The sequence below is a fragment of the Turicibacter sanguinis genome (assembly GCF_013046825.1).
GTDB classification, from domain to species: domain Bacteria; phylum Bacillota_I; class Bacilli_A; order MOL361; family Turicibacteraceae; genus Turicibacter; species Turicibacter sanguinis.
Map to the genome: position 1 here is coordinate 2,829,729 of NZ_CP053187.1, position 57,671 is coordinate 2,887,399.

A 57,671-nucleotide genomic window follows, 5' to 3' on the forward strand; every position below is an offset into this window, starting at 1 on the left:
TTTCGAGTTCTTACTTAAATAAACGAAGAACATCATTAAAACTAACAAAAACAAATAATCCTAAGAATAAAATTAATCCAGCTGCATGAATATATCCTTCTACCTTACGATCAACCGGACGTCCAATAACGGCTTCGATTAAAACAAATAAAATACGTCCACCATCAAGCGCAGGTAATGGCAGTAAATTCATAATCCCAATGTTAACACTTAGGAAACTAATCCAAATAACAAATGAGGTTAATCCATATGTGACCACTTGAGACGTCATCGTATAAATTCCAATGGGCCCTGCTAAATCACTAACCCCTGCTTCTTTTGTCACGAATAACATTTTAAACGTTTCAAAGATTTGCATAAAAGCATTTTTCGTTTGTAGCGCAGAATATTTAATTGCATAACCAAGTGAATGTTCACTGCGAAGTGGATGTTCATAATCAACCCCAATTCCAATTTTTGGTGTTCCATCTACAAGATTAGGAGTAATCACTAATTGTTTTGTTTGATTATTTCGTTCAATCACAACGGTTGTTTCCTCTGTTGTCGAATCAATGGCATTAATTAAGTCGTCCCATGACTCAACTTTTTGTCCATTATACTCAATAATTTGATCGCCTACTTGTAATCCTGCCACTTGTGCCGGGGAGTCATCTACTATCGTTCCTAACCTATTAGAATAAATCGTTTCTCCATTGACGAGTCCTACCATAAATAATAAAACAATCGCTAAAATAAAGTTCATTGTTGCTCCCGCTGCCATTGTCGCAAAACGAGCCCATTTAGATTTTGACTCTAAACAACGATCGTATGGAGCAATTTGCTGGGATCCCTTATCAAATACGTAAAAAGCATCATGATCAACTTGATAATGATAAACGTGTTGTTGTTCTGTTTCAATGCTAATCGTTAAGGCTTTATACAAATCAATCTCTGTAATCGTTCCAACTACTAAATCGGTTCTTAATTCCGGATTTAGATAAATTTTTTCAACACAAGCATTTTTTCCAAGTAATAATCCAACTTTTTGTCCCACTTTGACCATTTCTTTTTCGGCTTCTTCCCCAGCCATAGCCACATAACCACCGAGTGGAATAGCACGAATTGAATAAGTCGTTTCTCCCTTTTTCTTGCTCCATACGGCTGGTCCCATACCAATTGAAAACTCATGACATAAAATTCCGACCTTCTTAGCTACAATAAAATGCCCAAGTTCATGAACTAAAATAATAACACCTAGTGCGATAATAAAACTTAAAATTCCTAACATTTATTCACCCTCTATTATTCATATTTTGCTAGAATATCTCGTCTAACCTCTTGATCTAATTGTAAGATTTGTTCAAGTGATGGGTGGTCAATCTTTTGATGTTTGTTTAAGGCCTCCGCAACCACTGTCTCAATTTCTAAGAAGCTAATTTTATTTCGTAAAAACAAATCAACAGCTGCTTCATTTGCGGCATTTAAAACAGTCGGACAGCTCCCCCCTTGCATCCCCGCCTCATATGCCATTTTTAAACATGGGAAACGTTCAAAATCCATTGGCTTAAATTCCAATGTTCCAACTTCTGCTAAATTTAAAGACTTCCCTTGTTTTAAATCCATACGCTCTGGATAGCTCATCGCAAATTGAATCGGAATTCTCATATCAGGCGTTCCTAAATGCGCAATAATACTCGTATCCTCAAATTCAACCATTGAATGGATAATACTTTGGCGATGTAAAATCGTTTCAATTCGTTCATATGGCATGTCAAACAGCCAATGCGCTTCAATGACTTCTAGTCCTTTATTCATCATCGTCGCCGAATCAATCGTAATTTTAGCTCCCATTGACCAGTTAGGATGATTTAAGGCCTGTTCAAGTGTCACTTCTTTTAACATTTCACGGGTATAATCTCTAAACGATCCACCACTGGCTGTAATAATTAGCTTCTTAATCGCCTTAGCATCTTCACCTTGTAAACATTGATAAATAGCTGAATGCTCACTATCCACAGGCAACAGTTTAACACCATGCTGCTTCGCTTTTTCCATCACCAGATGTCCTGCTGTGACTAAGGTTTCTTTATTTGCAATTCCAATATTGCGCCCCATTTCAATCGCTTTTAATGTCGGAAGTAATCCAACAGACCCCATGACTGCTGTGACAACAAAATCCTCACCACCTAAATCGGTTTGATAAGTTGCCACACTTTCAAGTCCCTGTGCTCCATACCCAAATTCAACGTTTGGATATAACGCCTCTAAAGTCATTGCTGACTCTTCCTCCATGACTGAAACATAAGCAGGTTGAAACTCCTCAATAATCTGCTTCGTTAATTCGATATTACGTCCTGATGAAAAAGCAATCAAACGAAACGCCTCAGGATGCATGCGAATGACATCTAATGTTTGTGTTCCGATAGAACCTGTTGCTCCTAATAAATAAATATTTTTCATCTAAATCACCACATTCATGACATTAATTAAAATATATAAAGCTAATGACGCGTATAAATGGCTATCAAATCGATCTAAAACGCCACCATGTCCTGGGAATAATGTTCCAAAATCCTTGATTCCATACTCACGTTTCATTGAAGAGGCTACTAAATCTCCAAATTGGGCGACAGCTGCTACAACTAAACTCATCATGGCTAAAACGATAACATGATCTGAAACGCCCGTTATCACTCCAAAAATGCTTCCAACTAAAACACCAAGGATCGTTCCACCAACCGATCCTTCCACTGTTTTATTTGGACTAATTAATGGGGCTAATTTACGTTTACCTAATTTTCGTCCTACAAAATAAGCACCAGAATCGGTTACGGCCACTACGATAATCATAAATAAAAATAAATTTAACCCAAGTGAGCGTAAGAAAATCATAGAATGAAAAGTAGATCCGATATAAAAGATTGTTAACAAATAGTATCCGGCATCATTAACTGTAAATTGCTTTCTCGTAACAACTGCAAGTAATAAAATAAACAGAAATAATGCCATGGTTCCCAGTCCAAAAACAAGTGTCCCTGTAAAACTCAATGTTCTAAAATCAAATGAACTAAACACAATCATTAAGATTGCAATCATCGTAAATACTTTAATCTCTACTGGTGTCTTAGAAATTGTTTCTCTCATATCAATCATTTCTTGAGAGGCAACTAGAGCAAGTAATACCCCTAAAATAATAAAAGGTAATCTCCCATAAATCAAAATGGGTAATCCTATTGCAATGATGACAATAGCTGTCAATACGCGTTGCTTCATTTTTTACTCTCCTTTATTTGGTTTCAGTTAATCCACCAAAACGTCGATTACGTTTTTGATAATCGTAAATGGCTTCATACAATTGATTTTCTTTAAAATCTGGCCATGCCACAGAGGTAAAATATAACTCTGCATAAGCTAACTGCCATAATAAATAATTACTAATGCGTTGCTCTCCACTCGTCCGAATCATTAAATCAAGAGGAGGCAAATCGTGCGTCATTAAATGATTTTCAATAACATCTTCAGTAATTTCTTCAACCTTTAGTTCTCCAGCCTTCACTTCTTTAGCGATTTGTTGAACAGCTTGTTTAATTTCATCCTGAGAACCATAATTAAGTGCAATAGTTAATGTCATCGTTTGATTATCTTTTGTTTGGTGTGATAATTCCCTAATTTTCTCTTGTAATTCAGTCGGTAAGTCTTCAGTATTCCCAATGACCTTTAATCTAATATCATTTTCGATTAATTCTGGTGCAAACTCATCAAAGAATTTTAACGGAAGTTTCATTAAAAATTTAACTTCTTCTTCAGGGCGTTTCCAATTTTCAGTTGAAAAAGCATAGACCGTCAATGCTTTTACACCAAGTTTCCCACATAACTTTGTTATTTCTCGGACATTCATCGCGCCTTCTTGATGACCGGCTGTTCTTGGTAATCCTCTTTTTTTAGCCCATCTTCCATTGCCATCTAAAATGATCGCTATATGTTGAGGTAGAGGAGCTTTTAAAATCTGCTCTTTACTTACCTGTGTCTTCGTTTTCTTTTTAAAGAACATTCAAGAAACCGCCTTTCATAAAATTAACCTATCCTGTATATTTTAATATACTTACCATCTTTTTTCCACAGACAAAGTAGGTTTTATACAAATTATCTCAATGTCTTTAATATTTTTATTAACCTTCTGCATCATTATGAACCTAATTTTATGAAATAATCTGATTTTTAATCTTGTTATTATCATGCTCAAAAGATTAAGCCTTTATCAAAAGAATCCCCCTATTGTCCTAAAGACACGTAGGGGGATTCTCTTTTATCTTTATTGAAAATCATTCTAAAATATTATCTCATCTTGATTGAATTATGATGAGTGATTATTTGTCAGCCACTTACGTCTCACCTTTGTCTTAATACGCGAAATTTCAAGTTTAGTAATCGCATCTAGTTCTTGAGCCATCTCGACGTCTTTTTTCTGATTCTTTAGTGACCCTTTTAACTTAATAAAGCAATCTTGATTTTTTTTCAAATAAATCACAGCCTTTTAAAGCTTTGATTTATTATATCGCTACTAATCCTCTTGGCCAAATCCATATCGTAAGGCATTATTTTTAACGCGTGTTTCAACTGCTTGTGCAGCACGTTTAGCATCACCTACAAATTCAGAACCAAATTCAACCTCCATACGTTTGGTTAATTTGCTTCTATTATTCGATTGTGAATGTTTACCTTTTTTATGATTTTTTGACATATTTTTGCCTCCTCATTAATATTTTAGAATGATACCATTAATATGTCTTTAATTGTCGATATTTATACATATCGAAATCCTTCATTTGAATTTAAAATCCATTCATAAACATTAATTTGTCTGACTCCAACTAAATACATCTCATTATGAAATGGTATCAAATAAGTACCAAGCCATGATGTTTTTAATCGCTGACACGTTTTATTAGATGGGATATTTTCAGGTAAACAACTAATATAAACATATGTCATTCCATGTAATAAGGCAATTTTTTTTATAATTAGACAAGCTTTTGCTGCATAATGATGCCCTTGATAGGGTGGATAAATTTCATAACCAATATTTCCTCCATAAAACGTCATTTCATTATGTCCAATCCTAATATCTATTTTTCCTATTTCAACTGATGTTAAATGTTTTTTTATTTTAAAGTGGTATGCTGGCACATGAAAAGGTTCTAAATTTGCTGGTACTTTTTTTTCTAATATCAAATCAATCTCACCATCTGTTAAATACCCAACCTCAGCGAACCTAAACATTTTTCTCCCTCCTCCTGAGGTATTTAAAAACCTACCTTACATCTTACGTATGATGTCCTATAAAAATGAAAAAAAAGACAAGATTCCTTGCCTTTTTGATAAATTATTCATCTAGAAGTCTCTATGTAATCAAATAAAAAAGCCACCCAAAAAGAGTGGCTTAAAAATTAGATTGACATGATATCTTTTTCTTTTTCGTCTGCAGTTGCATCAACTTCTTTGATTTTTTTATCTGTTAATTTTTGTACATCTTCAGTGTAACCTTTTAATGCATCTTCAGTAATTTCACCATTTTTTTGTAATTTTTTTAATTCATCATTTGCATCACGACGAACATTACGGATTGCAACCTTCGCATCTTCTGCAAATCCTTTAACTTTTTTCGCTAATTCACGACGACGTTCTTCTGTTAAAGCCGGAACATTTAAACGAATGACTTCCCCATCGTTGTTTGGAGTTAACCCGATGTTCGCTTCATTGATTGCACGTTCAATTGCTTGTAACATTGATTTGTCGTATGGTTTTACCACTAATTGACGAGGTTCTGGTACTGTTACTTGTGCCATTTGATTAATTGGTGAAGGCATTCCATAGTAATCAACTTGAATATTATCTAATAAAGCTCCACTAGCACGTCCAGTACGTAATACTGAAAATTCACGTTTTAAAGAATCAATTGCTTTGCTCATACGAGCTTCTGCGTTACTTAATACATTTTTAGGCATTTTTATCTCCCCTTTACAATAGTTCCAATTTTTTCACCTGCAACTGCTTTTTTAATATTCCCAGATTCATTCATATTAAACACTAATAATTCAATATTATTATCCATACATAAAGAAGCTGCAGTTGAGTCCATGACTTGTAAACCTTTATTTAATACTTCTAAATATGATAGTTCGTCATATTTAGTGGCATTAACATTTTTACGTGGGTCATCGTTATAAACTCCATCAACACCGTTTTTAGCCATTAAAATAGCATCAGCATTGATTTCAGCTGCACGTAAGGCAGCCGTTGTATCAGTTGAGAAATAAGGATTTCCAGTTCCTCCACCAAAAATAACAATACGACCTTTTTCAAGATGACGAATCGCACGACGACGAATATATGGTTCAGCAATTTGATTCATATGAATTGAGGTTTGTGTTCTTGTTTGAACTCCACATCCTTCAAGTGCATTTTGAAGAGCTAAGGCATTCATGACAGTTGCTAACATTCCCATATAGTCTGCACTAGAGCGCTCCATTCCCATTTCACTCGCCGTTTTACCACGCCAAATGTTTCCACCACCAACAATGATAGCGATTTCCACACCTGTTTCATATGCACTTTTAATTTCTAAAGCAATTTTCTGTACTGTTTCAGCATCGATACCAAAACCTTTTCCTCCAGCTAATGCTTCTCCACTAAGCTTTAGCACAACACGTTTATACGAAGTCATTAAGGCACCCACTTTCTCATCCATTTATATCCAAAGCAAGGGACACAGTGATGTGTCCCTTAATTAAAATAAGTTGTTATGCGCGAACTTGGCTCATTACTTCTTCTGCGAAGTTAGTAACCACTTTCTCGATTCCTTCTCCAACTTCTAAACGAACGAATAATTTGATAGTTGATCCGTTGTTTGCAGCCCATTTAGCAACTGTTAAATCTCCATCTTTAACGAATGGTTGTTCTAACATACAAACGTCTGCTAAGAATTTACGGATACGACCTTCAACCATTTTTTCAACGATGTTAGCTGGTTTTCCTTCATTTAATGCTTCTTGAGTTAAGATTTCACGTTCTTTAGTAACAACTTCAGCTGGAACTTCTGATTGTGTTAAGTATTGAGGGTTGATTGCAGCAGCATGCATTGCAGCATCTTTAGCTACTTCTTCTTTACCTTCAACTACTGTTAACGCAGCAATACGTCCACCCATGTGTAAGTAAGATCCGAAGAATTCATTATCTGCTTTTTCAACAACTGTTAAACGACGTAAAGTGATTTTTTCTCCGATTGTTGAAGTTGCTTCGATTAACATTTCGTTAACTGTTACTCCATCAACAGCGATTTCTAATGCTGCTTCAACTGAAGCTGGTTTGTTAGCTACTAAGATTTTTCCTAATTTATCTAATAAAGTTAAGAATTGCTCATTTTTAGCAACGAAGTCTGTTTCAGAGTTTAATTCGAAAATAACTGCTGTATTTCCATCGATAGCTACTGAACATAATCCTTCAGCTGCAACACGATCAGATTTTTTAGCTGCTTTAGAGATTCCGCGCTCACGTAACCAATCGATTGCAGCTGACATATCTCCATTTGTTTCTACTAATGCTTTTTTACAATCCATCATACCTGCACTAGTTTTTTCACGTAATTCTTTAACCATAGCTGCTGTAATTGCCATTATGATTCCTCCTAGTTTTATCTCAATTTAGAGTAAGCTTATATATGCATCCTCTTGATAATAACAAAAAAACACAAATATTGCAATACTTTGCACACTTACAACTTCTTTATTTAAACGAATTTCATCTAAAAAAACTCTTTACTATTGTAAGATGTTTTTTTCAACTTATTCATTTAACGCATTAATTCTTATCTTATTCCATAGACTCTCAAAAAAAATACCTTTCACTCACTTGAGTAAAGGTATTCATTATCAAACTACTAACTACTTCATGTTCCTATAATTTCTTTTCATGACTTCATATGTTCTTGCACTTTATACGATTACTAAAAACACGTGTTGATTCTTTGAGCTTTTTATTTTCGAATCTTTTTTTGAAATAGATGATAACAACCTTTTGACAAAATATTTAAAATACTGCCTAGATTTTTTATAACGTTTTTGTAAGATGATAACTCTTTTTAAACACCTACCCAAGATTTTCTTTAGAATTGAAAAAAATCATGATTCTATTTGACTTCACTTAATTAAGTCGTCTCTATTTTTAAGGTGTCTTGAAATAATTTATCATAGTTCGCTTTTATTTTCAAATCCTTTTACTCATTTTTTATTAATTGTAATAATCTAAATCAGATTCATCGGCGACACAAATAATACTTTGAAGTAAAAAGGGTGGAAATGGTAAATCACTTACTCTTAAACGTTTTGGATTTGATACAACTTTTGCACAACGAATTCCATCCTGTGTTAAAACCAATACATATTGATCTTTATAGACATTATCATGTAACGTTGAATAAGTAAATCTTCCATTATATCCTTTAAATTTAACATCTATCACCGTCACCGATTCTAAAGAATCTAATGCATCCACATTTGATTCGATTTCATTTAATTGTTTGGATGCCAGCTCATCGTTTCGCTTATTAGGTAATAAGAAGTAGATAAGCATACCCAAAGCTATAATGGCAATGACAATCATGACTGTAACCAACAAGAATTGTTGCATGCTACCACCTCGCTTAATGTCAAAATTAATATCGTTCTCTCGTTTTTATAATCAAATTTTATCGAATCCACGTCTTGAAATCAACAATATTATGCATATTTTCCCATCATTTTGACGAACCTCAATTTTATTCTTCATTTTTATCTATTTTCGCACAAAAAAAGCCTGATTGAAACCGTTTTAATTGTCGTTTTTTAGCTTTTTCAGTATTTTTTTAATAAAAAAAAATCAGCCATTTTATAAAAATGACTAATTTTGTAGAAAAAACAGAGAAACTCTGAACTAAAATAAGAAGTCTTCATCTTTTAACATTTCTACTTTTGTGGTCTTAATATAACCATTTCCTTTCGTTGAGAAAAAGTCATGATTTTTCGTTTCAGTAGAAATTCCGTTTAAAACGATTGGATTAATGTCACTTTCAACAATGTCAAACAAAGGGTTTAAATTTAAACATTGTAAGGCGTAATTCACATTATACTGAATATAACTTACAACGTCATCAATCATGTCTAAGTTCTCATATAACACCTTTGAATACTCTACTTCTACTTCATAGATTTCTTGCATCATCTCAACCGCTTGTTGCTTCAACTTAGCTTGAATCGATTCATCAAATTCACTTAATAATTGCTGAGCAAAAAATCCGACTCCTACTGTGTGCAATTTTTCATCTCGTAAAATTAAGTTAATAATTTCCCCACTATTAACCATTTTCCCTTGTCCAGCTAACCATAAAGGTAAATAAAACCCACTATAAAAACAAATCCCTTCTAAACACAAACACCCGACCATCGACATAAATAATGATTCCTTATCCGCAACTCCATAATATGAACGCATAATTTGATCTACTTTTTCTTGAAGAGGCTTCGTTTCTTCGACCCAATTAAATAACTCTTCAATTCGCTCCGTTGTACAAAGCGTTTGAAAAATCGTGGAATAGGAACGAGCGTGAATACTTTCAAAACCGGCAAACAAAGCTAAAATACTTTTAATAAATAAGTTATCTGATTTCTCAGCAATTTTTTGAATCCCTGTTGACTGCTCTGTATCAAGCAAGGTTAACCCACCTAAAATACGCTCGTAAGTCAGTTTAATATTTTCATCTAATGTATCCCAAATAGATTTATCTTCTGAAACCGGAATTTCTTCTGGTAGCCAAAATTGTTCCGTTTGTTTTAAATATAAATCATCATAAAATTGATAATCTGGCGCATTCCAGTTGACCGCTTGATATATTTTCTTCATTATAATCGTCCTTTACTAACTAAATTTGAATTAAACAGAACAAGTCGTACATTCTTCAAATGATAGATTTTTGGTACGCGTGTAGTATAAACTCTTTAACCCAAGATGATGGGCATATAAATAATATCTCACTAATTCTCGTGTACTGGTATGACTATCAACATAAAGTGTCGTACTAATCCCTTGATCAATATGAGGTTGTACCTGAGCTATTAATTCTAAAACCTTCATCATATCCATACGGTAGGCTGATTTATAGAAGAACATATTATCCTCTGCTAAATAAGGCATTGGATAATACGTTGTCGCATTTCCATAAGTTCGACGTTCCACTAAATCCACCACAGGTAAAATACTTGCCGTTGCATTTTGAATGTACCCGATACTTTGAGTTGGGGCAATTGCCAGACGGTAAGCATGATACATTCCGTTTTCTTTGACACTTTTAGCTAAGTGAGCCCAATCATTTTTAGTTGGAATGACCATCTCGTGAAATAGCTCCTTCACACGATCAGATTTAGGCGTAAAATCCTCTGTTAAATATAACTTAAAATACTCACCGCTTGCATAATCGGATTTTTCAAATCCAATAAATGAGCGACCTTTTTCCATTGCAATTTGCATGCTACGCTCAATTGAATAATAATTGACCATCATGAAATAAGTACGAACAAATTCCTTTGCTAATTCACTTTCGTAGGCAATTTTATTTTTGGCGAAGTATCCATGTAAATTCATGCTTCCAAGACCTACAGCATTTAATTCTTCATTTGCTTTTTGAATGCCTGGCGCATTTTTAATCTGAGACAAGCTCGAAACCGCTGTTAAAGCATCCATCCCAGCATAAACACTTTCTTTGAGCGCTCGTCTTTCCATGACATTCACAATATTTAAAGATCCTAAATTACAACTAATATCACGTCGAATTTGATCTTCTTCCCCATAGTCTGTTATGGTTGAAGTTTCTTGTAATTGGAAAATTTCTGTACATAAATTTGACATCTTAATTTGTCCAATTTCCTTTAAAGGATGGGCAGCATTCGCATTTGACTTAAAGACGATGTATGGGTACCCAGATTCAAATTGCATTTTTGCAATATGCGTCAATAATTTCCTTGGATCCAATTGACGTTTTTTGATTGCCGGATTTTGAACTAATTCATCATACACCTCATCTAAATTTAAATCATCTAAATGCTTTCCAGTCGCTAAAAACACCGTATGTGGGGCAAAAACATACATCGGTTGATTTTCTTTCGCTAGATTAATAAATTTACTCGGAACAATTAAGCCGATTGATAATGTCTGAATACGACTTTTTTCATCCGCATTAATTTTTTTAGTATCTAAAAATTCCTCAACATCCCAGTGGAAGACATTCAAATAAGCTGCTCCAGCCCCTGGTCGTTGCCCTAACTGATTAACATAACTAAATGAATCTTCAAGTAGCTTCATCACAGGCAATACCCCACTAGCCGCATTCTCAATTTCTTTGATTGACTCATTTCGAGCACGTAATTTCGATAAATTTAAGGCAACACCGCCCCCAATTTTAGAAAGTTGCATCGAGGTATTTAAATTATAAGTAATCGAGTTTAAGGAATCATCCATTTCAAGTAAAAAACATGACACCATTTCACCACGTCGTGCTTTTCCTGCATTTAAAAATGTCGGTGTCGCTGGTTGATAGCGTTGTTCAATCATCGCAATTGCAAATTCGAATGCTTTATTCACATCACCTTGTGCTAAATATAAGGCAACTGCAACGATACGGTCCTCATAATATTCTAAATAATATTGATGATCATTTGTTTTTAGAGCGTAATCTTTATAAAACTTTGATACTGCCATAAAAGACTGGAACTTAAACTGATAAGAAAAAACTTTTTCTTTAATCATGACAATCTCTTCAATGTGATACCACTTAAAAAAGTTTTCATAATAATGATGCTCAATCAGCCATTCATAACGTTCTTTCTCCGACGTAAAGGTCTTCATTTTCGACTTCACCTCAATTAAAAAAGCCTCCACGGCTAAGTGATCTTTTTCTAATTGATAAAAATCGTTTTGTTTTTGCATCAGTTCATTATTTAGTTGTATGTATTCTTTTTCCATATTTTCACCCTTTGATTTTCTTAAAAGTTGCAACTATTTCTCTTTTAAAAAGAAGTGCTTTTCCATCATAGCACGCTCGACGTTTTTTTCCTAATCATATGCGTCGAATTTTTATCATTGCTGTCCTTATTTAGTATTTAACTTTCAGTTAAACCTCATCCGATAAAAATAAAAAACGTATAAGGAGCCATTCCCTATACGTTTCATGAATATTAGTCTTCCTCTTTAACTAAATTTGTTGTTTCTGCTAAAGACGCAATTAAACCACTGACATTTTGAATTTCTGATGGAATAATTAATTTCGTTGCTTTTCCATCTGCAACTTGTGCTAATGCTTCAAATGATTTAATCGTTAATACTTCTTTTGTTGGACAAGATGCATTTAACATACGAAGTCCTTCAGCTGTGGCTTCTTGGACTTTAAGAATCGCCTCTGCTTCCCCTTCAGCACGTCTAATTTGTGCTTCCTTATCTGCTTCAGCTGATAAAATCATCGCCTGTTTACGCGCCTCTGCTTCAAGAATTTGAGACTCTTTCAACCCTTCTGCACGTAAAATATTAGATGTTTTTTCTCCTTCTGCTTGCAAGATTTTTTCACGACGTTCACGTTCTGCACGCATTTGTTTTTCCATCGCAGCCTGAATATCTTGTGGAGGAACAATATTTTTAACTTCGACACGATTAATTTTAATTCCCCATGGGTCCGTTGCTTCATCTAAAACAGAACGCATACGCGTATTAATAATGTCACGTGATGTTAATGTTTCATCTAATTCTAACTCCCCAATAATATTACGTAAAGTTGTTGCTGTTAAATTTTCGATTGCTGCAAATGGATTACTAACCCCATAAGTAAATAATTTAGGATCCGTAATTTGGAAAAAGACAACGGTATCAATTTGCATCGTTACATTATCTTTTGTAATGACAGGCTGTGGTCTAAAATCAATAACTTGTTCTTTTAATAAGACTTTATTCGCGACACGATCCATAATTGGAATTTTAACATGTAAACCAACATTCCAAGTGGCAGCATAAGCTCCAAATCGCTCGATAACATACGCATTCGCTTGGGGTACTACTTTAATATTCGATGCAATTAAAATAATGACAATAAAAATCAAAACTACAAAAATCCACATAAATCCATCTCCTATCGCTTTTTTATTTTACAATAACCGTAACGCCTTCAATTCGTAAAACTGTTACAATCTCATTTACTTCATACGTTTGTTTTGAATCAGATACTGTACGCCAAACTTTCCCCTCAAGTTTTACTTCACCTGCTTCATGAGGTAAGATTGTTTTGACAACAATCGCTTCTTTTCCAATTAACTCTTCTACATTTGTTTTATGTTGTCCAATTTTAAGCTTTTCAACTGCTACTTTACGTGTGGTTGAAACTAAAATTAAAGACACACACAAGAAAATTATTAATTGAATAAAGAAAGAATCGATGACAAAGGCAAACAACATCGCGATTAATGCTCCAATTGCAAACCAAATTGAAATAATCCCTAGCGTCATCGCTTCAACTACCCCAAATACAATTGCAACAATTAACCAAAGCCATGTACAAGACATTCCTAACACTGAACTAGCTAAGATCAACATCCGCCTCACTCCATTCTTCATATACCTTTTCATTATATCAAACTTACTTAAGGTTTAACACTTATTCCCAATTATTTTATTTTATTTCCTATCTTTTCTCGCACGGGGATGAGCCAATGCATAAGCTTGTCGTAAATGTTCTTTTGAAACATGCGTATAAATTTGCGTACTCGATAAATTTTCATGGCCTAATAATTCTTGAACCGAGCGTAAATCAGCCCCATTGTTTAACAAATGCGTCGCAAACGTATGACGTATCATATGAGGAGCCACCTTAATATGTTTCGCGGTTTGATTGGTCATTCGACTCAAAATATCACGAACACCTCTTTCTGTTAAAGGAGTTCCAAGGTGATTTAAAAATAATACATCGGTTTCTAGGTTAGATTTCTTTAATAATTGAGGGCGGCTTCTTTGTAAATACGCCTCGATTGCTTCAACTGCAAACTCGCCAATTGGAACATAACGATCTTTCCCACCTTTACCATGAATTAAAACCGTTCCAAGCTCAACATTTAATTGGGATTGCTTCATCTGACAACACTCAGAAACTCGAATTCCCGTTCCATATAATAATTCTAACAAAGCATAATTACGACATCCAAGAATTGAAGTTTGATCAATACTATCAAAAAGGGCTTGTAATTCTTCTTCATATAAAAACTGAGGCAACGTTTCTGCTTTTTTAGGGCCTTTCATAATTAAAAATGGATTTTGTTTAACCTGTTTTTCTTTTAATAAAAATTGATAATAGGAACGCAATGATGATAATTTACGACTCATCGTGCTTCTTGATAATTGGTGCGTATAACAATCATTCAAATAACTTCTCACATCGGAATAATCAAATTCAAACTCGTTAATTCCTTCTCGTTGACAAAAACTAAACCACTCTTTTACATCTCGCTCATAATTTAATAAGGTATGCTCAGAATAACGCTTCTCGTACTTTAAATAATCCATATATTTCAAAATCCATTCATTCATAGGATCCCTCCTGTTCAGATAAAGAAAACAGTCCCCTACATGGGAACTGCTTCACTCTGTTTCCGTTGGTAATGGTTCTAATTTTGAAATAAGTGACATTGCTTCTTTTTCAGTCACCGCCACGACATCATTTATTTGATCATTTTCTGCAATTTGCAACGTATTAGAATCTAATAGGGAGAGAGTCAGATAACTTTCTAAGCCATTCAAATACCTCACATAAAGGTTCATCACGGTTCCAGCGGAATATAAAACCTCATACTGTCCTCTTAGATAACTCCACTGCCCCTCTTCTTGTTTCATCATCTCGATGTGACCTTCAGAATCAAAATAATAAATTATCGGAATTTCATCAACCTCAACCATCCAATACCCGGTAATAGCTGTTAACTCCACTTCCTTTTGATACAATTGAGTGTTATGAAAGAAGATATTTTTATAGTGTCCACTTTGATCAACTATCACTTCTTTTACCCCTTCAAAGGGTTTATAGTAAATCTGCCCTTTTTTATGATAGTAGACCCCTTGATTACCTAGAGCAAACCCTGAAACAGATTCATCAATTTTTGTTGTTAAGCCTTTATATTCTAAATATAAGTCATTAATTGAATTCATATAAGCAACATGCGTCCCATTATAATCATATTGATAAACATCCTGTGCTACGACTTGTACTTGATGATTTCGATCAATTAAGTATAAGTCATCATTACTTTTATATGTCGCGCAATCTAATTCAGTGTCAATATTTATTTGTCCCACATTAGACCCTAAAAAAGTAACGTCAGAAGATTCAACATCTAATCCATACAATTCACTTTTATCTGTTAAATAATAAACGTATGTTCCTTGAGTCATGATCGAATAATTGATGACATTGGCAAGATGGATCGGGTCAGGATTAAGCGAAGACATCACCGTCATCGTCCCCATTCCACTTTCAAGATTTAACTCTGAAAAATAGACCATAGTTTCGAAATTTTTACTATAAGTTGGAAACATTAGCCAGTCTGTTACCTCATCAATCACTTTATAGGTCATGGCACGGTCATCAGCTAGTTTCACAACAATCCCTTGATTTTTTGCCCAAATCATCATGCTCTGATTAGCTTTTTCGAAACGATAAGCCATCACAGATGGTTGTTCATAAATAATTTTTCCATCGTGATTAATAACTCTTAAGGTATCTTGATCATCCTGTACAATAATGAGTTGACCATTCAAAGTCGTATCAAATAGTTTAACCGTTCCTTCAAATAAGATATTTGACTCTTCATCTTCAAGTAAATATAAATTTTGATTTTCTAATCCACTATAAACAATTTGATGACTCTCACCTAGGATTTTCAAATCGCTTGCAGCTGGAACAAATTGCGGTTTTTTATTTTCTAAAAACCAAACAATCCATCGATTATCCTTCTTTTGAATTTTAATCGTGTTCGTTGCTTTATCAAAATCAAAATAACTAACTTGATCCGATAACTTATATTGTACTAACGTTGGATCGAGATAAAATAAATCATTCTCAACTGTTTGCAAAAAAAGTCCCTCTTCAGAATGTTGACTTGTTAATTGGGACGCCCCTAAAGGGTGACTCAATTCTTGTTCGTTAGAACTTTGTTGTAGGATATCACTCGGTTGTAAAATTTCATTTCCTCGTCCCACACATCCCGTTAAAATAAAGAGAAGCCCCCATAAAGCAATAACCTTTCTCATTTCCCCTATTCACCCTCAATATCTTTAGATTAACTCAGCACATTCTTTAATTTTTTCAATCGCACGTGCAGCATATAATGCTTTTTTCTCTTTCTTTTTCACACGTCCTGGTAAATCTAAGAATAGACCAAAGTTTGCATTCATCGGTTGGAATCCATCTTGTGAGGTATGAGTAATATAATAAGCCATTGATCCCATAGCTGTTTCACGTGGGAACTCAATTAACGCTTCCCCTAAAATATACTTCGCCATATTAATTCCGGCTACCATTCCTGATGCCGCTGATTCAACATATCCTTCAACTCCTGTTAATTGTCCAGCAAAGAATAAATCTTCTCTTGCTTTAAATTGATAGGTTGCATTTAATAACACAGGTGAATTAATAAATGAATTACGATGCATGACACCATAACGGACAATTTCAGCATTTTCAAGCCCTGGAATCATTTGAACAATTCGTTTTTGTTCTCCCCATTTTAAATGGGTTTGGAATCCAACTAAGTTATATAACGTTCCCGCTGCATTATCTTGTCGTAATTGAACAACAGCATATGGTGTTTGGCCTGTTTTCGGATCTTCAAGACCAACTGGTTTCATCGGACCAAATAAAACAGTTTGACGACCACGTTTAGCCATGACTTCAATCGGCATACATCCTTCAAAGAAGACTTCTTTTTCAAATTCCTTAGCTGGAACGACCTCAGCTGTGATTAAAGCTTCATGCCAAGCATTAAATTCTTCCTCTGACATTGGACAATTCAAATAAGCTGCTTCTCCTTTGTCATAACGTGATTTTAAATAAACTTTATCAAAATTAATTGAATCTTTTTCAATAATAGGTGCTGCCGCATCATAGAAATAAAATGATCCTTGCCCCGTCATTTCACGAATTGTCTCACTTAAAGCATCACTCGTTAAAGGACCTGTTGCCACAATAGTCGGTCCTTCTGGAAGCTCTGTTAACTCTTCACGAATCACTTCAACATTTGGATGATTTGATAAAAACTCTGTAATATAGCCTGAAAATCCTTCGCGGTCTACAGCTAGGGCCCCACCTGCTGGAACTTTATGCATATCTGCAGCTGTCATAATTAATGAGTCTAAAATACGCATTTCTTCTTTTAAAACTCCAACAGCATTCGCTAATCCATCAGCACGTAAAGAATTTGAACAAACTAACTCTGCAAAATTTTGCGTATGATGAGCCGGTGTATTTTTAACTGGTCGCATTTCGTATAATTTAACTTGAATTCCACGTTTAGCTAGCTGATATGCTGCTTCAGATCCAGCTAAACCTGCTCCAATAACATTTACATATTTCATTTTATATTGCCTCCTAAGTTGCTAACTAATTTATTGCTACAAATGATGATTATATCACAAATCAGGCTTCCTGCTAATAACATTTGCAAAAGCACTGGCCACTCTGATAAAATTCCTCGCCACATTAAATGCAAAATCAGACAACAAGTCATCACCAACATCACTCGAATCGATTTTACTTTTAAATGATTTCTTTTTAACGCCAACAATTCCATTCCTTCTTTGAGAATAATCATCAACATAAATAATAGTTCAGACATCTTTACTCCTCTATATTTATTCCAACTATAGCATAGATGAAAATCACCATTGGCTATTTGCTCCATTATAACACATTCTGACAATATATTAGAACTACTAATAGTTTTCTGTCGTTCAAAACTTTTAGTGATTCTATCGTTACACCTTCCTATCAAATAAATCTAAGTCCTAAGTTTGATGATGGGTAATTTTTCTATATAGAGACAGTCTGAGTTAAATAAAAACTCATTGATGCTTGAGACGCACCAATGAGTTTTTTCTATTTTTCTTTGTAGTCACACTCTTTGTTTGAGCACTGAACTTCGTTTTTCTTCCCTTTAACTACTAATTGTTCCTGACATTTCGGACAAGTTTTTCCAATCGGTTTATGCCAAAGCGCGAAATCACACGATGGATATTGGTTACATCCATAAAAGACCTTTCCACGTCTTGTTTTCTTTTCGACAACTTCTCCTGTTTCACATTTTGGACACTTAACCCCAATTGAAACAGGTGCTGTCTCTTCTTTTTGTTCTTTTTTAATATACTTACACGTCGGATAAGCACTACACGCCACAAATTCACCATATCGACCTCGACGAATCACAAGTGGTGCGCCACATTCTGGACAAGGCTCACCAATCTCCACCGGTGCAATCTTTTCCATATTCTTTTGCGCATCCTCAAGCATTGGCATGAAATGATCATAAAACACTTTTAATTCGTCATACCAAACCTTCTGACCTTTTGCAATTTCATCAAGATTTTGCTCCATTCCTGCTGTATACTCAACATTAATGAATTCAGAGAAGAACTCTGCTAATTTATCACTCGTTAAAATTCCTTGATCCGTTGGTTTAAATTTCTTATCTTCAATGGCCACGTACCCACGATTCTTCAGTGTTTCCATCGTTTGAGCATAAGTAGAAGGACGACCAATTCCTAACTCTTCCATTTCTTTAATTAATTTAGCTTCAGAGTAACGAGCCGGTGGTTGTGTAAAGTGTTGTTGTGGTTCAACATCAAGTAACGATAAAACATCTCCTTCACTTAAACGAGGAAGCGCCGCATTTTTAGTTTCTTCATAGCTGTATACACGTAAGTACCCATCAAAAACTAAGACTTGACCATTTACACGGAATAAATAATCATTTGATTTCACTTCAATCGTTGTTGCTTCAACTGTGGCACTCTTCATCAAACTTGCGACTGCACGTTCCCAAATTAATTTATATAAACGTAGTTCATCTCGTTTCAAATAAGGTTTCATCTCATCAGGTGTTCTAGTCACCGATGATGGACGAATTGCCTCATGAGCTTCCTGTGCATTTTTTACTTTTTTAGCTGCCGTTGCTCCTGTTTTAACATAATTCGAACCATACGCCTCTTTAATATACGCTTTAGCCGCATCGACAAAGTTGTCTGCTAAACGAGTAGAATCCGTACGCATATACGTAATTAACCCGACAGTTTCTGAACCAACATCTACCCCTTCATATAACTTCTGAGCAATGGTCATGGTCTTTTTAGCATTAAATCCTAATTTACTAGCAGCCTCTTGTTGAAGAGTAGAGGTGATAAATGGTAATTTAGGTTGTTTTAATTTATTTTTCTTTTCAACCTTTTCGACCACATAAGGATCACTTAATTCTGAAAGAATTTGTTTAACCTCATCTTCATTGTGAATCGTCAATTTCTTATTGGCTTTTTTCATCAGTTCAGCTTCAATTTTAGCTTGTTCACGACCAAACATTGCATGGACAGACCAATATTCTTCACTAATAAATTTTTGAATTTCTTTTTCACGCTCAACAATTAATTTTAAAGCAACTGATTGCACACGTCCGGCACTTTTACTTTTGATTTTACTTTGAAGTAATTTACTTAATTTAAATCCGATGATACGGTCTAAAATACGGCGACTCTCTTGTGAACGAACTAAATCCATATCAATAGCACGTGGATGTTTAAAAGCTTCTAAAATAGCATCTTTGGTAATTTCATTAAAAACAACGCGACGATTTAACGAAACATCTAATCCTAATACATCTGCTAAATGCCAACTAATCGCTTCCCCTTCACGGTCGGGGTCAGTTGCAAGATAAACAGCATCTGAATTTTTAGCCGCTTGTTTTAACTCTTTAATCACTTTAGACTTTCCAGTCACATTTTTATAATTCGGTTTAAATTGGTCTTCTACATCAACCCCTAAACCACCAGGGCCTGTTGTGGCTAAGTCACGAATATGTCCAACACTTGAAAGAACCGTATAATCCTTTCCTAAATAGTTTTCTATCGTCTTAGCTTTTGCAGGAGACTCTACAATAACCAGATTTTTCCCCATCTTTATCACCTTTTCTATCAAAAATCAATCAATTTATGTATCCATTCATCAATCAGTCATGATGCAATGACTTATTTTCTTCATTTAACCCATCAATTATAACGTATCAAACTATTTGTTCTCTTGGTGTCAACTCATCGGTGTGATATGAATCAAAATAAAACACAAAAAATATTACTGGTTTATATCAAGCTTGTCAATATTTAAACTATAATTTAACAATATTATCGTCCTACCTTTACCGATTCTCTTCTTTTTTCCCCTAAATCCTCCAAAATATTTTTACTATATTTGGATTTATGTTATAATCTTTCAATAAATTATGATAAAAACCGGGAGGATAAATCATGAATAACTTTAAAAAAATGATATTTTCAATCATCACGCTTGGACTCGCTATCGGAGTGGTAGTGACCTTCATTTTCAAAGATCATCAGATCTTACAGCATAATTCAGACGTTGAGATACAACCTGAAGCCATTGAAGAAGAACATTTAGCTAATCAAAAGGTCATGTATTTAACATTTGATGATGGTCCAAGTGAGTACACTAAAAAAATTGTCGATATTTTAGATGAACACCAAGTTCCTGCAACCTTCTTTTTTATTGGAAAAAATGTCGATGGAAAAGAAGATTCGGTTCGTTATGCTGCCAAGCATGGTCATACGATTGGCCTACATTCAATCTCTCACAATCGTGATGTGATTTATAACGAAGCAGAACCTTATAAACTACTTGAAGAGTCTTTAGAACTCCAATCTTATCTTGAACCCTTAATTGGTTATAAAACTGTTATTATTCGCCCCCCTTATGGAAGCTCTTTTATGCCTGATGTTATTTTTAATAACGTTGGAGAAGCCGGATTCAAAATTTGGGACTGGTCAATCGATACCAATGATTGGCGTGAAGAAACAACCGTCGAATCGATTATGACCTTTTTAAATGAGTTTCCTGCGGGGGAAAGAGAGATATTACTTGAACACGAGCTTCCGATTACTCTAGAAGTATTACCTCTGATTATTTCCCACTATAAAGAACAAGGCTATCTCTTCAAAGCCTATAATCAAGACGAGCACTTTCCTTATAATTTCCATCTAAATGATAACTATTAAAAAAGGTGAGGCTAACAGCTGTTAGTCTCACCTTTTTTCTTTCCTCTATAACGGATAAATCATCTTTAATTCATCTAATATCTCTTTATAATCAGTTAAACAATTCGCTCCTTCTTTAATTAATTCTAAACTCCCTTCTGAATAGATAGAATTATATTCTCCTGGTAAAGCATAAATAATTTTTCCATCGTATAAAGCCTGTTTGGCTACATGCGTCATTCTTCCTTCTTTAGTTGCTTCAATAATCATTAAAATATCACTCAAAGCTGTAATAATTCGATTTCTCAGGTAAAAATGTTGTCGCCCTATCGGAATATGCGGGGGAAACTCACTGATAACTAAATGTCCCTTTGCCATTAATTGATAAAGTTGATAATTTTCCGACGGATAAATTCTTGAAAATCCAGACGCTAACACGGCAATACTTTTTCCATTTTTAGAAGAGACATGATGTGCAATCGCATCAATCCCTAAATCCAAGCCCCCAACTATCACGATGTTTTGGTTAATTAATTGAGCAACTAAGGTCTGGCATGATTTCATTCCATAAGTTGAAGGCCGATTCGTTCCCATAATTCCAATTTTTTTCTCTTTAAGTAAGTTAAGGTCTCCTTGATAATACAAGACAAAGGGTGGCATTTCCATTTGTTTAAAATAACTGGGATATTCCTCATCAACAATCGTGACAATTCTAGTTTGAATGTCATCAAATAAGGATTCAGCTGATGGTTCAATAGAAAACTGTGTTAATTTAGGATCTTGTCTTAATGCCTCATACATTAAAAACCAATTTCCACGCTTCAGAATACTTAACTTTATTAATCGATTTCGCATTGTCATATCATCACCTACTGTGATATACGCTTTACTTGTCTATTTTCCTTCTGAAAAGATAAAAAAAAGAGCTTATATAATTAAAAGCTCTCTTAATCTAATTAAATTTTGAACGAATTGGTTCAAATGACTTACGATGTTCAGAAATAATTCCATGTTGCTCGATAGCTAGTAAATGTTCTTTTGTCCCATATCCAACGTGGCGTTCAAACCCATATTGCGGATAAGCTGAACCTAACTTCTTCATATAGGCATCACGTGTTACTTTGGCAATAATACTGGCTGCTGCTATCGAAACACTTTTAGAATCACCTTTAATAATTGATGTTTGAGGAATATCTAATCTCGGTAGACTCATAGCATCTAGTAATAAATGTTGAGGTTTAGGATTTAATTTTGAAACGGCTCGTTCCATTGCAATTTTAGTTGCCTCATAGATATTATATTGATCAATTTCTTCACTCGTACAAATTCCAATCCCAATACTAATCGCATTCTTTTTGATTTGCTCATAAAAATATAGTCGTTTAGGCTCTGATAATTTCTTAGAATCATCAATTCCAAACAACCAACAATCTGCAGGTAAGATAACAGCTGCCGCAATAACCGGTCCCGCTAACGGTCCACGTCCAACCTCATCGACTCCGGCAATTAATTCGATTCCACTGTAACGCAATTCATTTTCATAAATTGACATCGTAATAAATTTTTGAAACTCATCATATTCTTTTTGAATCTTATTTTCATACTGTTTTAGTAGTTTTTGAACGCTCGTACGTCCATCTTGTTTTAATTCATCTATAAATACTTCATCAACAACATCTTGTTGTAAGATTCTTTTTATTTCCTCTACCGTGTACTTTTCACTCATTGTGCAGCTCACCTTTCCAATTAAAAAGCGATAACTTATTCATTCTACCAACGTTTTGTAAAATAGTCAACATTGTCAGTAAAAGTGCCTAAATTTCTAATTTTAAACCTCTATCTTCCATTTTCAAACTTTTTTAATTTTAACATCATTTTTATCCAATTTCTACATCATTTTAAATTTGTTTCTCATTTATAGACAAAATTCTTCTTTTTTCTCAAATCAAATAAAAAGGGTTCTATAATATTTGGTGTTGCTAACTAAGCAACGCCTTTTTTATGGCATCAAAAAAAGAGACATCAAGTCTCTATCCTGTTACAATGTTATCGGCTAAAACAATATTGAAAGGATAATTTTTGATGTCTCACTCATATTCTACTAGAAAATTTTTAAATATTAAAGATAAAAATATCATCTTTCCTGAAGATTATTTTGAAGAAGTTAAATTAAATGGGATCACTAGCTTTGTTTTTAAGGGAATCTTATCTTACCAACCCACTCATTGTGAACACTGTGGAACTCTTTTTGATTCCAATTTTAAAAAGCATGGGTTTAAAACTTCTCGAATTATCATTCCAAAAGTATCACTCCATGATACCTATTTAGTTTTAAAGAAACAGCGTTATTATTGTGGGCATTGTCAATCCACCTTTACATTAAAAACATCTATTGTTGAAAAGAACTGTTATATTTCTTACAATACGAAACACGCGATTGCTTTAGAAGCTCAAAATAAAATTTCAGAGTGCGATATTGCCCGTCGCCATCAAGTTTCTCATTCAACCGTTAATCGGATCATTCATAGCTTTTATGAATCTCAAACTTTGAACTTTAATGATCTACCTGAAAATCTTTGTTTTGATGAATTTAAATCGGTAAAATCGGCTGAGGGTCATATGTCTTTTATCTTTTGTGATGCAGATACCAAGCAGATTATTGATATCATTGAAGATCGACGCTTAACCTCTCTTCAGACTTATTTCAAGCGATACACAAAAGAAGCTCGTGCGCGTGTGAAACATATTGTCACTGATATGTACGCCCCTTATATCAGTTTGATTAAGGAGCTTTTTCCTCATGCCAAAATTGTCCTTGATAAGTTTCACCTCGTTCAACATATCTCCCGTGCACTCAATAAAACACGTATTCGATTAATGAAAAAATTCAAAAAACATGGTCGTAAATTCAAACGTTACTGGCGACTATTTTTAAAATCACATACCCTACTCGATACCACAACTTATCGATCTGTTTATTGTTTTAAGCAACCGATGCGTGAAATAGATATCTTAAACTTCCTTCTCGATTTATCACCCGAATTAAAAGCAACTTATGAGCTTTATCAAGATTTACTATTCGCCATTCAATCGAAAAATGTGAATCGATTTAATCACTTACTTGAAACAGAACATCCAATGATTTCACCCGAACTTCAAACATCTTTTCAAACCTTTAAAACCTATGCTTCTTATATCTACAATACTCTGACTACTCCCTATACTAATGATCCTATTGAAGGAATCAATAATAAAATTAAAGTCATCAAACGTATCGCGTTTGGATATCGCAGCTTCTATCATTTCAAATCAAGAATTCTTATGATTCAAAATCTAACTAAACCCAAAAGAAAAATCCTAGCAGCATAGCTACTAGGATTTCAATTCGGTCGTTCATTGTAATAGGTTACAAATTAATCAGCAACACTATTTGACAAAGAACCATAAAAAGAGAATGAATTCCTAATCTTAGAACTCATTCTCTTTCTATCTAGACAGAAGTATTTTTAAAATTAGACTTCATCCTGAAGCCTTGTTACAAATAAAGCACACTTTAATTCAAATAAAAGCTTCCCAAGTCCGAAAACTTATCTAAATTTTTATCCTTTATTCACTGACCGTTTCTTGATTTAAATCTTTTGGACATTCAAATGATAGTCGTCCTAATTTTAGGCTACGAATTTCACGTAATAAAATTTCATAAACTTTATCATAGTCAACAATTCCACCTGATTGCAAGAACCCACGTTTCGTTCCAATTTCCTCTAGAACCGCTACTTTATCTTCGAAGTTCCCACTTAAATGGTAACGTTCAATTAGGCGCTGTGGATAATGTTGAATTAAATAGTCTAACGCATATAAAATAATATGATCAAGGGTTAAAATCGTATCCTTAATTGCACCCGTTACTGCTAAATTATAACCCACACGTTTTTCTTCAAATTTAGGCCATAACACTCCTGGTGTATCTAATAACTCTAGCTCTTGTCCAACTTTCACCCATTGTTGAGCTTTTGTAACTCCCGGACGGTCTCCAGTCTGAGCCGCTTTACGTTTAGCTAAATTGTTCATCAACGTTGACTTTCCAACATTTGGGATACCTAAAATCATCGCACGAACTGGGCGAGGACGTAATCCTTTCGCTTTTTCTTTAGCGAATTTTTCCTTTAAAATTTCTTTTGATGCCTCTGTTATTTGCTTAATCGCATTTTGGTGAAGAGCATCAATCGTAATTGCAGGTTGACCTTGCTCTTTGAAATAATTAAGCCACTGTTGTGTGACATTAGGATCAGCCATGTCCACTTTATTTAAAATGATTAATTTTGGTTTATGTTTAATAATTTCATTCATCATTGGATTACTTGATGAATACGGAATTCGTGCATCTAGTAATTCAAACACAATATCCACTAATTGTAATTTTTCTTGAATTTGACGGCGAGCTTTGGCCATATGCCCTGGAAACCATTGTACTGTCATCTTGTCACTCCCTAAGCTGTATTTTAACCTATCATCATAGGTTTTTAAGCTTTAAAACTTTAATTAATTTCGTTTACTTCTACTATTATAACTTAAAAAATCCAAAATTTCGACCAAAGTTTGATTACTCAACTTTACCAAAATGTGATAAAGGCCATTGAATCCAGGTCGCTTTACCAAGGATTTGATCTTCACTAATCAAACCAATATGACGACTATCTTTACTATGTGGACGATTATCGCCAAGTACTAAATAATAGCCTTCTGGAATCACATCGCAAGGATCAAACTGACAAATTTCTTGTAAGGTGAAATCAAATGTAAAATCATCCACATATGATATGATTTCTTTTCCTGCCTCTAAAAAAGGTTCGGCTATAGGTTGATTATCAATATAAAGCTGATCATCTTCATAACGGACGGTTTGTCCTGGTAATCCAATCACACGTTTAACATAGTAAACATCTGGCGAATATTCAAATACGATAACATCAAAGGCTTTGGGTTTATAATTAAATTCCCATAAAATAACTGAGTCTTCATGGTGTAAGGTTGGATACATAGAAGGCCCATCTACTTTTACAGGTGTAAAAACATACTTATGAACAAGTGTTACGATAATAAAAATAATAACAAATGTTTTTACCCAATCAAATATCTCTAGTAATACTTTTTTCATTCCTTTCACTCCACACGTTTATTTTGTATCGTCAGTTCTCTCAAACGATTTAAAAATAAAAATTTTGCTACTTTTTATTATACGCCTTCTTAACTGGACACATTCAGTTTAATGTTAATTTTACCATAAAGTTGAAGTTTTTCATAAAAAAAGATGCCCTAAAACAAGGTTTTTAGGACATCTTCGTTGCAATTGAGGTAATTGTTTTAAACTAAAACTATCGACGCTCTTTAATACGAGCAGCTTTAGCTGATAAGCTACGGATGTAGTTAAGTTTTGCACGACGAACTTTACCACGACGAGTAACTTCGATTTTTTCGATAACTGGTGAATGTAATGGGAATGTACGCTCAACACCACATCCGAAAGATACTTTACGAACTGTGAATGTTCCACTGATTCCTTTTCCATTTTGACGTTTTAAAACTAAACCTTCGAATGCCTGAATACGCTCACGGTTACCCTCTTTGATACGTACGCTTACACGAACGTTATCTCCTGCGCGGAATTCTGGTAAGTCAGTTTTTAAATAAGATTGTGTTAATTCATTGATTAATTGTTGACTCATTTGTCTACACGCTCCTTCATCGCAAATTCATTCAGTTAGCCTTCTAACTCAGCGGAATTTGGTGTTTATGCTCCAATGGCACGTCATGAATCATATCATAAACAACTCTTCAATTCAATCTTTTTTTATAAATATTTTTCAAAAAAGGTTGTTTTTTCGAGGGCACCTGACGAGCTTAGACCACATTTTTCTACAATATGCAAAACTTGTCTTCGGCTAATAAAAAAAGATAGCGTCGGCTATCTCTTATTTCTCATTTTCAAACTTTTCAATGATTTTTTGATCGGCTTCACTCAATTCGTGATGCTTTAATAAATCAGGACGACGAGACCACGTACGATAAAGGGATTGTTCATGACGCCACTTTTCAATCTCTTTATGATTCCCTGACATTAAAACAGGCGGAACTGTCATTCCTCTAAAATCAACCGGACGGGTATACTGTGGAAACTCTAGTAATCCCATTGAAAATGAATCATTTTCATGAGATTCCTGTTTTCCTAACACATCAGGAAGCAGACGAACAATGGCATCTGTCATCACCATCGAAGCAAGTTCACCACCTGTTAACACATAATCACCAAGTGATAATTCATCAGTCACTAAATGTTCTCGAATTCGTTCATCAAAGCCTTCATAATGACCACAAATAAAAATCAGATGCTCCTCTTTTGATAATTCTTCTGCTTTCGCTTGAGTAAAAGGCTCTCCCTGAGGACACATCAAAATAATACGAGGATTCGCGCTACTATTTTGACACACTGATTCAACCGCATCAAAAATCGGTTGAGGCGCTAAAAGCATTCCCGCTCCACCACCATACGGATAATCATCTACTTTTTTATGTTTGTTTTGTGAAAAATCACGGAAATTCACTGTATTTAGTGTCACAGCTCCACGATCTTGGGCACGTTTTAAAATGGAACCATTAAAAACTCCTGAAAACATTTCAGGAAATAAAGTTAAGACATCAATCTTCATTATAATAATCCTTCTAATACTTCAATGATAACTTCTTTGGCTTCAACATCAACCGATTTAACCACATCTTCGATGTATGGAATTAACGCATCTTTTTGACCTTTACGCTTAACCACCCAAACATCATTCGCACCTGTTTCTAAAATTTCAGTAATTTCTCCGATTTCTTCACCTGTTGTTGCTTTAACTGTGCATCCAATGATCTCAAAATAATAAAACTCATTTTCATCTAAATCATCTAAATTTTCAGCCGATACTAATAAATCACAACCTTTATATTTTTCAACATCATTAATCGAATTTAAATGTTTAAATTTTAATAAGTCTGCGCCTTTATGTTCACGATGCGTCGCAACTATAACTTCGATGTACTCACCATTAAACTCAATAAACAACTGACTTCCTTTTTTAAAACGTTCCTCTTTAAAATCACTATTTGAAACAACCTTAACCTCACCTTGTAAGGCATGCGTGTTTACAATTTTACCAACTTGTAAAAATTCCACAATAAAAACCTCCTATAAAAAGTGCCAATTAAAATCAAATCGACTTAACTCGCAACCTTTCAACAACATCTATCTTTATTATGGTAATACAAAAAACAATTTTATACAATAAAAAGGTGGAGAAGAACGTTTAACTCCGAACAAAAGTTAACAGACATCTCCGCCTCGCCTTTTGAGGTGTTAGGTGGATGGAACTTTATGGAGGAGTTGTTCTTCGAAACTAGATTAAATAAAAAGGCGGGGCCCCACACGTTTTTATTCCTCCTTTGGTGGGGTAATAAGAAGAACGTTTAACTCCGAACAAAAGTTAACAGACATCTCCACCTCACCTTTTGAGGTGTTAGGTGGATGGAACTTTATGGAGGAGTTGTTCTTCGAAACTAGATTAAATAAAAAGGCGGGGCCCCACACGTTTTTATTCCTCCTTTGGTGGGGTAATAAGAAGAACGTTTAACTCCGAACAAAAAATAGAGATCTATTATTTGAAAAAGCCCCATCGCATCAACAAAAGCGAAGGGGCTTTTTTGTTATCCTTTATTTTCTTTTAAAAATTCATTAATTTTAGCTTTAGCATCTGCACTACATGGTTTACATGAGTTAACGGTACCTCCATTTTCAATGATGTCTTCTGCTAAACCAGAACAACCAGGAAATCCACATGAACCACAGTTATATCCCGGTAACATTGCAATTAACTTTTCAATTCGCGGATCAACTTCAACTTTTAAATAAAGGTTCGCCAACCCAAGCAGTCCGCCAAGTACTAATCCTAAACCTCCAATGACTATAATAGGAACTAAAATCGCACTCACTCTTCTCCCCCCTTATAATGAGAACAAGTATGATTCGAACAACGATGACAAGACGTCTGTTCGTTTATTGTAATTGGAGCTTCGGTTCTTTTATTCATGACGTATGTCCACATAAAAATGCTCACCAAGACAACAAATAAAACAATCGGCGCCATCAAACAATCCCTCCAAATCCCATGAAGATGATTGACATAATCGAGGCTGTAATTAAAGCAATCGGAACCCCTCTTAACGCTTCTGGAATTGGAGCAAGTTCTAATCGTTCACGAATCACAGAAAATAAATAAATAACTAACGTAAATCCAAGTGCTGAAAATAAGCTAAACACAATGGTTTCTATTAAGTTATACTGATTATCAATCGATAACACGGCAATTCCAAGAACAGCGCAGTTAGTCGTAATAAGTGGTAAATAAACTCCCAGTAACTTATAAAGTTTCGGTGAAAACTTCTTAACTACCATCTCAACGAACTGAACTAAAGAAGAGATAACTAAAATAAACGTGATGGTTCTCATGTACGTCATATCACAAGGCACTAAAATATATTCATAAACAAGCCATGAAACACTTGATGAAACGACCATAACAAACGTGACAGCCAATCCCATCCCGATTGCAGACTCTGTCTTTTTAGAAACTCCAATGAAGGGACAGATTCCAAAAAACTGAGATAAAATAACGTTTTGAACCAGTAATGCAGTCAATGCAATTGGAACTAAAGTTTCCATCTACGCCTTCACCTCCTGTTTCACTCTTTTTTTTGATTGAGAGATCCGATATTGATTCATGATTCCAATAATTAATCCAAGTGCCAAAAAAGCACCCGCTGGATAAATAAAGATTGGAATACTAATCGACTCGGGTAAAAATTGAACGCCAAATAAACTTCCTGCACCGATTAATTCACGGAAACTTGCCAATACACAAAGTCCAAGCGTAAATCCAAACCCCATTCCAAGTGCATCAAAAATAGAATCAATCACCTTGTTTTTACTTGCAAAGCTTTCAGCACGTCCGAGAATAATACAATTCACGACAATTAATGGAATAAAAATTCCAAGCCTTGCAGCAAGTGATGGAACATACGCGTTTAAAAGCATCTCAAGGATTGTCACACCTGTTGAAATAATCACAATAAAAACAGGAATTCGAACTTCATCTGGTACTAATTTTCTAATTGACGACACGACAATATTTGAAAAAAGTAACACAAAAACAACACTTAACCCCATCCCAAGTGCATTTTGCAAAGATGTCGTGACACCAAGCGAAGGACACATTCCAAGTAATAAAACAAATAACGGATTCTCAGTGATGAGACCCCGCTTCAAAATTTCCTTCTTCGTCATCCTCTTCCCCCCAATTCTAATGTTTTAAAAAATGTGCATTCGCCTCATCAATCGCCTTCTTAACCGCTGAACTCGTAATCGTCGCGCCTGATAATGTATCAATACTCATGCCATCCACCGGTTTATTTAATATCTGAGATAAAAACTCATCCTCTTTCACCCGACTCCCAAATCCAGGCGTCTCACTAAATGTTCCAATATAGCGGAGATTAATCAATTCCTTTGTCTTTAAATCATAGGCTACGAACATTTGAATATCGCCCCCATAACCTTTCGTCGCTAATTCATAAATTCGGCCCATGCAATCATTATCTTGATCATAAATATTATAAATCACCTGAATCGCTTTAAACTCTTCCGATTCCGATGTATCTGACTCTTCAAAACGCGTCATACTCGGAAAAAAATCTAATATAGTGGCCTCTTTTTCCGCTTTTTCACGCTCACTGATAATAGGGGCTGTCATCGTATTCACACTCGCAATTAATCCTGCACAAATAATTCCAATAACGGCCAAAAAACAAGCTAAATAGATTGGTTTTTTTACCACAACGTCTCACCTCACTTTAAATCATGATTCCAATTAAGACAGCAATACCAATAACAATCAAAAAGCTAACTAACCAAAAACAAATTTCTCCTCGTTTAAGTGGAAGATTCATTCGTCCCATAAATCCTCGGTCAATGACAGGTTTAAATAAATTCATGATTAAAATAGAGAAAAACACACCTTCTGGGTAATTTCCAAGCAGTCTGATGATGACCGTTAAGATTCCAAGTGCCATTCCAAAAAACACTTTCCCTTTTCTAGAAACGGGTGAGGTCACTAAGTCAGTTGCCATAAACGTAGCTCCAAATAAAATGCCTCCACTTAAAAGATGAAACAACGGATACCAAATCCCAGCCACTCCATTCATTGCTCCAACTATCCATGTCATGAAAAAGACGGTTCCTAAATAAAAGGCAGGAATTCGCCAATCAATAATTCGACGAACCACTAAATAAATCATGGCTATGATAATAGCAAATGAAATACTCTCCCCAATTGCTCCACCATAAGTCCCCATTAACAAACCGACTAGTCCACCATATGGAGCCGTTAATTGTTCATACGTCCCAATATATTGATTTTGCGCCAAATGCACCAGAGGAGTCACCGAGGTAACGGCATCAACTTGTGTTAAAGTTGTCGTTAATAATCCTCCAAATGAAATCGTGACCAAGGCACGACCAACCAGTGCTGGATTAAACGGGTTATAACCAACGCCCCCAAACACTAACTTTCCAAGCCAAACACTGACACAAGAACCAATCGCAACGACCATTAAAGGAGTTCCAATCGGCAAACAAAGAGCTAATAAAATAGCGGTAATAAGTGAATACGATTTTACAATTAGCGTTAACCATTCATAAACATCTTTAAATCGACGACCACATGCAAAGAAAATGGTTTCGGTTAAAATAGCAGATATTATTGAAACGAGTAACATCCATATAGCTTTTAGGGCATAGGCACCTCCAAAGGTATAACCATAAACGCTAATTGCAATTAAACTAATCACACCTAAAACGGCACTAAATTCATACATAATCTGTTGTGTACTACTTCGACTATGTAAGTGTGGCGTTGGTGACCATTTTGCGATTTTTGCCATGTTCTTCTCTTCCCCTCTTATTTTAAAATTCGTTTGGCTCGTCGCACAAACTCTGTCACTTCAATATGCGATGGACAAACATACGTACACATCCCGCATTCTACGCAAGATTTCGCATTTAACTTAGTGAGACGCTCTTTATCTTTAAGTTTAGCCATATCCTTAATCAAAACAGGTTGTAATCCCGTTGGACAATGATCAGTACAACGACCGCAACTCACACACGGTTGTTCATCTTTTTCCATGATGACCTCTTTTTTATAGTTCGGCCATAAAATATCCTTAATTCGGTCAAAGCCTTTATCGGGCCCCTCTTTTTTCTTCGTTGGTAATACCACAATTCCATTAACCCCACGTGATATGACAAAATCATCACTTCTCATCACGCCACCCATCATCGGTCCCCCAACAATGATTTTAATTTCATCTGCATCATCAATATACCCTCCGGCTAATTGAATTAACTCTTTAGCCGGCGTTCCAATTCGGACATAGTAAAGTCCTGGACGTTTAATCCCTTCTCCAGAAACTGTGACTAGTCGGCGAATAAATGGCCGATTATCACGAACAGCAAATGAAGTCGCAATAGCCGTTCCAACATTTGAAACAGTAAATCCAAGTTCTGAAGGTAAGCGATCATACTCTCGACCTGTAATCGTTTTAATCAAGACTTTCTCCCAGCCGAGTGGATAAGCATCTGGTACCTCGTAAACAGAAATTTGATCTCGAACTTGATACTCATCAATCTTTTGCTCTAAAAAAGCTTTTAATTTCTTTTTCCCTTTCTTAATGGCAATGATTCCTTTTTTAACATCTGCTGCTTTCATTAAAAATGAAATTCCATCAAAGAACCGTTCTGGTTGATCAAACATAAAATGATAATCTGTTGTTAAATACGGTTCACATTCAACACCATTAATTAAAACAGTATGGATTCCTTCTGGATTTAAGTATTTAATATACGTTGAAAATCCGCTACCTCCAAGCCCGACAACCCCATTTTTACGGATCATCTCCACAATGTCTTCTCGACTTAAAACACTTGAATCAGCGGGTGGTACACAGCTTGGATCCATTTCATATTTAAAATCATTTTGAATTTTAACACACAACACTTGTTTTCCACTTCGATGCCATTTCTTTTCAATCGCAACAACATCTCCACTAATACTTGCATGCATTGGAATGTTAATCCCATCCGTTCGATGACCCACTTCAGTTCCTACATACACATGATCTCCCACTTCAACAATGGCTTTACAATTTAAACTTGTATGATTAGTCAGTGGAATATAAACAAAATTTGAATTATTGTATTCCATGACATCCACAGTTAAAGCTAACTCTTTTTTTCCCGGAATATGAGTATAAGGATCCGGTTTTAAAATCCGATCAATCACCCTCATGTTTTATCCTCCTCAAATAAAGCTCCTGATGAGCATAACGCCCCTCTAACACACTATATTTTTAAAAATGAAAAGTTATTATACCCTTAGGCGGATAATTTGCATTTTGACTTAAAAAGTTCACTCTCTTTCGCAAATATCTTATCACTCCTCTGATTCTTTTGGCTAAAATAGCCACTCATTTCACTCATTCTGACCTACTGTTTGTGAAAAAAACTCTAAATCCCCTCATCCGGTATTTGAAATTTTCTAAATTAGTTAAGTTGTCATATTTTGAAAAGTTGTGTGATTGCACCTGAAGGAAAATCCATTCTTTTTATGAATCATCATATATTTTCACCTCTCAAAACATAGACTGAATCAATACCCGAACAGTTTCTTTTTAAAATTCGGTATGCTATAATAATCCATAATTAAAACATTTTTGGAGGTGTCAGATGAATTTACGTCAATCTAAATCCGTTTTACTCATTTTTTCATACGTATTTGTGATGTTTTTACTACCATACGTCACGCTATATGGAATTTCAGCTCTATTTAATATCTCAGATCCAATTGCTTTACAAGTTTATACGAATCTTGTTTCCTATCTAGTTTTAGTCGCGATTACATTATTATTGTTTGGAAAAGAATTATTAACTGAATTAAAGGAAATCAAATCCACTGGAAAATATCTTCGTGCTGTTTTAGTGGGGTGGATTATTTTATGGGGTTGCTCCATTTTAGCAAATTTAATCGTGATGGCGATCACGCAATCTGAGGAATCATCAGTCAATCAACAAGTCATTGAACAATGTATGAACATCTATCCAGTGTTGATGGGAATCACAACCGTCTTATTTGCCCCATTAGTCGAAGAAGTCGTGTTCCGTTATACGATTATGAAAGGTTTCTTAAATCGTCCATGGATTGGCATTGCCCTCAGTAGTTTCTTATTTGGAATGATTCACGTTATTTCCGCAGGTGATTTTATTTATGCTATTCCTTATATTGCCATGGGATTTGCTCTTGGATATGCGTACTATAAAAATCAAAACATCTGGTATTCTATCGGCGTTCATTTATTCCAAAACTTATTTTCAACCATCATCTTAATTTCATCAATGCAATAAAAAAAGCACTGAAACTTACAGTTTCAGTGCCTTTTTACTTCAGTTTAAAATATAAAATGACCTATTTGATAAAAGACAAACGTCACAACATAAGCCACAATCAATCCAAAGCCAACCATCATCATCGTCGTCTTCGCTGATTTTGTTTCTTGATACATTACCCCAACGGTCGATAAACATGGGATGTAAAGGAGTGAGAACACTAAGAAAGAAAATGCTTGAAGTGGCGTAAATAAGTTCATTAGTCCCGCTTCACCACCACAGATAATAAGCATAGATGAAGCCACAAGTTCTTTGGCTAAGAATCCGACCACTAAACTACTCGCAGCTTGCCAAGTTCCAAATCCAAGAGGTAAAAACAAAGGAGCTAAGACACCACCGAGTATCGCTAAATAACTCTCGTCACCTGAAACATGTAGGCCGGCTGGCCCCATCTCATTTAAGATCCACATAATAATTGAACCTAAAATAATAAATTTCCCTGCAGTATGTAAGAAGTCACTTCCACGATTTAACGTTTGATTTAATAAATTTTTAAATTGTGGCACACGATACGGTGGAATTTCTAAAATAAAATTCGTTTCTGTTTTCTTAAACATCGAGACCGATAATAATTTAGCACTTAATAAAGCGATGATAATGCCTAGTAAATAAAGGGCCATGATAATTAACGACTGAAAACGACTAAAAAACATTCCCACGAATAAAACATAAACCGGTAAACGAGCTGAACATGACATAAATGGAATAATCATCATCGTTTTAATACGTTCTGAACGATCTGGAATCGTACGAGTCGCCATAATAGCGGGAACGTTACATCCAAATCCTGTGACTAAGGGAACAATGGCTTTTCCATTTAATCCAAAGCGAGAGAAAATATAATCCATCACAATCGCCACACGTGCCATGTAACCTGTTGCCTCCATTAACGATAAACAGAAGAACAAAATTAAAATTTGAGGTAAGAATATAATCACACCACCAACCCCAGCTACAAGACCATCTATTATGGCACCGTAAATAAATCCATCAGGTGAGGCCCCTAGCATCACTAATAAATTCTCGATTTGTGGGATAATCCAATCATTTAAAACGCCATCAAATCCATCCGAAATACGATTTCCAACTAAATCAAATGTAATCGAATAAATGAGAAGCATAAAAATAAAGAAGATGATAGCTCCCCAAATTGGATGCGTTAAAATGCGATCAACACTCGTTAACTTCGGCTTCACATCCGGTTGAAACCCTGGAATTACTTCCATCGATTCTTGATATACCTTATAAATAAACTCACGTCGTTTATTAAAAATGGCTCCTTTTAATGATAGGGCAATTTCTTTTTCGATAATGATTTGCTCTGTTTTAGCAACCACCTGTCGAATCTCATCCGCATGTGATAAAGATAAATGACTAAAAATCCCTTCATTTCCTTCTAAAATTTGAATCGCAATCCAACGTGAATCCAAATGAGTAGGTGTTGAATCAAGTAACGCACTAATTTTACTAATCGCACTCTCAACTTCCACACCATAATACAAATTAAAGGCTACCTTTGAACTTGATGTAGGTAACACGCTAATTAAGTCATCCATTCCTTGATTTTTACGGGCGGAAATTAATGAAATTGGCACACCAATCAACGCTTGTAACTTTTCTACATTTAATTGCAATCCTTTTCTATTTAAGGCATCCATCATATTCATCGCAATGGTCATTGGAACGCCAGCTTCTAACAACTGAATCGTCAAATGTAAATTACGCTTTAAGTGTGTGGCATCTACAATATTTAAAAATCCATTGTAATCTTCATTTAAAATGGCAAATGTCACAACTCCCTCGTCTTCACTACTTGGAGTCACACTATAAGTTCCAGGAAGATCGATTAAAACGTCATCCGTTTTCTTAATACTTCCCTCTAGCTTGTCAACCGTTACCCCACTCCAGTTTCCAACATGAGCATTCGAACCCGTTAAATTATTAAATAAAGTGGTCTTCCCTACATTTGGATTTCCTATTAACATGTATCTCATTTTTTCACCTCTACTCTCATCCTCATGATATTTTTTCTATTTTAATTTTTTTCGCATCTTCAACACGGATGCAAAAATCAACATCTTCGATTGATATATAAAATAATTGTCCAAAGTTTAACACATTCAACATCGTCACTTCAGAACCAATTGAAATCCCTACATCATAAAGACGACGACTAAAACTATCAGAAATCCCATTAAATTCAAGAATGACAGCCGTTTCACCTATTTTTAATGTCGATAAATCCATTCTCTTGGCCCCCTTCTTTTTATTGATAACTATTATCAATAAATATAGTATATCATATGCCAAATTATCTGTCTACTTGTTTAAAAGTTGACTCTTGGCATCAGATTTAATACATATTTGCTTAACTTAAATAATACATTCATTATAGGTGAAGAAAAATGAAAAATATAATGAAATCTGTTGTGTTATTATTATTTCTAGTTTTATTACTGCTTTATCCCGCTCCTATTATTGCCTCGACAAAAACTGGACTCTTAACATGGGCTGAAAAAGTAGTTCCCGCTCTCTTTCCATTCTTTGTGCTCACTCGCTTGATGATTTACTATCAAGTGCCTCAAATGATTGGAAAATTATTCGCACCCATTTTCAAATCGGTTCTTAAAATTTCGCCTTTATCCTTCTTTGTGATGTTCATGAGCTTCATTAGTGGAAATCCATCAGGGCCGAAAATGGCACGTGAGTACTATGATAAGCATCTGATTTCCGAACGAGAGCTAACTGGACTTCTTTATTTTTGTAACTTTTCAAGTCCACTCTTTATCATTGGAACAATCGGAGTTGTCCTTTATCAATCGACACAAATAGGATATCTGTTATTAACGAGTCATCTTCTTGGGTCTATCACTGTTTTTATTCTGTGTTATCCCTATTTTAAGACGACCTCTTCTAAAACACTTAATATCGAATATCCAACACAATCCTTTGCTACTATTTTAATCGACTGTATTGAAAGTAGCATTCAAACCTTATTACGTGTGGGTGGAATTATCGTCTTTTTCTACATTGTCTCAGAAGCTTTTAACATCATTCACTTAATTGAGTGGTTCGATCAACTGTTAGCACCTATTTTATCTTCTATGAACATCAACACGATTGAGCCATTCTTTGCAGGACTGCTCGAGTTTACACAAGGTGTGACAAAAGTTGCCTCAGCTTCTTTCCCATTTAAAACGAAACTGATTTTAACTGCCTTTATTGTGAGCTTTACAGGGCTTTCAATTCACACTCAAACCTTTATGTTCGCTAAAAATTTAAACGTTTCTTACATCAAGTACTTATTCATGCGATGCGTACACGGTATAAGTAGCGCTCTGATCGTCCTATTTGGCTATCAATACCTCGAGCAAACAGATGATGTATTTTTACAAGTCGGATTTCATCCGTTATTCATTCTAAATCCTTTTGTTAAATTAACACTTGGATTCATGATTTCATATCTGATTCTTAAACCTCTACAACTTATCATTCATCAGATGGATCGTTATAAAAAAGCAAAAAGATGAGGGAAAACTCCTTCATCTTTTTGCTTTATTTGTGTTTAATATACCCGACTAAATTTGTTTCGTTCACCAGCATTTTAACTTTTCCTAAGTGACAATCATTAATTTCTGTTTTAACTTCATCAATATATCCAAACTCTTCGTAAAAATCATTCAAACGATCGGTAATATCAAATACTAACCCATTGACAACCACGTAAGTTGGATTTCCATTCTTTCCATTGAAGAAACGATTAATTTCTTCTAACGTGAACACTTGATTAGGATAAATAAGTTTAGAAACAGTGGCACGGTGCGTTTTACCATCATCATAACTTTTTAAAGGCATATGTTCTTTTCCCCTCTCTTGCTATTTCACCTTACTGTTCTTCTCATATAATCTATGAGAGAAATTCATAAATAGGTACTGATTTAGCCTAAATAAGTCTTTTGTCGCTAAACATTTCACTATATGAAACCATCGAGTCGATTATTAGCAAATAAGAACAAATGTCTAAAAAAAAAGATAAAACCATTGTTCTTAAACGCTGGTTTTATCCATTCATTATTTATTAAATTATTTATTAAATTTTTTCTTTAATGCCTCTTGCACAAACTCAGGAACAAAGCTTGAAACATCTCCACCAAATCTAGCAACTTCTTTTGTCGTAGAGGATGATAAAAACATGTTTTCAGCACGCGTCATTAAAAACACTGTTTCAATACTAGGTTGTAATCGTTTATTCGTCGTTGCAATTTGAAACTCATATTCAAAATCCGTTACCGCTCGTAATCCACGTAAAATCGTTTTAGCACCAAGTTGATTAGCAAAATCAACTACTAACGCATCAGCACAAACAACGACTTCAACACGTTCTAAATGTTTGGTTGCTTTTTTTAACATGTCAACACGTTCCTCGACCGTAAACAATGTTTTTTTATTAATATTTTCAGCAACAGCGATATATAAATAATCAAATAATTCATATCCACGACCAATGATATCTAAATGACCATTGGTAACAGGATCAAACGTTCCTGGATAAATTCCAATCTTTTTCATAACTGCTATTCCTCCACTATCATCCTTACAAAGGATTAATCACGATGATAAATCGTAATGGATGTGATGCCATAAATTTCACGTTTAACTTGTTTGATATCCCCTATCATCTCATGCAATTCATCTTCTTTTAAGCACTCCGCCATAATGATTCCCCCAGATGCTAATAGGTTGTGTTCATTTACAAACTCAATAATCTCATTAATTTTCTGTCCCTTATAAGGTGGATCTAATAAAATTAAATCAAACTGAATGTCTCGCTTGACTAACGCCTTTAACGCTCTAAAATAATCATTACGATAAATTTCGACGCAATCTTCAATTCGTAAATCTTTAACATTTTCTTTAATCGTGTTAATAGCAATCGTTTCTCGATCGACAAAAATGACTTTATCAATTCCTCGACTTAATGACTCGATTCCTAAATTTCCACTTCCACCAAATAAATCAAGAGCGATTCCACCATCAAAATATGGGCCAATAATATTAAAAATACTTTCCTTTACTTTATCAGTCGTTGGTCGAGTATTCGTACCTTTTACTGCTTTGATGCTTCTTCCTTTTAATGTTCCGGCTACGACTCGCATTTTATCACTTCCTAATATTTTTCTATTTTATCTCATTATTAAAATGTAATTGAACTTATCATCTTTTATTATCTGGAGTAACTCCATCATGACTAGCGGGAAAGTTCATTAAAAATGTCTAGTTACAGTTAGCGCTCTATCTTAATCTCTCTTACTATTAATGTTAAGAATTATCTAACTCAAACTTTTAATCTGACGAATACTCTTTTAATTTTAATGTTAGAAGGTCGAAAAATCAACAAAATATATTTCTTTAAATCTATTGCGATCAATTCACTTCTATCTTTTCAATAAAGTTTACTAATTTTATAGTATTTTAAAATCCTAATGTTTTAATTAAAACACCTTTTTAATGATCATCTTCAAACTATTACGATTGCATCGATTTCCAATGACAGAGTTTTTAATCTGAATAACTTCAATTCATATTCCCTTCATCAAAAATATAATTTGGAAAAATTATATAAAATTAGCTTAAATACCATAAAAAAGATATTTACGTATAATTTCAGCTTGTTTACGTTAAATAATCTCAAACTTAATATTAACGTGATATATTAAAAGTGCTTTGAAAAGCAAAGTATAATTGCTAGGAATAAATAAAAAACTGGACCAATTAACCTTTCTATACCAAAGACTGATTAGTCTATCCAACAAGAATGTTAATTTATGTGCTTTTATTTCCCCTTTAATGCATCTATTAAAGATTTTTAGCAAATGTATATTTACCCTCATATTTGATTTATCTAAATCTTTTATATCATCAACAAGGAGGTTACTAAACGATGAAAGCTTATTCTCAAATTATCGGACTATCAAGTCTTATTATCGGATGTTCATTAAACGTAGTGTTATTCACTTCTTTAATTAATTCAATGATCGCTGTTATCCTATTAGCAGTTATGGGGGTTGCTCTAGCTGCCTTCTCTTTATCTTTAAAGCCAGAAAAAAAATGGATTGGAATTGCCGGACTTCTCTTAAATCTAATTCCTTTAGCTTATATGGCTATTTTATTTGTCGGGCTTGGATAATCTAAATTAAAAATTAATATTATAACCAAAAGATGTTAGATGAATTTCTAATATCTTTTTTCTTTTTCAATCAACAAATATAATTTCCTAACACCCCCCTAATCTACTCCCCTCCAATGATTATTTCTCCAAAATTAAGTATCTTCTACAATGTCATCGATCTTTGAAGCTAGAGAATAACTTATAAAACACTCTGTTTTGTCAATTATCTTATAATCCCTTAAAGGAACGACAAAAACTCTTATCTATTTTTAAAATAAACGTATAGAAAATAAAAAGATGGTCAATATTATTAGTGTAGCCGAGAGGTTACAGTAATATAATCCCCCCTATTCTTCTATCATACTTCTCCTCTCCCTTTCACATATGGTCAAAGTATGAATGAATAAGCCGCCCCCCCCTAGGCGGCTTATTTTTTTATCTTTACTACCCAATGAAAGCGTGTTATAATATCTAAAAATTGGTAAAAAGAGAGTGATTGTAATGAAAGAAAGTTATTATCTTGCTCCATTTAAAAAACGAATGAATGCCCATGCTTTGGATTTATCGATGACGATTGGTCTTATGTTTATTCTTATTTTGGCACTAACAGGGCCGATTCAATACCCTGTGGTTATCATTGTCTTTTATGTCATGGCCATCTTATTTCCTAGCTTAAATCATGGACAAACGATTGGAAAAAAATTAATGAAAATTAAACCGGTTATGATAAAAGATGAGAAAGAACTCACTTGGTGGCAAATTCATCTTCGAGAACTTTTTAAATACTTATCCCTATACTTTTCTTTCGGTATCACCCATTTGGCTAGCTTTTATATGATCAGCGAACGAAAGGATAAACGAACGATACATGATTTAATTTTCAAAACACGTGTCGTAGACTTAGACCCTCAATTATTATATGCACAACGCGATCAAGCAGCTGAAGACGATTACTATAACCATTATAATTCCCAACGAAGCATCCGCTAAAAATGAAAAGTATCGAGTCCTCAAGAAGGATTCGATACTTTTTTATTGAGTTAGTTCCATCACTAATTCTTCTTGTTTCTTTCTTGATATAGGACAATAAAAAACTCCACAAATCAAAGCAGTTAAAGGAGAAACCAGCACCAGTCCCATACATCCAATAAACGTGTGCAAAATTTCAGCTGAAATCTTTTGAGAATTTAAAATGGATAACAAAGGCGTTCCTTGTGCTAAATAAACCATTAAAATCGTAATGTAACTTCCCATATAAGCCAACAGCAAGGTCGTCATTTGACTCCCAATAACTGACTTTCCAATTGTAAGTCCCGATTTAATTAAGGCAGTGCGTTTGATGGTCGGATGATGCTTTAACACCTCCTCAAGTGCCGCTGAAATATCAATGGCTAAATCTAGAACGGCACCCGAACATGCTAAATAAATACCCGCTTGAAAAATACCGTCTAAATCCAAATTTTGATAACCTGAATACAAAAGCGATTCTGACCAATCCATTACCGCTCCATCAATATTAAATAATCTTCCAAACCATACCGCTAATAAACAAGTCAAAAAAGAACAAATCATCGAACTTGCTATGGCTGTATAAGCCTTTTTGGTCCAGCCTGCTACTAATAACAACGTCACGATGGTTAATAAATTCCCCACCATTAAAGCCATAAAAAGTGGATTCCAACCTCTTAATAAGGACGGAATTAAGATTTTACAAATGCTCAGTAATGCAAAAGCAAAAGACAATAACGTCCGAACCCCGGTAAATCCAGAAACCATAATGAGTAAGAAGATAAAACAACCAACTAAAATCAGTTGTTCGTCCAATCGATAATAATCAATTAAATTAGCAAATATGACTTGACCTGATGAATTTTGCTCAATCAACGTCCATACCTTATCTCCGACTTCATATAACTTATCGACTTCTAGTTTTCCCGTTAAAAGATTCATTCCTTCAACGATTTCACCTTTATGTGCTCCACTTAAAATTTCAATTTCGCATCGCTGATCCCCCTGATTAAGTAATCCAGTCGTGTAAACCCCACTGTTATTGACAGATCTCACGGTTGCTTTAACGCCTGATGAATTAATATAAATCTGCTGTTCATAACCTGTTGGTAAAAACCAAAGAATCGCTAACAACAAAACAAAAACACTAACAAATACTATCTCTTTACGCTTCACACTGCTGACTCCTTCACTTAATCTACCTGACAAATTTCAACTAATTTATGAAAGACATCCACATTATCGTAAAATCCACTAAACAATTCAGCTCCAACACCTCTCGCATAAATCGCAACCGGTGCTCCCGTATGCGCATAAGATGTCCAACCAATACCTGCTTTATTATTTAAAAGATGAGTTAAGCTAACCGATAGTGGATCATATCCGCCATATAAAATTTGAGCCTCCTCAGTTTGATCTCGATCATCCTTATTTTTCATCGACTCTTCAAAGCCAGCCTTTAATTTCTTCAACTCATCATCCGACATGACAAACAATGCCTTTTCTCCATGAGTAGCCTCTTCATCTTCTGATGATATCAATCCAAAGTTTTCTTTAATAATCGGATATACATCCTCAAACGTTAAATTTGGGTTGCTTGCTTTTAAATCTTTAATTAATTCATCAAACGCAACATAAGACATTTTTTGTGCCTTTAACAACTCAAACGCTGTATGATAACCTGTTTTAGCATATCCAATACTCATTCCTCCTGTTTCATGATCACCGGTCACCAAAATTAACGTTTCTTCAGGATGCTCATTTGCAAAATCAATTGCCACTTGAACGGCATCTTCAAAAGCTAACACTTCAGCAATGGCCGTCATGGCATCATTTGCATGACAAGCCCAATCGACTTTCCCTGACTCTACCATCATAAAAAATCCTTGTTCGTTATCTAGGACTTTAATCCCTTTCTCGACAAAATCAGCCAACATTAAATCGTCTTCTTTGGCATCAATGGCATAAGGCATGGCTCCTGAATCTTGTAACACAGGACTTTGAGCATATACCTTACCTGATGAGGAGTCAAGCGCCAAAATATCTTCCTTCGTCTTAGCTACTTGATATCCATTTTCTTCAATGATCTCATACACATTTCGTTCATCTTCATTTTTTCCCGTTGGCTGTGCAATGCTTCCCCCGCCAAAATAATCAAAGTTAGATGTTGCTAATTGTGTGGCAATCTCGTAATAATCACCTCGAGATGGAACATGAGCATAATACGCTGCAGGGGTTGCATGATTAATCGTGACTGTTGTCACAATTCCAATTTTTTTTCCTGCTAATTTTAATTTTTCAGTGATGCTTTCTGTTACCTTCGTTTTATTTGCTTCTAACCCAATGACTCCGCTATGCGTTTTCACACCAGAAGATAAAGCTGTAGCTGTAGAGGCTGAGTCTGGAACGAAAGACGTTGAATTATGTGTCGTGACCAATCCAACCGTAGGAAAAGCTGTAAAATTTAAATTATTAGTTGTGATTTCACCCTCTCCATCATTTCCTGTATAGACTTGGGCAGCATTTACCTGAACCTGTGACATTCCATCTCCAATGAACATAAATACATACTTAGGCGCCACCGTCACTTCAATTGTTTCAGCAACTGATACTGATTTTTCTTCTTCATTTGAACACCCCATCACAACCGTTAAAGCAGTTGCCATTGATAATAGGATGTTTAACCATTTTTTATTCATCATCCATCCTCCTGTTTTTAACCAATAAACTTATGATAACCAAATGATAGATTTTTCATCAAAAAATCTAAATTTAGAGAATATGAGGAATATCTAGACGACATGATATTCTCTTATTAATCTGACTTATCTTTATCAATCGTATTTTTTATTTTTCGTAAAATCTAAATTTTTATGTCAAAAAAGAGAGCACTAATTCAGTACTCTCTTTTAACGATATTAGAAACGGAAGCCACCGCGACCTTTACCTTTTCCTTTTTTACCTTGTCCCATCATGCCTCCAAAGCCACCCATTGCACCTGGATTACCTCCGCGTTGCAAGGCATTGGCCATACGTTCCATCTGTCGTGGATCCATGCTTGAGAATTTCTTCATCATTTTACGCATATCTGTAAATTGTTTAATCATACGATTAACTTCTGCAATATCACATCCGCAACCTTTTGCAATACGTTGCTTACGACTTGCATTAATTAAATCAGGATTTTTACGCTCTTGCTCTGTCATTGAGTAAATAATCGCTTCAACACGTGCCATTTGTTTTGGATCAATATTAATATCTTTTAATTGGTTTCCGACACCCGGAATCATTTTTAAAATATCTTCAAATGCTCCAAGTTTTTTCATTTGTTTCATTTGCTTTAAGAAATCATTAAAGTCATAAGTAGCATTCATCATTTTGTCCGCTAACTTCATGCTTTCTTCTTCATCGAAGTTTTCTTGAGCACGTTCGATTAAGGTCATAACATCTCCCATTCCTAAAATACGAGATGCCATACGCTCTGGATGGAAGACTTCTAATGTATCTAATTTTTCACCAAGACCGATGAATTTAATTGGAACATTAGTAATTTTACGAATTGATAAAGCAGCACCACCACGAGTATCACCATCTAACTTCGTTAACACAACCCCTGTTAAATCCAATTGATCATGGAATGATTGAGCGACATTAACCGCATCTTGTCCAGTCATCGCATCAACGACTAATAAGATTTCTTGAGGATTAACAAGCTCTTTAATATTTTTTAACTCATCCATTAATTGCTCATCAATATGTAGACGTCCAGCTGTATCGATAATGACTAAATCATGACCATTTTCACGAGCATAAGTCATCGCTTCTTTTGCGATATCAACTGGGTTCATTGATGTTCCTTTTTCATAAACCGGAATATTTAATTGCTTACCGATTGTTTTTAACTGATCAACGGCAGCAGGACGATACACGTCACAGGCAACTAATAATGGATTTTTCTTTTCTTTTTTACGTAAATAACTTGAAATTTTTCCTGTGTGTGTCGTTTTCCCGGCTCCTTGTAATCCGACCATCATAAAAACAGCTGGTTTAGCATGACCAAAGTTTAACTCAGCCGCGCTATCCCCCATTAATTTCGTTAACTCTTCATTAACAATCTTAATCACTTGCTGCCCTGGTGTTAAGCTTTTTAAAACAGCTTCTCCGACAGCTTTTTCCTTAACTTCATTAATAAATTCACGTACAACTTTAATATTAACATCGGCTTCAAGTAACGCTAAGCGTACTTCACGCATCATCACGTCAACATCTTTTTCAGTTAATTTTCCTTTACGTGTGACACTTTTTAAGGCCGATTGTAGTCGTTCTGATAATGTTTCAAATGCCATAAATTAAACCTCCAAATCGAGTTGTTGCAACTCATTAATCCACTTCATCATCTGCTCATCCTGTGTATGAACTTGCATCTGATCTAAAATTTCTTCACGTATTTCACGCTTTTTTAATAATTGTAACTTCGTTTCATAATCTTCTAACAATTTCTCTGTTCGTTTAATGTTATCAAACACGGCATTACGACTTACCTCAAATTGTTCAGCAATTTCACTCAACGATAAATCTTCTTGGTAATAAAGCTCAAGATAAGTCTTCTGCTTTGATGTTAATAATACTTGATATGCATCATACAGTTCATTCATTCGATTGACTTTTTCTAACATCACAATGCCCCCACTAGCTTCTATATACAAACTAAACGATAATTTATAATTTCATAATCAGACTTAATCGTTAAGCTCTTTTGATACTAAAGAGACCTATAGTCCCGATAAAAGTTTTCAACTGCATCAAACTTATCAAGACCCATCTATTCAGCCCTACCTAAAAACCTAATTACTCCGCTTCATTTTCAAATAAATCTGCAAATAATCCATAAATATATTGTTCAATATCAAAGTGAACTAAATCTTCGGCTTTTTCTCCTAAACCAACAAATTTAATCGGAATCCCAATTTCATTTCGAATGGCTAAAACAATTCCACCTTTTGCTGTTCCATCTAATTTTGTTAAAACAATTCCAGATACATCTGTCGCTTCTAAAAACGCCTTCGCTTGATTCATTCCGTTTTGTCCTGTTGTTGCATCAATGACTAATAATGTATCATGAGGCGCTCCTGGAACTTCACGTTCAATCACGCGTTTAATTTTTTCTAACTCTTTCATTAAGTTAACTTTATTTTGTAAACGTCCTGCCGTATCACATAATAACACATCAACATTACGAGCCTTCGCTTCTTTAATCGCATCAAACATAACGGCTGATGGGTCTGAACCTTCACTTAATGACACCACATCGACCCCAATGCGGTCTCCCCAAACCTGTAATTGTTCAATTGCACCTGCACGGAACGTATCTCCTGCGGCTAATAAAACAGACTTTCCTTTTCCTTTTAATTGATGAGCAATTTTTGCAATTGAGGTTGTTTTTCCAACCCCATTTACCCCAACAAATAAAATAACAGTTAATCCTTCTTTATTCAGACGTAAGTTTGAGTTCACAAACTCACCTTTAACGTAAATTTCAAATAGTTTATCGACCATAATACGCTGTAATTCTTTTGGATCCGTAACATTATGTTCGCGTACAGTCTCTTTTAATTGATCAATGAAATCTACCACGGTATTAACACCAATATCAGCCATAATGAAGATTTCTTCTAACTCTTCAAACATCTCTTCATTAATGTCATTATAGCTTGAAAAAACAGACTGTAACTGTTTTAAAAGGTTACCACGTGTTTTTTTCATACCTTCTTTATAATGTTGCTGAGCACGAATTTCTGTCTCAGAGACTTCTTTTTTTCCAAGTACCATCGACTTTAGACGATCAAATAAACCCATCAGGCTTCACCTCAATTAATTAATAATATCGTGTCATACAAAATGACTTTAATGCTACTCTATCATATTTTACGGTCTATGACTATTATTTTTCATCATCTAGATAATCTGAAACATTATCCATACGAACTGACACGAGTTTCGTTACCCCTCGTTCTTGCATCGTCACTCCGTATAATACATCAGCTTTTTCCATCGTTCCTTTACGGTGAGTAATAACGATGAACTGTGTTTCTTTACTAAATGCCTTTAAATAATTGGCATAACGAGAAACATTGGCTTCATCAAGTGCAGCCTCAACCTCATCGAGCACACAAAACGGAACCGTACGAACTTTTAAAATGGCAAATAATAAGGCAATCGATGTTAAGGCTTTTTGTCCACCTGATAATAAATTTGAAGTTTTTAACTTTGTTCCAGGTGGCTGTGCAATGATTTCAACCCCAGTATTTAATAAATCGTGAGGATCAGTTAACACTAAATCAGCGGTTCCACCACCGAATAATTTTTTAAAGATTTCAATGTACTCAACACGAACCAAGTCAAAGGTTTCTTTAAATTTAATGGTCATCTCTTGGTCCATTTCATTAATCGTTTCCTCTAAATTAGCTTTCGCTTCAATTAAATCATCGCGTTGTGTCGTTAAGAATTCGTATCGTTCTTTCACTCGTTGGTACTCGGCAATTGCAGCCACATTGATCTCACCGAGTGAAGCAATTTGACCTTTTAAGCTACGAATTTTTTGTTTAACTTCTTCAATACTTCCCTTTAAAGGATAATGTTCATTCGCATAGTCAAACGTCATTTGATGTTCTTCTTCAAGTTTTTTAATCATTAAATCCATCTCAACATCAACTTTTCCAATCGCAACATCGAGTTGATTAATTGACTCCGTCATTTTTTGATGAATTTTATGACTTTCTCTTACTTCACGCTCTAAAATCTCAAGTTCTTGACTGACTTTTGTTAAAGTCAAACGTTGTTCTTGAATTTTTTCAACAATCGATTCACGAGATTCTTTCTGTTGCTCAATTTGTGTTTCAAGTGAAATAACTTCATCATCATTTCCAAGCATTTCTTGTTCGCTTTGCTCTAATCGATTGATTAATTCTGCTAAACGTTCTTTTGCTTGGCCTGATTCCTCTTGCAAACGATAATGAGTCGCAATTTCACTTGTTAGAGCCGTCTCAAGTTTAGCCACTTCAACTTTTAACTCCGTCATAACTTCCATCAACTGAGTTTTCATTTCTTCTTGTTGTTCAAGTTGCTCTTCTAGTGTATCAATGATTCCTTTAGCTGATTCAATTCGATTTTCAAGTCTTAAACGCGATTCGGCTAAATCATTATTCTTTTCAACTAATTGCTTATACTCCGATTCATGTTCACGACGTTCAATTCGAAGTAATTCGTCACGTTCATTTTGTGCTTTTTCACGATATTCAAACGCTAATTTTTGTTGATTCGTCTCCGACATTTTATCTTTTAAACGTTCGCCAGCCGATTGAAGTTTTGATAATTGTTTTTCAGAATTTTTAACGACTTCTTGTAACTCTTGTTGAAGTCCTTTTGATTGTTCGACTTCTTCATTTAACTCTGCAATTTTCTTTTGACAATCTTCAATTTCATTTTTTTGACGTAATAACGATGAACCTTGACGTTTAACAGCCCCTCCGGTCATCGCTCCTCCTGCATTAATAACGTCTCCTTCAAGCGTGACAATACGATAACGATAATTCAATTGCTTTGCTAAATTTTTAGCCACATTTAAATCTTTCGTAACAATAATACTTCCTAAAATATTCTCAACAATTTGTCGATATCGTTCTTCATAACCCACTAATTGTGAAGCCACACCTACAACATCTTGATTATTTTGAATACGATTTAAAACATCCATTGGCAACACACGAGACTTAATAACATTTAAAGGTAAGAATGTCGCACGCCCCGCATGATGACGCTTTAAGAAATCAATAGCATTTTTAGCAGCATCGTCACTTGTTGTCACAATTTGTTGCATAACAGGACCTAGTACCACATCCATCGCCAACTCAAGTTCTTTAGGAACAGACACTAGTTCAGCAACGGCTCCCTCAATCCCATTAATTTGATTTTGCTCACGAGCCTTTAAGATTTTTTTTACCCCTTCGTTAAATCCTGAGAAATCTTTTTGAGCATCCTCTAGCCATTGTAAACGATTCATCATTTTATCGACTTGATGCGTTAACTGTCTAAAACGATTTGTCTCCATTTCTAATTGCTTTAACGAATGTTGATGCGTTTTTTGTAATGTTTGATACTCTTCACGCTTCTCCTTTAATTGTGCACTTAATTTATCATACTCTTGCTTAAATCCTTCTTGCTCACGACGCAACGTCTCACGATCAATAAGCGATTTATTTTCATCACCACTAATGCGTTCAAGCGTCACCTCTGTCTTTTTAATTTGCTGATTAATCGAAATGTATTGATTTTTAACACTAGCTAGTTCATTAACATCTTCAAAGTAAGCCTCTCGCGTGGACTCTAATTCTGTTTTTAAATTTTCCTCCAAGTGTTGATATTCTTCCGTCACTTGATTTAACTGTGTTTGTTTGGCTAATAAACGGGATTCGGTTTCTTTCATCGAACTGGTCGCTAGTTCTAATTGCTTCGTCGCTAGTTCTAACTGCTGTTCAAGTTCGACCTGTTGTTCCGTCAGTTGCTCTTTATTTGAAGAGGCATTTTTATGACGTTCTTTTAAAACATCTCGTTGACCTTGTAATTTTTGAATTAACTCTGACGTTTCAACTAACTCAGTTTGTAAGGCTTCTAACTGTTGTTCTTGAGCTTGTTGCGTTTGCTTTAAATTATCCATTCGACGCTCATCCGTCGCAATCTTTCCATTAATACTTAAATGTTCAAACTCCACTTCTTTACGTTCTTTTTTTGAACGTTCCATTTGGTCATTTAACGTTTTAATATCATAAGCTAACACACTGATTTCTGACTCACTACATTCCTTTTTTAAGACCATGTACTTTTCAGCTTTTTCTGATTGCTTACGTAAGGGTTCAACTTGGTCTTCTAACTCAAAAATAATATCTTGAACACGACTTAAATTATCACTAGTCGATTCAAGTTTGCGCGTTGCTTCTTTTTTACGCATCTTATACTTTAAAACACCTGCTGCCTCTTCAATAATCACACGGCGATCTTCAACCCTTGCCTCGACAATGGCTTTAACTTTATCCTGAGAAATAATGGATAACGAATCATGGCCAATCCCTGAATCCATAATCAAATCAATGACATCTTTTAAACGAACTTTTTGTTTATTAATTAAGTATTCACTATCCCCCGTTCGATAAACACGACGGGTAATACTTACTTCATCATAATCAATCGGTAAGCTTTGACAACTATTATCTAAAACGAGTGTCACTTCAGCAAAGTTAAGTGGTTTACGAGTTGATGTCCCGGCGAAGATAATATCTTCCATTTTCCCACCACGTAAACTTTTTGCCGACTGCTCTCCGAGTACCCAACGAATCGAATCTGAAATATTACTCTTCCCTGATCCATTCGGTCCTACGACAGCCGTTACGCCTCGTTCAAACTCGACTACAGTTTTATCGGCAAAGGATTTAAAACCAATTGTTTCAATTCTTTTTAAATACATATGTTTCATCCTTTATCTACATTCTTTATCTATTTTATTATACCAAAAAGTCATACGTAAAATAAAGGGACTTCTACGTTTATCAAACATTAGTTCTAAGATTATCTTCTAAATCACATATCATTTTCCAAAGCTATCCCCTCTTGTGATGCTTATACAAAAAAACAGCACTTCTTTTCGTGCTGTTTTCACCATTAAACTTCAAAGGTTGTCCCATCTAACCACTTCCAATGTGGTCTTGCAACTTTTATATCCTGTATGAGGCGATATAAGGCTAAATCTTTTTGTTTTGCTTCAATCATAATATCTAGATCTTGATTAAGGGGTTGAACCAACTCAATAAATCGAAGCAAATCCTCAATTTCAATATAATCTGAATGACGACGATCCGTGTCAAATTCTTTCGGACTTGAAATATGAACTTTAGGAGGCCAAGGATTTTGATCCCACGTTTTAAAAATGGATTCTAAAAGGGGTTGAAGCTCTATCCCTTCGTTATAGCAACGATGATGATGAATATCAAGAACCATGGGGATATTTAAGGTTTGACATAGCTTAAGAACATCATCGGCTGAATAAACTTTATCATCATTTTCAATGATTAAAGCCTTTTGAATATTTGGTGGTAGCCGATGAAATGTTTGAATAAATCGCTCTAATGCCGCCTCTTTCCCACCGGCTTTCCCCCCCACATGTAAAACAAGTTGAGGAGACTTAATATCAAATAACTCAAATAAATGCAACTGATGTAAAAGGGATTGAATCGACGCTTCAATCACTGCTTCATTGATACTATTTAAAACATTAAACTGATCGGGGTGTGCATCGACTCGCATGTCATATTTCTTAATTAGATCTGCAACTTCTTGACATTCCTCCTGAATGACTTTGGAATAATCCCATAGAACCTCTTGATGGGTGGCCAATGGAATTAATTTTGATGTCATTCGGTAAAAATGAATCTCTTGTTTCGCGTTATAATTTAAAATTTTAATCAAATCGTGCAAATTTGATTTAGTTACGCGCGTTAATAAACTAAGTTGCTCACGCTTTGAAGAAAGTGATGAATATTTTTTATAGGTCACAGGTGATGAACTTGTAACCTTATCTAACTTTAGCGCAATAGCTACATAACCTAAACGAATTTTCATAAAAAAGACCTCGGTTTTCTAGAATCATTCTAGTTTACCCAGGTCCTCTTTAAATTATTTATCCTTAAATCTTTCATCTTGTTTGATCATTTGTTCCATCTGACGATCGGCGCGTCCCGCTACGACTAAACAACTATATAATGCAACCATCACTAACGTCACCAAACTTCCGACGACGACACCTGCTAAAAACATGGCGTCACCTCCTTTTACCTCTAGTTGTTATTTTCTATGTTTACTAAGCCCTTCTTGTGAGACGACGATCCCCAAAATATCTAATCTATCGCGGATGAATCAGACCTAGAGTTCCATTTCACTGACATTTAAAACGAGACTCGTTCCGTTTTCCCTTAAGTTTTCAATTTCATGGTAAAACTCATATCCGGTTAGCAATTCAATGTGATTCCGATTTGCAAAATCTTTCGCTTCATCATTAAAATCACTTGTTGTAATGACAATAGCTTGATCTGCTTGAACATCAAAATCTTGCATCGCTCCTAAAACACCTCGAATGTCACTAACCCCAACGATATCACCGACTGACATTTCTAATCCTGCTGGATCGGTATATAAATCTTTGATTAAGGGAACACATTTAAACCACTTGACAATGATTTTTTCACCTTGTGACCACATTAACAAATCATAACCTTGCGTCGCCGGATTAGTCGCTACTTCAACCGATTCATATCCCTTCAGTTCATAAAATAATTTTAATAATTGGTTAAAGGATTCATCACTTAAATGCTCTAGTTGCTCAAATAAAACGAGTTGGCTTAGCTGTAGTCGACGTCTTTCATTTTGCTTACTATACTCATCTAATGCTAATTTACGTTGATTTTGTTTATATTTAATCAACAATAAAGCAGCAATGGTTAAGAGTAAAATAATAAGATACCAATTCCACATCTGCCACTTTGCAATCCAATCCGTAAATCCATAAAAGAAATCAAAAACAACAAATGCAATAATTAAATATGCAATATAAACGATTCTTTTTTCCATAACATCACCAATTTTATTATGAAAAAAATGGAACGATTTTAAACAAAATCGTCCCAATAAATCAAATAACTTCTTTACCAAACGGCATTAGAGATAACTTTGCCATTTTAATGGCCTGAAAAGCGAATGGAATTCCAACAATAGAAATAGCTAACATTAAAGCACTCACTAAATTCACTAAAGCCATTTCTAACCCACCAAAAAGTAACCATAAAATATTTAAAACAAAAGTCCCACTTCCATTGTTGACTGTCACAACCTCTTTACCAAATGGAGCTAATTGTAATTTAGCTAACTTAAAGCATTGCAGACCAACCGGAATGCCAACAATCGTTAGACACCAGAGAACGCCAAACAAACACCAAATTAATGAGGCCCATAACCCGCCAAAAAGTAGCCATACTAGATTTCCAAGACATGACATAAGCATCTCTCCCTTCCTATTTACTATATCATATGAGAGATTTGATAGGAAGTCGTGTAGGATATTACTAGAAATTGTAAATCATTTGTTATTTCATAATCTTTTTAATTAATTTTAACTTGTCTTTGTACGGAGGGAACACAAGATTTAAGTGAATTTTCGTCGAGCGATTCACCATGCTTTTTTCGTAAGTGAACGTCTTAAAACTTGCCTCTCCATGATAACGACCCATTCCAGAACTTCCAACCCCTCCAAAAGGCAGTCTTGAAGACGCAACATGCGTAATGGTATCGTTGATACAACCTCCACCAAACGAAAACTGCGTGATTAATTGATGACTAAAGGCTTTATTTTCAGAAAAAACATAAAAAGCTAATGGATTAGGATGAGCTTTTAAACAACGCTTAATCTCATCCATTGATTGATAAGACATCGTCGGAAGAAGAGGACCAAATAACTCATCCTCCATTAAAGAAGAAGTTAAGGTCACCTCTTTGAATACAGTAGGTTCAATAAAACGATCTTCTAAATCAACAGCTCCACCCATCACAACCTGATCACGATTTCCTTCTATTAAATCAGCTAAACGCGACGCATGACGGGTCGTTACAATACGTCCAAACTCAGGATTTGATTGAATGTTATCTCCGTAAAATGACTTAATGACCGTCTGTAACTCTTTTAAAAAAGCTTCATAAACGGAATGATGAACCATCACGTAATCAGGGGCAACACAGGTTTGACCAGCGTTCATAAATTTTCCCCATGCAATACGCTTAGCAGCCAACTTTAAATTCGCTGTTTCATCTACAATTACAGGTGATTTTCCTCCAAGTTCAAGTGTAAGAGGTGTTAAATGATGGCTTGCTTTTTCCATCACAATCTTTCCAACATTCACACTTCCGGTAAAGAAAATATAATCAAATCGTAAATCAAGCAAAGCCTGATTCACTTGGTAATCACCTGTCACCACTGAGACATATCGAGAATCAAAGGCTTCCTTTATTAAACGAACCATAACTGATTCAACATGTGGTGTAAACTCAGACGGTTTTAAAACCGCAACATTTCCACCTGCAATAGCCCCGATTAAAGGTTCTAATAACAGTTGCACTGGATAATTAAAGGGACCAATAATTAAAACAACACCATAGGCACTTGGAATAATCAAAGACGTTCCAATTAATTGTGCCGCTTCTGATTTCACACGTTTAGGACGCGCCCACTTCTTTAATCTTTTTAACGTATAATCAATAGAAGCGTAAATAAAACCTATCTCGGTTGAATAAGCTTCAAATTCATTTTTTCCTAAATCAATCTTTAAGGCTTCTTGTAAGTCCACTTCATATTTTTTAATCGTTTCTTTTAATCGTTTTAATCCTTCGATTCGTACAGAAAGTGGAATATTCCCTCCTCGTTGCTCAAGATAATCTTGATGCTGAGTCAAAATATGATTTAATTCTGTCTTCATTGATTCTTGTTTCTCACGATGAGTTTGATGGTTCGTTAAATTAGAATTTAATGCTTTCATCTTTGTCGACCTTTCATTTGAAAAAACTCTTCTAAATAGAAGGGTAATCATTTTTTTATTTTCTTTTATAACGTCGGTTTTCCTTTTTATTAATATAAACACCCGCTAACCCGGTAATAATAATTGAAATAATCGTTACAATTAAAAAGCCATATTGATTTTCTTGAAATGGCACCGGGACGTTCATCCCCCAGAAACTTGATACAACCGTTGGAACCGCAATAATCACAGAAACAACTGTCAAAAACTTCATGACCATATTCAAGTTATTTGAGATAATCGTTTCAAAGACATTTAAGTTGCTATTTAAGATATTTCCATAAATCTTTGACATGTCTATGGCCTGCTTATTTTCGATAATCACATCTTCAAGCATCTCAGCTTCTGGCGTATCTGATTTTTCAAGCTTAACTAGACGTTCAAGGACGATTTGGTTTGAGCGAAGTGAGGATGACATGTATACTAATGATTTTTGTAAGTCTAGCATTTCAATTAAATCTTCGTTTTGAGGCGTTTGGCGAAGGGCACGCTCAACTTGACTACTTTTTCGTTCAATGACACGTAAGTATCCTAAATATTGAATCGAAATCGTATAAAGAATTTGATAAATATGACCATTAATACTTTTCGTTTGGGTCTTTAATCGCTTACTAAAGACACTTAACTCTTGTGTACACAGTGTTAATAATAATTTATCTGTTTTTACAATTCCTAAAGGAACCGTTGAATAATATGTATCAGACTCATATGAAACAGGGACGTCAACAATGATCATCGTAAAGTTATCTTCGATTTGAACACGAGAACGTTCCTCCTCATCGAGTGCCGTAATAACTGTTTCAAACTCAAGGTCATGCTCTTTACACATAGCCTCAACCTCTTGATGCGTTGGATTAATTAAATTAATCCATTGAAACCCACTATTCGTCAGTGAATTAACAAAATTCACTTCATTTCTCATCGAATCACCTCTTACATTTTCACACCTAAGAACGTTTCACCGCAAACATAAGTGTGATTAATTTAATTGTCCGTATGGGAATGGAATCTTCCACTTATGTTCACCTCCAAAAGCATGATGCTAACGTTTTAAAAACATAAACTACTCGATCGTAATTAGTGTTTGCACACGCTAGACTAAATATAACAGGATAATTTTTTTCCTTTTAAAGTATACAACTATTTTCATAAAATAACCACCTTGAAGCGGAAGTTTTTTCACGTTTCGACATTTTAATTATTTTCGACACGATACCTTACCCTCAAACTCTCTATAATTGGAAGACTGCGAAAGGAAATCCGAAAAGATACGGAGATTTTCTTAACTTTTGACATTAAGTCGGATATAATGGTTATATTACAATTTTGTTGATTTGAAAGGACGTGACTATTTAAATGACTTCTGAAAAAGTTCATACACCCGAAAAATTAGTTCCTGAGGTTACTAGTAACTTGCGTAAAAATTTTGTTCGCGTTCCTGAAGTGATTCGTAATTGCAGTGGAATCCGTATTTTTGGTAAACGATTAAAATCATTTATTTTTACAACTGATGTTGCAATCATAAAAAATACAAATGCTGATGCTGTTATTGCTGTTTATCCATTTACCCCACAACCTACTATTACCCAAGCCATCTTAACAGTCTCTGACATCCCTGTTATCTGCGGAGTTGGTGGAGGATTAACTCACGGAACACGTTCTGGAAACATTGCGCTTCACGCTGAATTCCAAGGTGCAATTGCCGTTGTCTTAAATGCACCAACCCCACACGAAACCATTAGGTACGTTAAAGAAAGTATCGATATTCCAGTTGTTGTAACCGTTGTTTCGGAATCAACAGATGTTCAATCTAAAATTGAAGCGGGAGCTGACATCATTAATGTCAGTGGAGGTGCCAATACCGCGGCCATTGTTCGTTCTATTCGTCAAAAAT

The 57,671-nt window shown here is 34.8% G+C and carries 58 protein-coding genes (1 of these 58 only partly in view); 7 read left to right on the forward strand and 51 right to left on the reverse strand.

Annotation, left to right across the window (positions count from 1 at the left end):
- Positions 1–10: 10 nt before the first annotated feature.
- The 20 genes from rseP to topA form a co-directional block, all read right to left on the reverse strand.
- Entirely contained in the window at positions 11–1,267 is a 1,257-nt protein-coding gene (gene rseP / locus HLK68_RS13685) for an RIP metalloprotease RseP (protein ID WP_006783764.1), read from the reverse strand.
- Between the two features lie 14 nt (positions 1,268–1,281).
- Positions 1,282–2,439 (reverse strand): 1-deoxy-D-xylulose-5-phosphate reductoisomerase, encoded by a 1,158-nt coding sequence (gene dxr, locus HLK68_RS14520; RefSeq protein ID WP_006783765.1) that lies wholly within the window; start codon positions 2,437–2,439, stop codon positions 1,282–1,284.
- Positions 2,440–3,252: a phosphatidate cytidylyltransferase gene (locus HLK68_RS14525; RefSeq protein WP_006783766.1), complete on the reverse strand. Its 813-nt coding sequence runs from the start codon at positions 3,250–3,252 to the stop codon at positions 2,440–2,442. It abuts the gene before it with no gap.
- A gap of 13 nt (positions 3,253–3,265) precedes the next feature.
- Positions 3,266–4,030, reverse strand: a complete 765-nt coding sequence (locus HLK68_RS13695) for an isoprenyl transferase (RefSeq protein WP_006783767.1) — start codon at positions 4,028–4,030, stop codon at positions 3,266–3,268.
- Positions 4,031–4,333: 303 nt separating this feature from the next.
- On the reverse strand, positions 4,334–4,498 hold the full coding sequence (locus HLK68_RS13700; RefSeq protein WP_162036064.1) for a hypothetical protein: 165 nt from the start codon (positions 4,496–4,498) through the stop codon (positions 4,334–4,336).
- 42 nt (positions 4,499–4,540) lie between these two features.
- Positions 4,541–4,720, reverse strand: a complete 180-nt coding sequence (locus tag HLK68_RS13705) for a hypothetical protein (protein ID WP_132942898.1) — start codon at positions 4,718–4,720, stop codon at positions 4,541–4,543.
- A 62-nt stretch (positions 4,721–4,782) separates the two neighbouring features.
- The gene (locus HLK68_RS13710; RefSeq protein WP_006783770.1) at positions 4,783–5,259 is read right to left on the reverse strand and encodes a GNAT family N-acetyltransferase; all 477 of its coding nucleotides are present in this window, start codon (positions 5,257–5,259) and stop codon (positions 4,783–4,785) included.
- Between the two features lie 167 nt (positions 5,260–5,426).
- Positions 5,427–5,984 carry a ribosome recycling factor gene (frr, locus tag HLK68_RS13715; protein WP_006783771.1) on the reverse strand — a complete coding sequence of 186 codons (558 nt, stop codon included), beginning with the start codon at positions 5,982–5,984 and terminating at the stop codon, positions 5,427–5,429.
- A 2-nt stretch (positions 5,985–5,986) separates the two neighbouring features.
- Positions 5,987–6,727: a UMP kinase gene (gene pyrH, locus HLK68_RS13720; RefSeq protein ID WP_006783772.1), complete on the reverse strand. Its 741-nt coding sequence runs from the start codon at positions 6,725–6,727 to the stop codon at positions 5,987–5,989.
- A gap of 52 nt (positions 6,728–6,779) precedes the next feature.
- Positions 6,780–7,652, reverse strand: coding sequence for a translation elongation factor Ts (tsf, locus tag HLK68_RS13725; protein ID WP_006783773.1), 873 nt, complete (start codon positions 7,650–7,652; stop codon positions 6,780–6,782).
- 613 nt (positions 7,653–8,265) lie between these two features.
- Positions 8,266–8,664 (reverse strand): hypothetical protein, encoded by a 399-nt coding sequence (locus tag HLK68_RS13730; protein WP_009606630.1) that lies wholly within the window; start codon positions 8,662–8,664, stop codon positions 8,266–8,268.
- Positions 8,665–8,946: 282 nt separating this feature from the next.
- Positions 8,947–9,912: a class 1b ribonucleoside-diphosphate reductase subunit beta gene (gene nrdF / locus HLK68_RS13735; RefSeq protein WP_006783774.1), complete on the reverse strand. Its 966-nt coding sequence runs from the start codon at positions 9,910–9,912 to the stop codon at positions 8,947–8,949.
- 30 nt (positions 9,913–9,942) lie between these two features.
- Positions 9,943–12,027 carry a class 1b ribonucleoside-diphosphate reductase subunit alpha gene (gene nrdE, locus HLK68_RS13740; RefSeq protein ID WP_006783775.1) on the reverse strand — a complete coding sequence of 695 codons (2,085 nt, stop codon included), beginning with the start codon at positions 12,025–12,027 and terminating at the stop codon, positions 9,943–9,945.
- Between the two features lie 212 nt (positions 12,028–12,239).
- Positions 12,240–13,169 carry an SPFH domain-containing protein gene (locus tag HLK68_RS13745; protein WP_006783776.1) on the reverse strand — a complete coding sequence of 310 codons (930 nt, stop codon included), beginning with the start codon at positions 13,167–13,169 and terminating at the stop codon, positions 12,240–12,242.
- 22 nt (positions 13,170–13,191) lie between these two features.
- Positions 13,192–13,641: an NfeD family protein gene (locus HLK68_RS13750; RefSeq protein WP_229040029.1), complete on the reverse strand. Its 450-nt coding sequence runs from the start codon at positions 13,639–13,641 to the stop codon at positions 13,192–13,194.
- A gap of 81 nt (positions 13,642–13,722) precedes the next feature.
- Positions 13,723–14,628: a tyrosine recombinase XerC gene (gene xerC, locus HLK68_RS13755; protein ID WP_006783778.1), complete on the reverse strand. Its 906-nt coding sequence runs from the start codon at positions 14,626–14,628 to the stop codon at positions 13,723–13,725.
- A 51-nt stretch (positions 14,629–14,679) separates the two neighbouring features.
- Entirely contained in the window at positions 14,680–16,344 is a 1,665-nt protein-coding gene (locus HLK68_RS13760; RefSeq protein WP_006783779.1) for a hypothetical protein, read from the reverse strand.
- Positions 16,345–16,368: 24 nt separating this feature from the next.
- On the reverse strand, positions 16,369–17,667 hold the full coding sequence (gene trmFO / locus HLK68_RS13765) for an FADH(2)-oxidizing methylenetetrahydrofolate--tRNA-(uracil(54)-C(5))-methyltransferase TrmFO (RefSeq protein WP_006783780.1): 1,299 nt from the start codon (positions 17,665–17,667) through the stop codon (positions 16,369–16,371).
- Complete coding sequence (locus tag HLK68_RS13770) at positions 17,664–17,927, reverse strand: hypothetical protein (RefSeq protein ID WP_006783781.1); 264 nt, start codon at positions 17,925–17,927, stop codon at positions 17,664–17,666. The genes trmFO and HLK68_RS13770 overlap by 4 nt, the downstream gene beginning before the upstream one ends.
- A 260-nt stretch (positions 17,928–18,187) precedes the next feature.
- Positions 18,188–20,251 (reverse strand): type I DNA topoisomerase, encoded by a 2,064-nt coding sequence (topA, locus tag HLK68_RS13775; protein WP_055163662.1) that lies wholly within the window; start codon positions 20,249–20,251, stop codon positions 18,188–18,190.
- A gap of 347 nt (positions 20,252–20,598) precedes the next feature.
- Between topA and HLK68_RS13780 the strand changes: the two genes are divergently transcribed.
- On the forward strand, positions 20,599–21,363 hold the full coding sequence (locus HLK68_RS13780) for a polysaccharide deacetylase family protein (RefSeq protein WP_009606632.1): 765 nt from the start codon (positions 20,599–20,601) through the stop codon (positions 21,361–21,363).
- A gap of 45 nt (positions 21,364–21,408) precedes the next feature.
- On the opposite strand, the gene HLK68_RS13785 is transcribed toward HLK68_RS13780, so the two are convergent.
- Both HLK68_RS13785 and HLK68_RS13790 read right to left on the reverse strand, forming a co-directional pair.
- The gene (locus tag HLK68_RS13785) at positions 21,409–22,203 is read right to left on the reverse strand and encodes a DNA-processing protein DprA (RefSeq protein ID WP_006783784.1); all 795 of its coding nucleotides are present in this window, start codon (positions 22,201–22,203) and stop codon (positions 21,409–21,411) included.
- Between the two features lie 91 nt (positions 22,204–22,294).
- Positions 22,295–23,068 (reverse strand): ribonuclease HII, encoded by a 774-nt coding sequence (locus HLK68_RS13790; RefSeq protein ID WP_055163659.1) that lies wholly within the window; start codon positions 23,066–23,068, stop codon positions 22,295–22,297.
- A 356-nt stretch (positions 23,069–23,424) separates the two neighbouring features.
- Between HLK68_RS13790 and HLK68_RS13795 the strand changes: the two genes are divergently transcribed.
- Positions 23,425–24,711 carry an ISL3 family transposase gene (locus HLK68_RS13795; protein ID WP_170837683.1) on the forward strand — a complete coding sequence of 429 codons (1,287 nt, stop codon included), beginning with the start codon at positions 23,425–23,427 and terminating at the stop codon, positions 24,709–24,711.
- Positions 24,712–24,948: 237 nt separating this feature from the next.
- On the opposite strand, the gene ylqF is transcribed toward HLK68_RS13795, so the two are convergent.
- The 12 genes from ylqF to HLK68_RS13855 form a co-directional block, all read right to left on the reverse strand.
- Positions 24,949–25,821: a ribosome biogenesis GTPase YlqF gene (gene ylqF, locus HLK68_RS13800; RefSeq protein WP_006783786.1), complete on the reverse strand. Its 873-nt coding sequence runs from the start codon at positions 25,819–25,821 to the stop codon at positions 24,949–24,951.
- A 124-nt stretch (positions 25,822–25,945) separates the two neighbouring features.
- Positions 25,946–26,500 (reverse strand): signal peptidase I, encoded by a 555-nt coding sequence (gene lepB / locus HLK68_RS13805; RefSeq protein ID WP_006783787.1) that lies wholly within the window; start codon positions 26,498–26,500, stop codon positions 25,946–25,948.
- 217 nt (positions 26,501–26,717) lie between these two features.
- Positions 26,718–27,068: a 50S ribosomal protein L19 gene (rplS, locus tag HLK68_RS13810; protein WP_006783788.1), complete on the reverse strand. Its 351-nt coding sequence runs from the start codon at positions 27,066–27,068 to the stop codon at positions 26,718–26,720.
- Between the two features lie 246 nt (positions 27,069–27,314).
- Positions 27,315–28,049 (reverse strand): tRNA (guanosine(37)-N1)-methyltransferase TrmD, encoded by a 735-nt coding sequence (gene trmD / locus HLK68_RS13815; protein ID WP_006783789.1) that lies wholly within the window; start codon positions 28,047–28,049, stop codon positions 27,315–27,317.
- Entirely contained in the window at positions 28,049–28,555 is a 507-nt protein-coding gene (gene rimM / locus HLK68_RS13820; protein WP_006783790.1) for a ribosome maturation factor RimM, read from the reverse strand. The genes trmD and rimM overlap by 1 nt, the downstream gene beginning before the upstream one ends.
- 527 nt (positions 28,556–29,082) lie before the next feature.
- Positions 29,083–29,367 (reverse strand): (Fe-S)-binding protein, encoded by a 285-nt coding sequence (locus tag HLK68_RS13825; protein ID WP_006783791.1) that lies wholly within the window; start codon positions 29,365–29,367, stop codon positions 29,083–29,085.
- Positions 29,364–29,522 (reverse strand): hypothetical protein, encoded by a 159-nt coding sequence (locus tag HLK68_RS13830; RefSeq protein WP_006783792.1) that lies wholly within the window; start codon positions 29,520–29,522, stop codon positions 29,364–29,366. The genes HLK68_RS13825 and HLK68_RS13830 overlap by 4 nt, the downstream gene beginning before the upstream one ends.
- Complete coding sequence (rsxA, locus tag HLK68_RS13835; protein ID WP_006783793.1) at positions 29,522–30,097, reverse strand: electron transport complex subunit RsxA; 576 nt, start codon at positions 30,095–30,097, stop codon at positions 29,522–29,524. Before rsxA ends, HLK68_RS13830 begins: the two co-directional genes overlap by 1 nt.
- Complete coding sequence (gene rsxE / locus HLK68_RS13840; protein ID WP_006783794.1) at positions 30,098–30,718, reverse strand: electron transport complex subunit RsxE; 621 nt, start codon at positions 30,716–30,718, stop codon at positions 30,098–30,100.
- Between the two features lie 16 nt (positions 30,719–30,734).
- On the reverse strand, positions 30,735–31,268 hold the full coding sequence (locus HLK68_RS13845; RefSeq protein WP_006783795.1) for an FMN-binding protein: 534 nt from the start codon (positions 31,266–31,268) through the stop codon (positions 30,735–30,737).
- A 16-nt stretch (positions 31,269–31,284) separates the two neighbouring features.
- Positions 31,285–32,373, reverse strand: a complete 1,089-nt coding sequence (locus tag HLK68_RS13850) for an RnfABCDGE type electron transport complex subunit D (protein ID WP_132942617.1) — start codon at positions 32,371–32,373, stop codon at positions 31,285–31,287.
- A gap of 17 nt (positions 32,374–32,390) precedes the next feature.
- Positions 32,391–33,779 carry an RnfABCDGE type electron transport complex subunit C gene (locus tag HLK68_RS13855; RefSeq protein ID WP_009606231.1) on the reverse strand — a complete coding sequence of 463 codons (1,389 nt, stop codon included), beginning with the start codon at positions 33,777–33,779 and terminating at the stop codon, positions 32,391–32,393.
- A gap of 437 nt (positions 33,780–34,216) precedes the next feature.
- On the opposite strand from HLK68_RS13855, the gene HLK68_RS13860 reads away from it, so the two are divergent.
- Positions 34,217–34,891 carry a CPBP family intramembrane glutamic endopeptidase gene (locus HLK68_RS13860; RefSeq protein ID WP_006783798.1) on the forward strand — a complete coding sequence of 225 codons (675 nt, stop codon included), beginning with the start codon at positions 34,217–34,219 and terminating at the stop codon, positions 34,889–34,891.
- 44 nt (positions 34,892–34,935) lie between these two features.
- Here HLK68_RS13860 and feoB read toward each other — a convergent pair whose 3' ends face one another.
- Positions 34,936–36,927, reverse strand: coding sequence for a ferrous iron transport protein B (gene feoB, locus HLK68_RS13865; RefSeq protein ID WP_006783799.1), 1,992 nt, complete (start codon positions 36,925–36,927; stop codon positions 34,936–34,938).
- 22 nt (positions 36,928–36,949) lie between these two features.
- Positions 36,950–37,180: a FeoA family protein gene (locus tag HLK68_RS13870; RefSeq protein WP_006783800.1), complete on the reverse strand. Its 231-nt coding sequence runs from the start codon at positions 37,178–37,180 to the stop codon at positions 36,950–36,952.
- Positions 37,181–37,338: 158 nt separating this feature from the next.
- Here HLK68_RS13870 and HLK68_RS13875 point away from each other — a divergent pair, with 158 nt between their 5' ends.
- Complete coding sequence (locus HLK68_RS13875; protein ID WP_129821790.1) at positions 37,339–38,463, forward strand: nucleoside recognition domain-containing protein; 1,125 nt, start codon at positions 37,339–37,341, stop codon at positions 38,461–38,463.
- A gap of 25 nt (positions 38,464–38,488) precedes the next feature.
- Here HLK68_RS13875 and HLK68_RS13880 read toward each other — a convergent pair whose 3' ends face one another.
- From HLK68_RS13880 to rsmD, 3 genes are all read right to left on the reverse strand, one after another.
- On the reverse strand, positions 38,489–38,788 hold the full coding sequence (locus HLK68_RS13880; protein WP_006783802.1) for a cytochrome b5-like heme/steroid binding domain-containing protein: 300 nt from the start codon (positions 38,786–38,788) through the stop codon (positions 38,489–38,491).
- 228 nt (positions 38,789–39,016) lie between these two features.
- Positions 39,017–39,502 (reverse strand): pantetheine-phosphate adenylyltransferase, encoded by a 486-nt coding sequence (gene coaD, locus HLK68_RS13885; protein ID WP_009606230.1) that lies wholly within the window; start codon positions 39,500–39,502, stop codon positions 39,017–39,019.
- 35 nt (positions 39,503–39,537) lie between these two features.
- Positions 39,538–40,089 carry a 16S rRNA (guanine(966)-N(2))-methyltransferase RsmD gene (gene rsmD, locus HLK68_RS13890; RefSeq protein WP_006783804.1) on the reverse strand — a complete coding sequence of 184 codons (552 nt, stop codon included), beginning with the start codon at positions 40,087–40,089 and terminating at the stop codon, positions 39,538–39,540.
- Positions 40,090–40,874: 785 nt separating this feature from the next.
- Here rsmD and HLK68_RS13895 point away from each other — a divergent pair.
- Positions 40,875–41,120: a hypothetical protein gene (locus HLK68_RS13895; RefSeq protein ID WP_129821791.1), complete on the forward strand. Its 246-nt coding sequence runs from the start codon at positions 40,875–40,877 to the stop codon at positions 41,118–41,120.
- A gap of 483 nt (positions 41,121–41,603) precedes the next feature.
- Positions 41,604–42,092 carry an RDD family protein gene (locus tag HLK68_RS13900; protein ID WP_006783806.1) on the forward strand — a complete coding sequence of 163 codons (489 nt, stop codon included), beginning with the start codon at positions 41,604–41,606 and terminating at the stop codon, positions 42,090–42,092.
- A gap of 42 nt (positions 42,093–42,134) precedes the next feature.
- Here HLK68_RS13900 and HLK68_RS13905 read toward each other — a convergent pair whose 3' ends face one another.
- From HLK68_RS13905 to HLK68_RS13960, 12 genes are all read right to left on the reverse strand, one after another.
- The gene (locus HLK68_RS13905; RefSeq protein WP_132942616.1) at positions 42,135–43,286 is read right to left on the reverse strand and encodes a YibE/F family protein; all 1,152 of its coding nucleotides are present in this window, start codon (positions 43,284–43,286) and stop codon (positions 42,135–42,137) included.
- A gap of 17 nt (positions 43,287–43,303) precedes the next feature.
- Positions 43,304–44,809: an alkaline phosphatase gene (locus HLK68_RS13910; protein ID WP_040763755.1), complete on the reverse strand. Its 1,506-nt coding sequence runs from the start codon at positions 44,807–44,809 to the stop codon at positions 43,304–43,306.
- 219 nt (positions 44,810–45,028) lie between these two features.
- On the reverse strand, positions 45,029–46,456 hold the full coding sequence (ffh, locus tag HLK68_RS13915; RefSeq protein WP_006783809.1) for a signal recognition particle protein: 1,428 nt from the start codon (positions 46,454–46,456) through the stop codon (positions 45,029–45,031).
- A 3-nt stretch (positions 46,457–46,459) separates the two neighbouring features.
- On the reverse strand, positions 46,460–46,786 hold the full coding sequence (locus tag HLK68_RS13920; protein WP_006783810.1) for a putative DNA-binding protein: 327 nt from the start codon (positions 46,784–46,786) through the stop codon (positions 46,460–46,462).
- A 172-nt stretch (positions 46,787–46,958) separates the two neighbouring features.
- Entirely contained in the window at positions 46,959–47,966 is a 1,008-nt protein-coding gene (gene ftsY / locus HLK68_RS13925) for a signal recognition particle-docking protein FtsY (protein ID WP_006783811.1), read from the reverse strand.
- Positions 47,967–48,051: 85 nt separating this feature from the next.
- Positions 48,052–51,627 (reverse strand): chromosome segregation protein SMC, encoded by a 3,576-nt coding sequence (gene smc / locus HLK68_RS13930; RefSeq protein ID WP_132942615.1) that lies wholly within the window; start codon positions 51,625–51,627, stop codon positions 48,052–48,054.
- A 194-nt stretch (positions 51,628–51,821) separates the two neighbouring features.
- Entirely contained in the window at positions 51,822–52,778 is a 957-nt protein-coding gene (uvsE, locus tag HLK68_RS13935) for a UV DNA damage repair endonuclease UvsE (protein WP_006783813.1), read from the reverse strand.
- Between the two features lie 54 nt (positions 52,779–52,832).
- Positions 52,833–52,973 (reverse strand): hypothetical protein, encoded by a 141-nt coding sequence (locus HLK68_RS13940; protein WP_006783814.1) that lies wholly within the window; start codon positions 52,971–52,973, stop codon positions 52,833–52,835.
- A gap of 105 nt (positions 52,974–53,078) precedes the next feature.
- The gene (locus tag HLK68_RS13945; protein ID WP_006783815.1) at positions 53,079–53,783 is read right to left on the reverse strand and encodes a restriction endonuclease; all 705 of its coding nucleotides are present in this window, start codon (positions 53,781–53,783) and stop codon (positions 53,079–53,081) included.
- 61 nt (positions 53,784–53,844) lie between these two features.
- Positions 53,845–54,207, reverse strand: a complete 363-nt coding sequence (locus HLK68_RS13950) for a YccF domain-containing protein (RefSeq protein ID WP_006783816.1) — start codon at positions 54,205–54,207, stop codon at positions 53,845–53,847.
- An 88-nt stretch (positions 54,208–54,295) separates the two neighbouring features.
- Positions 54,296–55,738 carry an aldehyde dehydrogenase gene (locus HLK68_RS13955; protein WP_006783817.1) on the reverse strand — a complete coding sequence of 481 codons (1,443 nt, stop codon included), beginning with the start codon at positions 55,736–55,738 and terminating at the stop codon, positions 54,296–54,298.
- 55 nt (positions 55,739–55,793) lie between these two features.
- Entirely contained in the window at positions 55,794–56,699 is a 906-nt protein-coding gene (locus HLK68_RS13960) for a magnesium transporter CorA family protein (protein WP_006783818.1), read from the reverse strand.
- 434 nt (positions 56,700–57,133) lie between these two features.
- On the opposite strand from HLK68_RS13960, the gene HLK68_RS13965 reads away from it, so the two are divergent.
- On the forward strand, positions 57,134–57,671 hold the 5' portion of the coding sequence (locus HLK68_RS13965; RefSeq protein WP_006783819.1) for a beta/alpha barrel domain-containing protein. Its footprint extends 206 nt past the window's final position; only the first 538 of its 744 coding nucleotides appear in the window; the start codon lies at positions 57,134–57,136; its stop codon lies off the right edge, out of view.

Excerpts from the sequence above, each read along its gene's own strand:
- uvsE (WP_006783813.1), bottom strand. The coding sequence starts at position 52,778 with ATGAAAATTCGTTTAGGTTATGTAGCTATTGCGCTAAAGTTAGATAAG.
- HLK68_RS13940 (WP_006783814.1), bottom strand. The coding sequence starts at position 52,973 with ATGTTTTTAGCAGGTGTCGTCGTCGGAAGTTTGGTGACGTTAGTGATG.
- rsxE (WP_006783794.1), bottom strand. The coding sequence starts at position 30,718 with ATGACGAAGAAGGAAATTTTGAAGCGGGGTCTCATCACTGAGAATCCG.
- HLK68_RS13880 (WP_006783802.1), bottom strand. The coding sequence starts at position 38,788 with ATGCCTTTAAAAAGTTATGATGATGGTAAAACGCACCGTGCCACTGTT.
- rsmD (WP_006783804.1), bottom strand. The coding sequence starts at position 40,089 with ATGCGAGTCGTAGCCGGAACATTAAAAGGAAGAAGCATCAAAGCAGTA.
- HLK68_RS13870 (WP_006783800.1), bottom strand. The coding sequence starts at position 37,180 with ATGGATTTATCGACATTAAAAATAGGTGAAACGGCTGTCATTCTTGAA.
- ffh (WP_006783809.1), bottom strand. The coding sequence starts at position 46,456 with ATGGCATTTGAAACATTATCAGAACGACTACAATCGGCCTTAAAAAGT.
- rsxA (WP_006783793.1), bottom strand. The coding sequence starts at position 30,097 with ATGGAAACTTTAGTTCCAATTGCATTGACTGCATTACTGGTTCAAAAC.
- nrdE (WP_006783775.1), bottom strand. The coding sequence starts at position 12,027 with ATGGAAAAAGAATACATACAACTAAATAATGAACTGATGCAAAAACAA.
- HLK68_RS13760 (WP_006783779.1), bottom strand. The coding sequence starts at position 16,344 with ATGAGAAAGGTTATTGCTTTATGGGGGCTTCTCTTTATTTTAACGGGA.
- HLK68_RS13830 (WP_006783792.1), bottom strand. The coding sequence starts at position 29,522 with ATGGCGCCGATTGTTTTATTTGTTGTCTTGGTGAGCATTTTTATGTGG.
- HLK68_RS13795 (WP_170837683.1), top strand. The coding sequence starts at position 23,425 with ATGTCTCACTCATATTCTACTAGAAAATTTTTAAATATTAAAGATAAA.
- HLK68_RS13955 (WP_006783817.1), bottom strand. The coding sequence starts at position 55,738 with ATGAAAGCATTAAATTCTAATTTAACGAACCATCAAACTCATCGTGAG.
- topA (WP_055163662.1), bottom strand. The coding sequence starts at position 20,251 with ATGGGGAAAAATCTGGTTATTGTAGAGTCTCCTGCAAAAGCTAAGACG.
- HLK68_RS13705 (WP_132942898.1), bottom strand. The coding sequence starts at position 4,720 with ATGTCAAAAAATCATAAAAAAGGTAAACATTCACAATCGAATAATAGA.
- HLK68_RS13850 (WP_132942617.1), bottom strand. The coding sequence starts at position 32,373 with ATGGCAAAAATCGCAAAATGGTCACCAACGCCACACTTACATAGTCGA.
- frr (WP_006783771.1), bottom strand. The coding sequence starts at position 5,984 with ATGCCTAAAAATGTATTAAGTAACGCAGAAGCTCGTATGAGCAAAGCA.
- smc (WP_132942615.1), bottom strand. The coding sequence starts at position 51,627 with ATGTATTTAAAAAGAATTGAAACAATTGGTTTTAAATCCTTTGCCGAT.
- HLK68_RS13950 (WP_006783816.1), bottom strand. The coding sequence starts at position 54,207 with ATGTCATGTCTTGGAAATCTAGTATGGCTACTTTTTGGCGGGTTATGG.
- rplS (WP_006783788.1), bottom strand. The coding sequence starts at position 27,068 with ATGAGTCAACAATTAATCAATGAATTAACACAATCTTATTTAAAAACT.
- HLK68_RS13695 (WP_006783767.1), bottom strand. The coding sequence starts at position 4,030 with ATGTTCTTTAAAAAGAAAACGAAGACACAGGTAAGTAAAGAGCAGATT.
- HLK68_RS13730 (WP_009606630.1), bottom strand. The coding sequence starts at position 8,664 with ATGCAACAATTCTTGTTGGTTACAGTCATGATTGTCATTGCCATTATA.
- HLK68_RS13750 (WP_229040029.1), bottom strand. The coding sequence starts at position 13,641 with ATGTTGATCTTAGCTAGTTCAGTGTTAGGAATGTCTTGTACATGGCTT.
- HLK68_RS13710 (WP_006783770.1), bottom strand. The coding sequence starts at position 5,259 with ATGTTTAGGTTCGCTGAGGTTGGGTATTTAACAGATGGTGAGATTGAT.
- feoB (WP_006783799.1), bottom strand. The coding sequence starts at position 36,927 with ATGAGATACATGTTAATAGGAAATCCAAATGTAGGGAAGACCACTTTA.
- rseP (WP_006783764.1), bottom strand. The coding sequence starts at position 1,267 with ATGTTAGGAATTTTAAGTTTTATTATCGCACTAGGTGTTATTATTTTA.
- lepB (WP_006783787.1), bottom strand. The coding sequence starts at position 26,500 with ATGAAAAAAGTATTACTAGAGATATTTGATTGGGTAAAAACATTTGTT.
- HLK68_RS13920 (WP_006783810.1), bottom strand. The coding sequence starts at position 46,786 with ATGTTAGAAAAAGTCAATCGAATGAATGAACTGTATGATGCATATCAA.
- HLK68_RS13875 (WP_129821790.1), top strand. The coding sequence starts at position 37,339 with ATGAAAAATATAATGAAATCTGTTGTGTTATTATTATTTCTAGTTTTA.
- ftsY (WP_006783811.1), bottom strand. The coding sequence starts at position 47,966 with ATGGGTTTATTTGATCGTCTAAAGTCGATGGTACTTGGAAAAAAAGAA.
- coaD (WP_009606230.1), bottom strand. The coding sequence starts at position 39,502 with ATGAAAAAGATTGGAATTTATCCAGGAACGTTTGATCCTGTTACCAAT.
- pyrH (WP_006783772.1), bottom strand. The coding sequence starts at position 6,727 with ATGGATGAGAAAGTGGGTGCCTTAATGACTTCGTATAAACGTGTTGTG.
- tsf (WP_006783773.1), bottom strand. The coding sequence starts at position 7,652 with ATGGCAATTACAGCAGCTATGGTTAAAGAATTACGTGAAAAAACTAGT.
- ylqF (WP_006783786.1), bottom strand. The coding sequence starts at position 25,821 with ATGACAGTACAATGGTTTCCAGGGCATATGGCCAAAGCTCGCCGTCAA.
- HLK68_RS13785 (WP_006783784.1), bottom strand. The coding sequence starts at position 22,203 with ATGACAATGCGAAATCGATTAATAAAGTTAAGTATTCTGAAGCGTGGA.
- HLK68_RS13860 (WP_006783798.1), top strand. The coding sequence starts at position 34,217 with ATGAATTTACGTCAATCTAAATCCGTTTTACTCATTTTTTCATACGTA.
- HLK68_RS13960 (WP_006783818.1), bottom strand. The coding sequence starts at position 56,699 with ATGAGAAATGAAGTGAATTTTGTTAATTCACTGACGAATAGTGGGTTT.
- HLK68_RS13790 (WP_055163659.1), bottom strand. The coding sequence starts at position 23,068 with ATGAGTGAAAAGTACACGGTAGAGGAAATAAAAAGAATCTTACAACAA.
- trmD (WP_006783789.1), bottom strand. The coding sequence starts at position 28,049 with ATGAAGATTGATGTCTTAACTTTATTTCCTGAAATGTTTTCAGGAGTT.
- HLK68_RS13945 (WP_006783815.1), bottom strand. The coding sequence starts at position 53,783 with ATGGAAAAAAGAATCGTTTATATTGCATATTTAATTATTGCATTTGTT.
- HLK68_RS13900 (WP_006783806.1), top strand. The coding sequence starts at position 41,604 with ATGAAAGAAAGTTATTATCTTGCTCCATTTAAAAAACGAATGAATGCC.
- HLK68_RS13770 (WP_006783781.1), bottom strand. The coding sequence starts at position 17,927 with ATGTCTGAACTATTATTTATGTTGATGATTATTCTCAAAGAAGGAATG.
- trmFO (WP_006783780.1), bottom strand. The coding sequence starts at position 17,667 with ATGAAATATGTAAATGTTATTGGAGCAGGTTTAGCTGGATCTGAAGCA.
- HLK68_RS13895 (WP_129821791.1), top strand. The coding sequence starts at position 40,875 with ATGAAAGCTTATTCTCAAATTATCGGACTATCAAGTCTTATTATCGGA.
- HLK68_RS13780 (WP_009606632.1), top strand. The coding sequence starts at position 20,599 with ATGAATAACTTTAAAAAAATGATATTTTCAATCATCACGCTTGGACTC.
- HLK68_RS13745 (WP_006783776.1), bottom strand. The coding sequence starts at position 13,169 with ATGTGGATTTTTGTAGTTTTGATTTTTATTGTCATTATTTTAATTGCA.
- dxr (WP_006783765.1), bottom strand. The coding sequence starts at position 2,439 with ATGAAAAATATTTATTTATTAGGAGCAACAGGTTCTATCGGAACACAA.
- nrdF (WP_006783774.1), bottom strand. The coding sequence starts at position 9,912 with ATGAAGAAAATATATCAAGCGGTCAACTGGAATGCGCCAGATTATCAA.
- HLK68_RS13855 (WP_009606231.1), bottom strand. The coding sequence starts at position 33,779 with ATGAGGGTGATTGATCGGATTTTAAAACCGGATCCTTATACTCATATT.
- HLK68_RS13910 (WP_040763755.1), bottom strand. The coding sequence starts at position 44,809 with ATGAATAAAAAATGGTTAAACATCCTATTATCAATGGCAACTGCTTTA.
- xerC (WP_006783778.1), bottom strand. The coding sequence starts at position 14,628 with ATGAATGAATGGATTTTGAAATATATGGATTATTTAAAGTACGAGAAG.
- HLK68_RS14525 (WP_006783766.1), bottom strand. The coding sequence starts at position 3,252 with ATGAAGCAACGCGTATTGACAGCTATTGTCATCATTGCAATAGGATTA.